This is a genomic window from Pseudoalteromonas marina (assembly GCF_000238335.3).
GTDB classification, from domain to species: domain Bacteria; phylum Pseudomonadota; class Gammaproteobacteria; order Enterobacterales; family Alteromonadaceae; genus Pseudoalteromonas; species Pseudoalteromonas marina.
The window spans coordinates 57,057-114,727 of record NZ_AHCB03000006.1; the positions used below are offsets into that span (position 1 = coordinate 57,057).

46 protein-coding genes, 1 other RNA gene and 1 pseudogene (1 of these 48 only partly in view) are annotated in these 57,671 nt (G+C 39.4%); 22 read left to right on the top strand and 26 right to left on the bottom strand.

Annotated elements, in window-relative coordinates:
• Positions 1-46 precede the first annotated feature (46 nt).
• Both tamB and PMAN_RS09225 read right to left on the bottom strand, forming a co-directional pair.
• On the bottom strand, positions 47-3,736 hold the full coding sequence (gene tamB, locus PMAN_RS09220; RefSeq protein ID WP_010557130.1) for an autotransporter assembly complex protein TamB: 3,690 nt from the start codon (positions 3,734-3,736) through the stop codon (positions 47-49).
• Positions 3,736-5,460: an autotransporter assembly complex protein TamA gene (locus tag PMAN_RS09225; RefSeq protein ID WP_010557131.1), complete on the bottom strand. Its 1,725-nt coding sequence runs from the start codon at positions 5,458-5,460 to the stop codon at positions 3,736-3,738. Before PMAN_RS09225 ends, tamB begins: the two co-directional genes overlap by 1 nt.
• 202 nt (positions 5,461-5,662) lie before the next feature.
• Between PMAN_RS09225 and PMAN_RS09230 the strand changes: the two genes are divergently transcribed.
• Positions 5,663-5,998 carry a ribonuclease E inhibitor RraB gene (locus tag PMAN_RS09230; RefSeq protein WP_008129315.1) on the top strand — a complete coding sequence of 112 codons (336 nt, stop codon included), beginning with the start codon at positions 5,663-5,665 and terminating at the stop codon, positions 5,996-5,998.
• Positions 5,999-6,019: 21 nt separating this feature from the next.
• Here PMAN_RS09230 and radD read toward each other — a convergent pair whose 3' ends face one another.
• From radD to PMAN_RS09255, 5 genes are all read right to left on the bottom strand, one after another.
• Positions 6,020-7,771: a DNA repair helicase RadD gene (gene radD, locus PMAN_RS09235; protein ID WP_010557132.1), complete on the bottom strand. Its 1,752-nt coding sequence runs from the start codon at positions 7,769-7,771 to the stop codon at positions 6,020-6,022.
• A gap of 117 nt (positions 7,772-7,888) precedes the next feature.
• Positions 7,889-8,191: an H-NS family nucleoid-associated regulatory protein gene (locus PMAN_RS09240; RefSeq protein ID WP_006794071.1), complete on the bottom strand. Its 303-nt coding sequence runs from the start codon at positions 8,189-8,191 to the stop codon at positions 7,889-7,891.
• A 187-nt stretch (positions 8,192-8,378) separates the two neighbouring features.
• The gene (locus PMAN_RS09245; RefSeq protein WP_010557133.1) at positions 8,379-9,308 is read right to left on the bottom strand and encodes a class I SAM-dependent methyltransferase; all 930 of its coding nucleotides are present in this window, start codon (positions 9,306-9,308) and stop codon (positions 8,379-8,381) included.
• 63 nt (positions 9,309-9,371) lie between these two features.
• Positions 9,372-11,966 carry a TonB-dependent receptor gene (locus PMAN_RS09250; protein ID WP_010557134.1) on the bottom strand — a complete coding sequence of 865 codons (2,595 nt, stop codon included), beginning with the start codon at positions 11,964-11,966 and terminating at the stop codon, positions 9,372-9,374.
• Between the two features lie 331 nt (positions 11,967-12,297).
• Entirely contained in the window at positions 12,298-14,658 is a 2,361-nt protein-coding gene (locus tag PMAN_RS09255; protein ID WP_010557135.1) for a DNA polymerase II, read from the bottom strand.
• A 60-nt stretch (positions 14,659-14,718) separates the two neighbouring features.
• Here PMAN_RS09255 and dinG point away from each other — a divergent pair, with 60 nt between their 5' ends.
• From dinG to PMAN_RS09285, 6 genes are read left to right on the top strand one after another with little or no spacing between them, the layout of a single operon-like run.
• A complete protein-coding gene (gene dinG, locus PMAN_RS09260; RefSeq protein ID WP_010557136.1) occupies positions 14,719-16,794 on the top strand; it encodes an ATP-dependent DNA helicase DinG in 2,076 nt (691 codons plus the stop codon).
• Entirely contained in the window at positions 16,794-17,570 is a 777-nt protein-coding gene (locus PMAN_RS09265) for a TSUP family transporter (RefSeq protein WP_010557137.1), read from the top strand. The genes dinG and PMAN_RS09265 overlap by 1 nt, the downstream gene beginning before the upstream one ends.
• A gap of 1 nt (position 17,571) precedes the next feature.
• Positions 17,572-18,180: a primosomal replication protein gene (locus PMAN_RS09270; protein ID WP_010557138.1), complete on the top strand. Its 609-nt coding sequence runs from the start codon at positions 17,572-17,574 to the stop codon at positions 18,178-18,180.
• A gap of 10 nt (positions 18,181-18,190) precedes the next feature.
• Positions 18,191-19,090, top strand: a complete 900-nt coding sequence (locus PMAN_RS09275; RefSeq protein ID WP_010557139.1) for a histone deacetylase family protein — start codon at positions 18,191-18,193, stop codon at positions 19,088-19,090.
• A gap of 51 nt (positions 19,091-19,141) precedes the next feature.
• Entirely contained in the window at positions 19,142-19,423 is a 282-nt protein-coding gene (locus PMAN_RS09280) for a late competence development ComFB family protein (RefSeq protein ID WP_006793580.1), read from the top strand.
• The gene (locus tag PMAN_RS09285) at positions 19,407-19,559 is read left to right on the top strand and encodes a YbaM family protein (RefSeq protein WP_008129305.1); all 153 of its coding nucleotides are present in this window, start codon (positions 19,407-19,409) and stop codon (positions 19,557-19,559) included. The genes PMAN_RS09280 and PMAN_RS09285 overlap by 17 nt, the downstream gene beginning before the upstream one ends.
• A gap of 2 nt (positions 19,560-19,561) precedes the next feature.
• Here the strand turns inward: PMAN_RS09285 and PMAN_RS09290 are convergent, their stop codons facing one another.
• The gene (locus tag PMAN_RS09290; RefSeq protein WP_010557140.1) at positions 19,562-20,086 is read right to left on the bottom strand and encodes an SEL1-like repeat protein; all 525 of its coding nucleotides are present in this window, start codon (positions 20,084-20,086) and stop codon (positions 19,562-19,564) included.
• Between the two features lie 103 nt (positions 20,087-20,189).
• On the opposite strand from PMAN_RS09290, the gene PMAN_RS09295 reads away from it, so the two are divergent.
• Positions 20,190-21,074: a DMT family transporter gene (locus PMAN_RS09295; protein WP_010557141.1), complete on the top strand. Its 885-nt coding sequence runs from the start codon at positions 20,190-20,192 to the stop codon at positions 21,072-21,074.
• Between the two features lie 17 nt (positions 21,075-21,091).
• Here the strand turns inward: PMAN_RS09295 and PMAN_RS09300 are convergent, their stop codons facing one another.
• Genes PMAN_RS09300 through PMAN_RS09310 form a run of 3 tightly spaced genes read right to left on the bottom strand, consistent with a single transcriptional unit; the run spans position 21,092 to position 22,858 of the window.
• Positions 21,092-21,604, bottom strand: coding sequence for a CC0125/CC1285 family lipoprotein (locus PMAN_RS09300; protein WP_010557142.1), 513 nt, complete (start codon positions 21,602-21,604; stop codon positions 21,092-21,094).
• 25 nt (positions 21,605-21,629) lie between these two features.
• Positions 21,630-22,370 (bottom strand): anti-sigma factor family protein, encoded by a 741-nt coding sequence (locus PMAN_RS09305; RefSeq protein ID WP_010557143.1) that lies wholly within the window; start codon positions 22,368-22,370, stop codon positions 21,630-21,632.
• A complete protein-coding gene (locus PMAN_RS09310) occupies positions 22,367-22,858 on the bottom strand; it encodes an RNA polymerase sigma factor (protein WP_010557144.1) in 492 nt (163 codons plus the stop codon). The genes PMAN_RS09305 and PMAN_RS09310 overlap by 4 nt, the downstream gene beginning before the upstream one ends.
• 140 nt (positions 22,859-22,998) lie before the next feature.
• Here PMAN_RS09310 and PMAN_RS09315 point away from each other — a divergent pair, with 140 nt between their 5' ends.
• Complete coding sequence (locus tag PMAN_RS09315; protein ID WP_010557145.1) at positions 22,999-24,345, top strand: S8 family serine peptidase; 1,347 nt, start codon at positions 22,999-23,001, stop codon at positions 24,343-24,345.
• Here PMAN_RS09315 and PMAN_RS09320 read toward each other — a convergent pair.
• The 3 genes from PMAN_RS09320 to PMAN_RS09330 form a co-directional block, all read right to left on the bottom strand.
• Positions 24,329-25,282 (bottom strand): hypothetical protein, encoded by a 954-nt coding sequence (locus PMAN_RS09320; protein ID WP_010557146.1) that lies wholly within the window; start codon positions 25,280-25,282, stop codon positions 24,329-24,331. The genes PMAN_RS09315 and PMAN_RS09320 overlap by 17 nt on opposite strands.
• 62 nt (positions 25,283-25,344) lie before the next feature.
• Positions 25,345-26,226 (bottom strand): hypothetical protein, encoded by an 882-nt coding sequence (locus PMAN_RS09325; protein ID WP_010557147.1) that lies wholly within the window; start codon positions 26,224-26,226, stop codon positions 25,345-25,347.
• 135 nt (positions 26,227-26,361) lie between these two features.
• The gene (locus tag PMAN_RS09330) at positions 26,362-28,599 is read right to left on the bottom strand and encodes an exonuclease domain-containing protein (RefSeq protein ID WP_021032417.1); all 2,238 of its coding nucleotides are present in this window, start codon (positions 28,597-28,599) and stop codon (positions 26,362-26,364) included.
• Between the two features lie 89 nt (positions 28,600-28,688).
• On the opposite strand from PMAN_RS09330, the gene PMAN_RS09335 reads away from it, so the two are divergent.
• Complete coding sequence (locus PMAN_RS09335) at positions 28,689-29,183, top strand: phosphatase domain-containing putative toxin (protein ID WP_010557149.1); 495 nt, start codon at positions 28,689-28,691, stop codon at positions 29,181-29,183.
• A 129-nt stretch (positions 29,184-29,312) separates the two neighbouring features.
• On the opposite strand, the gene PMAN_RS09340 is transcribed toward PMAN_RS09335, so the two are convergent.
• From PMAN_RS09340 to PMAN_RS09360, 5 genes are all read right to left on the bottom strand, one after another.
• The gene (locus PMAN_RS09340) at positions 29,313-29,741 is read right to left on the bottom strand and encodes a DUF6491 family protein (protein WP_010557150.1); all 429 of its coding nucleotides are present in this window, start codon (positions 29,739-29,741) and stop codon (positions 29,313-29,315) included.
• 325 nt (positions 29,742-30,066) lie between these two features.
• Complete coding sequence (locus tag PMAN_RS09345) at positions 30,067-30,786, bottom strand: DUF6445 family protein (protein ID WP_010557151.1); 720 nt, start codon at positions 30,784-30,786, stop codon at positions 30,067-30,069.
• Positions 30,779-31,519, bottom strand: coding sequence for a SapC family protein (locus PMAN_RS09350; RefSeq protein WP_010557152.1), 741 nt, complete (start codon positions 31,517-31,519; stop codon positions 30,779-30,781). The genes PMAN_RS09345 and PMAN_RS09350 overlap by 8 nt, the downstream gene beginning before the upstream one ends.
• Positions 31,520-31,557: 38 nt before the next feature.
• Complete coding sequence (locus PMAN_RS09355) at positions 31,558-33,114, bottom strand: tryptophan halogenase family protein (RefSeq protein WP_010557153.1); 1,557 nt, start codon at positions 33,112-33,114, stop codon at positions 31,558-31,560.
• 71 nt (positions 33,115-33,185) lie between these two features.
• Positions 33,186-36,479 carry a TonB-dependent receptor gene (locus PMAN_RS09360; RefSeq protein WP_010557154.1) on the bottom strand — a complete coding sequence of 1,098 codons (3,294 nt, stop codon included), beginning with the start codon at positions 36,477-36,479 and terminating at the stop codon, positions 33,186-33,188.
• Positions 36,480-36,834: 355 nt separating this feature from the next.
• Here PMAN_RS09360 and PMAN_RS09365 point away from each other — a divergent pair, with 355 nt between their 5' ends.
• The 8 genes from PMAN_RS09365 to PMAN_RS09395 all read left to right on the top strand — a co-directional run bounded on the left by PMAN_RS09365 (position 36,835) and on the right by PMAN_RS09395 (position 43,445).
• Positions 36,835-37,407, top strand: a complete 573-nt coding sequence (locus tag PMAN_RS09365; RefSeq protein ID WP_010557155.1) for an RNA polymerase sigma factor — start codon at positions 36,835-36,837, stop codon at positions 37,405-37,407.
• Positions 37,400-38,494 carry a FecR family protein gene (locus tag PMAN_RS09370; protein ID WP_010557156.1) on the top strand — a complete coding sequence of 365 codons (1,095 nt, stop codon included), beginning with the start codon at positions 37,400-37,402 and terminating at the stop codon, positions 38,492-38,494. The genes PMAN_RS09365 and PMAN_RS09370 overlap by 8 nt, the downstream gene beginning before the upstream one ends.
• Before the next feature lie 36 nt (positions 38,495-38,530).
• Positions 38,531-39,961 (top strand): sugar porter family MFS transporter, encoded by a 1,431-nt coding sequence (locus PMAN_RS09375; protein WP_010557157.1) that lies wholly within the window; start codon positions 38,531-38,533, stop codon positions 39,959-39,961.
• 224 nt (positions 39,962-40,185) lie between these two features.
• On the top strand, positions 40,186-40,512 hold the full coding sequence (locus tag PMAN_RS19140; protein WP_242032461.1) for a hypothetical protein: 327 nt from the start codon (positions 40,186-40,188) through the stop codon (positions 40,510-40,512).
• Positions 40,466-41,443, top strand: a complete 978-nt coding sequence (locus PMAN_RS09380) for an OmpP1/FadL family transporter (protein ID WP_242032462.1) — start codon at positions 40,466-40,468, stop codon at positions 41,441-41,443. The genes PMAN_RS19140 and PMAN_RS09380 overlap by 47 nt, the downstream gene beginning before the upstream one ends.
• 1 nt (position 41,444) lies before the next feature.
• Positions 41,445-41,858, top strand: coding sequence for a YeeE/YedE family protein (locus PMAN_RS09385; RefSeq protein ID WP_010557158.1), 414 nt, complete (start codon positions 41,445-41,447; stop codon positions 41,856-41,858).
• A 3-nt stretch (positions 41,859-41,861) separates the two neighbouring features.
• Complete coding sequence (locus tag PMAN_RS09390; RefSeq protein WP_010557159.1) at positions 41,862-42,263, top strand: DUF6691 family protein; 402 nt, start codon at positions 41,862-41,864, stop codon at positions 42,261-42,263.
• Positions 42,264-42,365: 102 nt separating this feature from the next.
• On the top strand, positions 42,366-43,445 hold the full coding sequence (locus tag PMAN_RS09395) for a mechanosensitive ion channel family protein (protein WP_010557160.1): 1,080 nt from the start codon (positions 42,366-42,368) through the stop codon (positions 43,443-43,445).
• A 29-nt stretch (positions 43,446-43,474) separates the two neighbouring features.
• Here PMAN_RS09395 and PMAN_RS09400 read toward each other — a convergent pair.
• Positions 43,475-45,610: pseudogene (locus PMAN_RS09400) on the bottom strand (TonB-dependent siderophore receptor).
• 221 nt (positions 45,611-45,831) lie between these two features.
• On the opposite strand from PMAN_RS09400, the gene zigA reads away from it, so the two are divergent.
• Both zigA and PMAN_RS09410 read left to right on the top strand, forming a co-directional pair.
• Positions 45,832-47,031 carry a zinc metallochaperone GTPase ZigA gene (zigA, locus tag PMAN_RS09405; protein ID WP_010557161.1) on the top strand — a complete coding sequence of 400 codons (1,200 nt, stop codon included), beginning with the start codon at positions 45,832-45,834 and terminating at the stop codon, positions 47,029-47,031.
• Entirely contained in the window at positions 47,031-47,726 is a 696-nt protein-coding gene (locus tag PMAN_RS09410; protein ID WP_010557162.1) for a DUF1826 domain-containing protein, read from the top strand. Before zigA ends, PMAN_RS09410 begins: the two co-directional genes overlap by 1 nt.
• Positions 47,727-47,780: 54 nt before the next feature.
• On the opposite strand, the gene PMAN_RS09415 is transcribed toward PMAN_RS09410, so the two are convergent.
• The 3 genes from PMAN_RS09415 to PMAN_RS09425 form a co-directional block, all read right to left on the bottom strand.
• The gene (locus PMAN_RS09415) at positions 47,781-50,543 is read right to left on the bottom strand and encodes a response regulator (protein ID WP_010557163.1); all 2,763 of its coding nucleotides are present in this window, start codon (positions 50,541-50,543) and stop codon (positions 47,781-47,783) included.
• 194 nt (positions 50,544-50,737) lie between these two features.
• Positions 50,738-50,834, bottom strand: an RNA gene (gene ffs / locus PMAN_RS09420) — signal recognition particle sRNA small type.
• Between the two features lie 138 nt (positions 50,835-50,972).
• A complete protein-coding gene (locus PMAN_RS09425) occupies positions 50,973-51,845 on the bottom strand; it encodes a DUF3014 domain-containing protein (RefSeq protein WP_008126701.1) in 873 nt (290 codons plus the stop codon).
• A gap of 231 nt (positions 51,846-52,076) precedes the next feature.
• Between PMAN_RS09425 and PMAN_RS09430 the strand changes: the two genes are divergently transcribed.
• Positions 52,077-53,222 (top strand): patatin-like phospholipase family protein, encoded by a 1,146-nt coding sequence (locus tag PMAN_RS09430; protein WP_033035347.1) that lies wholly within the window; start codon positions 52,077-52,079, stop codon positions 53,220-53,222.
• 1 nt (position 53,223) lies between these two features.
• On the opposite strand, the gene PMAN_RS09435 is transcribed toward PMAN_RS09430, so the two are convergent.
• A complete protein-coding gene (locus PMAN_RS09435) occupies positions 53,224-55,197 on the bottom strand; it encodes a monovalent cation:proton antiporter family protein (protein ID WP_010557166.1) in 1,974 nt (657 codons plus the stop codon).
• Between the two features lie 133 nt (positions 55,198-55,330).
• On the opposite strand from PMAN_RS09435, the gene PMAN_RS09440 reads away from it, so the two are divergent.
• On the top strand, positions 55,331-56,227 hold the full coding sequence (locus tag PMAN_RS09440; protein ID WP_006793611.1) for a GGDEF domain-containing protein: 897 nt from the start codon (positions 55,331-55,333) through the stop codon (positions 56,225-56,227).
• Positions 56,228-56,293: 66 nt separating this feature from the next.
• Here the strand turns inward: PMAN_RS09440 and PMAN_RS09445 are convergent, their stop codons facing one another.
• Together PMAN_RS09445 and tilS are read right to left on the bottom strand one after the other, a co-directional pair.
• Positions 56,294-56,641: a hypothetical protein gene (locus tag PMAN_RS09445; protein WP_010557167.1), complete on the bottom strand. Its 348-nt coding sequence runs from the start codon at positions 56,639-56,641 to the stop codon at positions 56,294-56,296.
• Positions 56,642-57,671, bottom strand: the 3' portion of a protein-coding gene (tilS, locus tag PMAN_RS09450) for a tRNA lysidine(34) synthetase TilS (RefSeq protein ID WP_010557168.1). Its footprint extends 275 nt past the window's final position; 1,030 of the gene's 1,305 nt are visible here — the last part of the coding sequence; the start codon falls outside the window, past its right edge; its stop codon occupies positions 56,642-56,644.

The following is a 57,671-nucleotide window of genomic DNA, read 5'->3' on the forward strand; positions in this document are numbered from 1 at the left end:
GCTGCAAATTCAACCTGACAGTTCATCAGGCTCTAGAGCTTATAGTTCAGTCCCAATCAAATTTATAGAGCACATCAACATTTTGGTATAAACCACTGGTTACCTCTATATAGAGTTGCGACAACAACTGGTAACGAATGGCCACTTCACTAAGTGACTCAAATACCCCAACGCTGTATTTAACTTGCAAGCTAGGCGCAACATAGCCTGAAATTTCTACCTTAGTGCTGTCACCACTTCCTGACGAACTTAAGCTAACATCAGAAAGACCAAACGTTTCACCTACCTTTGACACAACCCCTTCACTTCTACTAACCCCTTGAGAAAGTAATAACTGGGCAAGCATAGCGTTGCTTGATGCTCCCTCCCCCTCTCCTAGCGGCTGTCCATTGAGTAAGTATGCTAAGGTTTGCGCCTGATCCATTGCAGGCTCAGAGAACAGCTTTAGAGTGGGTTCTTTAACATTTCCCGTAAGCGTAACACCAGCTATAACACCATTTGCTGTATTAGCTGGGTTTCTGATTGCTTTAATATTCAAATAGGGATGTTCAATGGAGCCACTAAAGCCCACTTGGCCAGTTCTTATAATTAAATCTTGGCCAAATGCTAAATAAGTGCCATTTATTAAATTAAGCTCACCTGTCGCAATAATTGGAACACCTTGACTCATTTTAATCGCTAAATCACCAGCCACTTTAGACTCTAATCCGAACGACTCTACTTTAACGTCATTTTTAACGATCACATTTAAGTCTATGTCGTAGTCAAATGGTACCTTTTCGCTGGTTTCAGTTTTTTGATCAACAATAATTTCATCGTCACTAACCTGCACAGCACCTTCTGGAAGCTCTTCAATCGTAATACGACCATAAGGTACAACTACTTCACCCGCTAATTTAAGTGCATTATTAGCTAACCCTATTTTTAAATCTGGCGATATTTTAAAAGTAACGCCTTGCTGTGCGCGCACAAAAAACTGCTCGCCTTGCACATTTACATTTACTTCAGGTTGCTCATCTTGCCAATCAACATCACCGTTTAGCTTTACATTGCCACCTTGATTGTCGTTTATATTGCCTTCTATTGTGGCGGTCGTTTTATCAAATAATATGTTTATATTTGATTTTTGTAGCGCAATAGGAAGCTGTTCACCCTCAAGGTTTATATCGTTTACGTTAAGCTCACCATTTAATAGTGGGTCTTTTAACGTACCCGCAAGTGCGACCTTACCGCTAATATCACCTTTTAATTGCTCAAGGGTTTCAAGAAATGGCTGTAAGTCTGAAAGTAATATTTTATCAATATTAATAGTGCCATTAAGCGCCTGCGTATTTTGTATGTCGTCAATATTAATGTGTGTATTAATTTTACCTAGTACGCTTGACTCTATATTTGCTTCAAGCTGCCCCTTTTGAGAGTCTGAAAAAGCACTAATACTGAGTGTTTCTATAGGTAATTTAAAGCGATCTTCTTCTGAGGTTAAAACAGTGGTCAAGTCACTTGCATTTAAACTTGCGCGTAATGTTTTAAGAGCGCCTGCATTCCAATTGAGCGCCACATTACCCTTTACATCACCACGGGTGCGAATGTTATCGGGTAAAAAGTGTTTAAGCTCTTCAAGCGCTAAATTGTTTAACTTAGCATTTAACTGGCCTAGCGCTTTAGTTTGGGCAAGCGTGTCTATACAAAGCTCGCTTTGCTGAGAAGCCCAGCAGTGCGCACTTACATTAAAATTACCGTTTTGAGAGTTAAACATAACGGCAATATTTTTAGTGTTGCTAAAGCTTAACTTTTTGTCGCTTAGCGTTACATTACTAAACTCACCATTCCAGGTAGCGTTATTAATTTTGCCATTTACTTCAAGCTCTGCACTGCCCTGCTCGGCATCTACAGATGCTGTAAGTTGGTGATCTGTTTTATCGCCGCTAATATCAACTTTTACACTATTAATTTGCTCATCAGCCACAAGCGCCGATCCAACACTTAACGATACGTCAGTTTGCCAATCAGCGGCTGTATCCAACTGCCCTTTTACCTTCAGTTTATTTATATTGATTTCATTAAAAATGAAGCTATCAAGCATTAACGCTAAATCGACAGAAGGTGTTAGCCTCTGCCCTCTTACTTTTAAATCGGCGTTGCCATCGGCAATAAATGGCATATTTGCCTCTTTATTACTTTTAAGTGTTATTTTACCGTCAACTTTCCACGTATCATCAACTTGCCCACTGATTACTAATTTATTAGTGCCGCTACTTAAATAAAGGCTATCAATATTGGCTTTTAATGCATCATCAAGCTGAAAGTTTGACGCAAACTCAAGGGGTACCTCGTTTAATAATCCGCTTAGCTTAGTATCATCCATTTGTAGTTGCCACGAGCTTTCTGCAGCATTGAATGACCCTTTAAATTGCCCTGAAATATCGCTGGTTACAGCATCCGTAAAATACTGCGATTTTAGGTTTGAAAGCGAGCCGTTAAAACTCGCTTTAATGCCCTGTTGCCAATCAATATTAGCTTTTATAATCGAACTACTTTCATTGGCTTTAATAGTTAATGTTTTAAGCGTGGCTTGAGTTAAACCACCTGTCAGCTGAGTATTAAGATTAACAGCCGGATAAGCACCTAATTGGCTGTTTGCCTGTAAGTTGAGTTGGTAGTCATCAGCATTACCAGTTGCTTTAAGGCTTACATTTTTAACTTTAAGCTCATTACTTTGCGCATCAATAAGCCATTGGTTAATTTTGCCGCTTAGCTCAAATGGGTAATTTTTTTGCTTTAAATTAGCATTCGCTGTTAACGTGAGCGGATATTGTCCACTCGTTTCTAAATCTATAGATAAGCCAGCTAAATCACCGTTTAACTCTAAGTTTGCTTGGTGCTCGTCACTTTTTAAAGTCACTAAGCCTTTTACAGGCAAGTTACCTAAAAGCTCTGCATCTAATTGGGTATTAAGCTGCCACTGCTCATAGGTAGCTGAAAGCGACTGCAAATTAATCACGGCATCTTCTACATTTAATAGCAGCGAAATGTTTTCGATATTATGCTGCGCATCGCCCTGCTCAATTGTTACCTTTTCGATATCAAAGGCTTCAATGGCTAAATCAATGGGTGATGTAAATTCAATATCAGGAAGTGCTGGTAATTGCGTAAGTGCAGCTTTGTTGCTTTGAGCAGTTTGCGCCTTGGCAAGTTGTTCTTGCTCTTTTAAAGCAACAAGTATACTCGGAATATTTAAGCTTTTTACAGTGAGTTTTGAACCTTCAGCCTTGGCTGATAGTTGAAAGTTATTAACGCTCACATCTGCACTAGGGTGGTTTAATGTAAACTCATTAACCGCTATATTTTTTATTGAAACATTAAAAGGTAAAGTAATTTTTTCAAGGGGCTCAAGGGGTGCTTCATCTTGCGCTTCAACTGTTTTTGGCAAGGTTAGTTTAATAGATTTAGCGCTTAAATTATCAACACAGATACCATCACACTGCCACCAAAATAAATCGATTTTTAATTGCTGGGCATTAAAATCTAGACCATTATTTTTAAAACGAACATTAAACGCATCGTTATAAATAAAGCGGCCATCTTTAATTTCTATGTGTAATCCATCAACAACTTTATTTGCCGTATAGGCAATAAATTGATTACCGGGTGCAGTAAATAATAAACAAAATACGCTAATAATTAGCGAAACTAAAATTGCACTTACTATGGCTGTTATTTTTTTTATTATTAACATTAAATTTCTGGCCCTATGGTAATACTCAAGCGGGTACTTTTGCTATCTTTAGTTAAGCCCCAAGCGTGATCAATTCGTACAGGGCCCACAGGCGTTAAATATCGAAAACCAAAACCAGCACCCACTTCAAATTCATCTGAAAAATCATTCGTAGCAGTACCACCATCAACAAATAATGCTGCACGCCAATTTTGAGCAAACTGATAGTTGTACTCCATAGTGCCAGCAAGCAAATATTTACCCCCTATTAGTTCACCATCATCATTTTCTGGCGAAATTGACTGATAAGCAAAACCACGAACGCTTTGATCACCGCCGGCATAAAACCGCAGTGAATACGGTACATTATTTATGTCATCAACTAGCATTGCGCCAATGTTTGCCTTAAGAAAAACTAAATGCTTATTAAGGTATGTACGAAGCCATGCATGCTGTAATTGAACCCTCAACAAATTCGTGCTGGAAAGCGCATCATCTAGGCCAAACTCTGCTGATATAAGCCATTGCTCGCCCCAATAAGGAGTCGTTCCGCCTTTTAAACTTTTGCGAGCATAACTAATTCCGGGCATTAACATTTCAGTCGACTCTTCTGGATCATCGCCAAGACGATACGTCTCTTGGTCTCTGCGTAAAAACGCTGTTCTTACCCAATTTTCCTCAGTAAGCCACTGCCTTTGTAATTGTGCGGTTAATATCTCGCTGTAGACATCATCTGCAAGTTCGTCTTCCAGTTTATAACCCACTGAAAAACGCCATAAATCATCATTAGGGTCGTCTACAGGAACGCTGTATGCCATAGAGAGATCTTGTTGCTTTTCAGCAATATTCATATTTGTATCAAGGTAATGGCCATCCTCTGTGATCCAAGGTTTACTCCACTTAAAACGGAACCTAGGCTCACTTTCAGAAACACCGCCGCCAATTTCAAAGCTATTTGCAGGTTTAGGAACAACCTCAACTTTGATGGGAACTTGGGCGTTTTTGCGCGCTGTAATATCAGCATAAACACGCACACTAGCAAAATAAGGTGTGCTCGAAAGCTCAAGGTTATAGTCGGCTATGTAAGTTGACTTATAAGGTTGTCCCTGAGTAAATGGTGACAAAGAACGAATATATTTTTCAGCTGGCGTATCACTGGTAATTTCAATACTGCCATATTGATAACGCACACCGGTGTTAATCACAAACGTGACAACGGCACTATTTTTTTTAATTGAAACTTCCAATTTGCGGGCAGGCCATTTAGCATCAAAGTAGCCAAGCTCCAAAAGCATAGATTCTATTTTTTTATACGCTGACTCATAGTCACCATGGTTTAGCACATCACCCTGTTTTAAATTGGTATTTTTAATAAGGGTTTGTAATTGTTTATCGTTCTTCCCTTCACCATTTAATGTAATATTAATGGCGTCTATCCGTGTTGCAGGACCACGCTCAATTTTTACAACGAGTTCACTATCGTCTTTATCAAATTCAACCTCAACTGTTGGGCTGTAGTAACCCAGTGCTTTTATGCTGTTTTGTACCTGGCTTTTAGCATAACGTTGAAGGGTTCTTGTTGGTTTTTCACCTGTAAGCTGCTTTAGGTATAGCGCTACGTTTTTTTCTAAATCACCATTTATGCCTTTAATTTTGTAGTCTTCGATGACTCTTTCTGCCGCATAGGAATTTGCAGTCATAAAAACAATGGCAATGCACATGCAACGTAAAAACTTAATAAACAAGCAAATATCCTTACTCTTATATACTACTTAAAACGAGCTAATGTGGCGCATATTAACATAGCCATAATGACCAACACATTAACTTAATGACAAACTCAGTTTAAATATGAAATGTGAAGAAGATAAAATTAGTACGCGTTAAGACAATATTTTAGTTACAATAGTGCCAACGAACACAAAATTATTTTTAGATGAGTTTTTAATGCAATTTCCAGATGACGAAAACGGCCAGCTGTTAGCCGAAATAGCCGCTGCAGGCGTCGATTTAAGTAAAATGCAGCAAATCGACTTTTTCATTTTATTTGAGCAACAAGCCGATGCTGATAAGTTTGCTAAAGATATTGTTTCTGATGCATTAGTACAAACCGCTGACGTCGAAAAATGCAAAGACACTGGCGTTTGGGAAGTAATCACTCATGTACAAATGGTACCAGAGCACACATTACTAGGCCAAGCTGAACAGTACCTAGAAAGTATAGCGAATGGCTATAACGGTTACGGTGACGGCTGGGGATTAATGGACGAAGACGCCGCTTAATATATTAAAAATCAGTTAAGTTTAACGACTTAACTGATTTGCCTTTCTAAAACTCCCCTTATAATCAAATAGCTTATCTGCTACTTTCCAACCATATTTTTTACTTTTTCGCGCAATCACAAAGTCAGGGGGCACCAAGTCGAACTGCGCTTTAATTACCTGTTCTGCTGCTTCAAAGTCTGTTGGTTTTTGTCCATGCGCAAGCCGTTTGCCAAATTGTTTATTAAATATAAACTGACCGCCTTTACTGGCAAGGTTATAGACTTCATCACAACTAGTGCCGTCTTCGTCAAAATAAGTAACTTTGATTAGCTCGTCTTTAAGTTGAGTTACTGTTAGCCCACTACAACGAAGCACTAATGCATTTTTTAAGTTTAGCGCATTACGCAACTTGTCGTCAGGATCAGCCATTATAACGCCGCAGTCGTGGCATTTTCGAGCAGCAATATCGTTTTGCGCACCACATTCCTCACACTCTTTAAATCTAAAACGATAATCACACTGCTCTTTGCTACCTTCATCGTCTTCTAATAATCCTTGGCAACGTCTACCAAAATGCTCAACAACTTTGCCAGCAGAGTCCGTTTTACCCCAAAATATATTAGCAAACCCACAACCTGGACAAAGTACTTGTACAGGTTCATTATCGCTGCCGCCTTTTTTATCCCCTACTTCAGGGTGAAATAAATTAAAACCATTTCCGGCATAATCAATCACTAAGCAATCGGTTTTAGATTCTGATAATCGTAAGCCCCGACCTACAATTTGTTGGTATAAGCTTACAGACTCTGTAGGACGCAAGATGGCAATAAAATCTACATGTGGCGCATCAAAGCCGGTTGTTAACACAGAAACATTAACCAAATACTTTAACGTTTTACTTTTAAACGCAGAAATGATTTTATCGCGTTCAATATTAGGCGTATCGCCTGTAATTAGCGCGCTTTGGCCTGTTGGTAAGTAGCTTAATATTTCTTGGGCATGCATAACTGTTGCCGCAAAAACCATTACACCTTTGCGCTGCTCGCTATATGCAATCACTTGTTTAAGAATAGCCTGAGTTGCTCGCTCGTTACTTTTTAAAAGCGCGTTCATATCATCGGCAGTGTATTGGCCAAACGCATTCGTCTCTAGAGACGAAAAATCGTAGTGGTTAATGGCAGCATCAACTTCATTTGGTGGGGTTAAATAGTTATTTTTAATCATGTACCTAAGCGGCAATTCAAATATACAACGTTTAAATGGGCTTTCTGTCGTCCCTTTAACAAAACCATGATAATGGTGATGGTATATCCACCCCATGCCTAAACGATAAGGCGTAGCCGTTAAGCCTAATACTTTTAAATGCGGGTTGTACGCTTGTAATGCACTTATAACTTTGCCGTATTGGCTTTTTTTATCACCATTTACTCTGTGGCATTCATCAATGATAAGTAAAGAATAATGCTCATTGAGTTTATCCAAATTACGTGAAAGTGACTGCACACTAGCAAAAGTGACTTGATGCGTTAAAGATTTTTCTTTTAAACCTGCTGAAAATATACTCGCCTCTAAACCAAAGCTTTTATATTTTTGTGAATTTTGCTCTACGAGTTCTTTAACATGAGCAAGTACCAATATTTTTTGTTTAGCTATACGGGCAAGCTCAGCGATGACTAAACTTTTACCTGCACCTGTTGGCAACACAATAACTGCGGGATCGTTGGTTTTTCTAAAGTGAACAACGGTGCGTTCAACCGCCTCTTGCTGATAGGGTCTAAGTTTATAGCTCATGGGAAAATAATTGGATTTGAATAAGAATACGTTATCTAATAACGGATGGCGTTTTTTAGCTTTATTTAAATTATTGACAGGAAATAAAAAGAGAAGCTGCGCCTCTCTTTTATATTGTTAAGCTAGGTGTTTTTGTAAATCAACATTTTCAAACGCTTTTGGGCGGCGGCCACGGCCAGTCCACTCAATGATTTCACCATCAACTTCAATGCGATATTTAGCTTTAACTTTAGTGCGCTTATCTGCGGATGTGTCTTGTAAATCTTCTAACGTAAGTCCTTTTTCTTTTAAAAGATCCAAAACTTCCTGTTTTGCTTTTTGCTGTTGGGTATATTTTGAAATTGCATCAGTAACTAATTGTTGTGCTTTTTCAAGTTCAGTTAAGGATGCAGTCTTTATAAAAGCTCGAACTTCTTTCATTTATATCTCTTTAAATTTATAAACATAACAAAATAAGTATAGATACTTTAATTTAAAATAACTATGACAAAGAATAAAGATTTTAAAAATAAGAAATTGCTATTACTAAAATTAATACACAAAATAACTAAAAAACTATCAACTTTTTTAAAAGCAAAATTGATATAAACTGTTAACTAAATTAAAGCTACATTTCCTTTGGAGAAATTTTTATTTGCCAACAAAACAGTTCATTATTTACATTGAATGTCGCAATAGACATTTTCATATTTTTAAGCTTTGCAGCTTCAAATTTTTCGTAAATTTCATCTTCACTAAATGCAACAGAAGTTTGATCTAATAACCTTTCAATTTGTTGTCTTAAAGCATTTTGTAAGCTATTTAATTTTGTTTTACTCGTTTGATCAATATTTAGCATTATCTTTGATACTTTAGACATTATATCTGCAAACCAGAGCTTTTCTTCATCATTGGATATATTTAAGCTCTGAATTTTTTGAATCACTTCTTTATTTCGTGTCTGAAATAACTCAATATGACCTTGAAGCTTCAAAGTTACTAAGCTTTCAAGTTCATTTAATATGTTGTTTTCCAACATCCAATTAAGTATTTTCAAACCGCTTTTGCAATCGTTGGTTATAACTGAATCAGGGTGATGCATCATTAATATAATTTCACCATCTTTATTAAGCACTCTACGTGCCTCATTTAAAGAGTGTGACCAATTAGAATACTCAAAACCGAATTGGCTAACTAATATATCAAAATACTCATTTGGATAAGGTAGATTTTCTAATGAAGTATTAAACTGAAACTTAACTTTATTAATAGCACTATTAATTTCATCAACATCACTGGTAATTTTTAACTCATCAATGTTTGCTAAGTCGCAGCCATACACCGAGCCAGATAAGTTTTTTCTTTTTAAAAGGCATTGTAGCCAGATTGCTAACGCTCCCTTACCGGTTGCTAAATCAAGATAAACAGCACCTTCTCCTTTTTCTAATACAACGTCATCCCAAAAGTTTAACACTTCTTCTGGGTAACCTAGGGCTGTATTTGCATCACCAAAACTAGATAAAGCTTTTGTAAGGTCCCAGTAATGATCCCAGTGCATTTTATTTTCTCCAAAAAAAAGAGTGACTCAAGAGTCACTCTTTATTATATCTAAACTAAAAACTTAGAAAGACTGTTTAAAGTTTAAGTACATTGTACGACCAAAACCTGAGTAAAGATCGAAGTTGTAGTCACGACCGCCAAAAGCGAAAAGTGGTGGCTGCTTGCCAAATGCATTTTGTGCACCGAAGCTCACTTTACCGTTCCAAGGTGTGTTGTACGCAACTTGTAGATCATGAGTTACCCATGAAGGAATGTGACCTTCACACTCACCATCTGCAGTGATGTCTTCACACTGGCTATCAATCAGGTTTAGATTCCAAGTGAAATCAAAATCAGAAATAGAGTAAACGTTAGACAGGTTTAGACGCATTTGCGGTACACCTGGATCATCTACGAAGTTACGACCACCATCTGTTTTGAAATCAACAATGTGAGATAGGTTAAAGTTAGTTCTTAAAGTACCAGCATCACCAAATTCAAACATTGAATTAGCTTTAAAGTCGATACCTGAAGTTTCTAAACTACCATCGTTACCAAAACCACGTACTAGCTGAGTAATCGCACCGTTTGGTGAACGAGATACAGTGAATGCATCTGGCACAGAGTCACCACGTAAACGTGCATCAATGATAGCTTGAGCAGAAAACGCACGGATTCGGTTAGTGATTTCAATGTTGTAGTAATCAAGCTCTACAGAAATCGCATCTGTTACTTGGTAAACAACACCAAGTGAGTATTGGTCAGACTGCTCTGAACCTAGATTAGGGTTAGCAATAACTAATGCGTTGATTTGTGAAGAACAATCTGCAGCTTCACCAATTGCTAAACATGTAGCTTCATCAGAAACTGAATCAGCTGATTCAGAAGGCTGTTGAGTTAAGTCTGGTAATGAAGGAGCGCGGAAACCTTTACCCCAAGATGCACGAAGTACTAAGTCATCGATTGGGTTGTAACGTGCTGATACTTTAGGTGAGAAATCTGAACCATAGTCAGAGTAATCATCGTAACGACCGGCAAAGTTAAGCTCAAACTCTTCAGTTACTGGAACTAATGTTTCAAAGAATAAACCACGAACTGAACGTCCACCACCTGCACTGCTACCTGAAGAACCACCTACTTGACCTGCTGCAGAAAGTGAATCGTATACGTCAGCATAATCTTCTGAACGGTATTCAAAACCTACGAATGCTTGGATTGCACCTGCGTCTGTTTCCATGATGTCAAACGCAGCATTTGCGTAAAACTCTTCTTGGTTAAACTTACCAGTACGTGAAGTAGTTACCGTCATTGCGCCTCTAACTTCTTCAGATGCACCGAACGGGTCGTTAAGCATGTAAGTACCGTCGTTAATGTATTGACGAGCAATACTACGAAGGATGTAACCTGTACCTACGTTGTGGCTTTCGTTAATTGTTTTACGAACACCTGTTTCAACAGAAACGTCACCAATCATGCCTTTAGCGCCAAAACCGATATCTTTAAGCTCTGTAGAAAGGTTGTTGTCACGATTACCTAACGCAGCAAAACGATGCCAAAAATCTAGACCTTGCTGTTCCATTTCTAGAGAAGCATCGTAGATTGGGCTGTTAGGGTTAGTTGGGTTGTTAGGGCTATCGGCACTAACAAATACTGTATCTGTTGATGCGTCAAACGCTGTTGTATCTAGACCTGGAGCGTAACGACCGAATGATTTAGTTTGTGCGATGTTGATGTCTGTGTAAATACTCCAGTCATCGTTCACATCGTATGTAGCTTTAACGAAAGCTGAGCGGTTTTTGATTGACGCTTCATCAGCAGATACTGCTGCGAAGTTAAAACCACAACGTGCGCCAATGCGGTAGAAGTTTTCATTACCTACGCCTTCACATGTAGCTTCTGGAGAGAAGAAATCAAAATTACTTGCTCTTTCACCATCTGTAGTTGTGAATGTTGTGAAGTTGTTTGAATAAACTGAACCACCTGGGCTGTACCATGGGAAGTCACGAGCGTAAACAATGTCACGACCACTCCAAGATGCACCAGCAAGTACACGAGAGTTGTCTGAAGAAGCACCGAAAAGTACAGAACCATTTTCACGGTCGCCGCCTTCATGCTCAATACGGCCAGAACCTAAAGTAACTTCTGCACCATTAAAGTCTTTACGTAAAATTACGTTAATTACACCACCGATAGCATCTGAACCGTAAAGTGCAGAAGCACCATCAGTAAGGATTTCAACACGCTCAACAGCTGCCATTGGGATTGAGTTCAAATCTTGGCTTGAACCAGTAAGAGTTGACTTAGGTAAACGACGGCCATCTACTAAAACTAGAGAACGGTCAGAACCTAAACCACGTAAGCTTACCGTAGTAGCGCCCTGAGCAGAACTACCAGACTGCGGACGGAACGAACCCAGACTGTTAAATGTAGTATTACGTAATAAATCAGCTACTGAAGTTTCACCACTAAGCTCGATTGCAGTACGGTCGATAACTGTTACTGGTAAATCACCAGCCATATCAACACGTTTGATACGTGAACCAGTTACTTCAATACGCTCAACTTTTTCTGCAGAATCTTCTTCTGCAGCAAAAGAACTTGCTGAAAATGCAGCTGTAGATGCTGCGCCAAAAGCGATCGCTAAGCGAACTGCTTTTGAAACTTTGTTATTTAACATTTGATTCTCCCAGGAATACATTTATTAATTATAATTTTTTCAGTCTAGCGGTACAAAACGTATTGAGTACCCCAATCACTGTGCCTTCAATGATAATACTAGTGAAAGAGCAAGGTCAACAAGGAATTAACGTTGCGTTAATAATTAATTACTAAAAAGAGCTAAACGTAAATTACATCAAAAAAAAATAAATCTTAAACTATTGTTAATTAACAAATAAATACACAATCTAAATTTAGTGCATTAACAGTTTGTTGCTTTTTTCACTTCAAATTAAAATATTTACTTTTGTAAGTTTTGTAGTTCAACGCAAATTTAATAAGCAAAGAGCTTAAAAATCAGGCAGAAAAAGCTGACCGAGGTTGTTTTTTTTATTATCTATCACTAAGGCATCAAATATTGCTGCAGATATCGGAACCAGCTGTCTCTGTTGGTATAATGGGTAATTAAGTGCATTTTTTCCATTAAATATTTCTGCCCCTGACATCGCATAAACATACTCTATAATTTGCCCGCGCCTGACTTCAAAGTCAGGATGTTCTGCCTTGTGTTTTTTTACCGCTTGTACATGTGGTGGAATATTTTTTTCGTAATCGTTTAGATTTCTACCAAGGCGTTTTTTGTAAACAAGCTTTTGATCAAACTCACCGGCAAAAAGTCGCTTAGTATAATCTTTTACTATTTCGTCAAGTTGGGCAATTTCAAACTGTGAATCAAACAAAGCCTCAAATAGCTCTTTTTGAAACTCTTGGGCAAATTCAGTCCAATCACTTCTCACGGTTTCCATACCTTTAAAGACGATTTTAGATTCATCACCTTTTGCTATTTTACCAACGTAACGTTTTTTAGAGCCCGTTTTTTTATCGCGAATTGTAGGCATAAAAAAGGGACTGTAATGGGTTTCAAATTCAATTTCTAAATAGCTTTTTAAATTAAAATGCTTCGCTATATGCCGCTCCCACTGATGATTAATATGAGTCATCAATTCATTACCAATTTTATTGCAGCATTGGGCAGTTAAGCTCTCATCCACTTTTACAAAAATTGAGTCTGTATCACCATAAATAACACTGTACCCAAGCTCCTCCATCCATTTACGCGTCGTTTGCATAATTTCATGGCCGCGCAGCGTAATAGAACTTGATAAACGAGGATCATAAAATCGACATCCCTTAGATCCAAGTACACCATATAAGCTGTTCATAATAATTTTAATTGCTTGCGATAACATTGGTTGGTTGGTGTCTTTGGCGTTTTGACGGGTTTTAGTTAGGTATTCAATTAACTTTGGTAAATGATGCTCACTACGAGAAAACACTGCATTATTAAAGCCTTGTATTGCATCATTAGGGGCATTTAACCCTTTTATTAACCCTAGGGGATCAATACAAAAAGTGCGCATAATAGAGGGGTATAAACTTTTAAAATCTAAAACCAGAATATTTTTATAAAGCCCAGGCAATGAGTCCATCACGTAACCACCAGGGCTGTCAAAAGACAAACCATGGTCGCCTAAATTAGGGGCTACATAACCACTGCGGTGCAGCAAGGGTAAATACAAATTAGTAAAAGCAGCTACAGAGCCGCCCATTCGCTCAAGCTCAAGGCCTGTTAACTGTGTGCGAACAATTGCAAACTCATATAAATTTAATTTTGTGAAAATACGATTAACTAGAATACAGTCTTGGCGGTTGTAAGCCGCTAGAGTCAGTTTATCCTCATTAAATTGACGAATAATTTCGCCTAACCGGTTATCTGATTGAATTAGCTTGGCTTCACCTAATACTTTTTCGGCAATGTTCCCTAAAGAGTAATTATCAAAGTGGTAAGTCGCATTTTTTAAAGTGTCAATTCCATCAACAACACATCTCCCTGGCAACGTAAGGCGTGTATAGTGCCCCGTATTGATATTAATTGGTTGGTTATCTCTGCCCAATTTAAGGGAAATACCAAGCGCTTCAGCACGGGTATTAAGTACTGTAAAATCAAATTCTATTACATTCCACCCAATAATAATGTCGGGATCATTACTACTTAAATAAGTATGTAACTTTGTAAGTAACTCAAGCTCATCTAAACACCAGTCAATGTTGATTTGTTCACTATGATTGTGTGGTTCGCCAATCATTAAAACGCAGTCAAGTCCATTACCAACAAGACCAATTGAAAACAGAACTCCTTCCCCATCACATTCAATGTCTAATGACAGCGACTTAAGCTTAGGCGTGTAATCTGTATTTGCTTTCAATTTTGCGTTTTGTATAAGTAAAAAGCCGTTTTTTTGACTAACATCTCCAGTAACCCAAACACCACCTCTAATAAAGCGCTCCATTAAAAAGCGATCGCTGTGGCGAATATCACCCTCGTAAACAGTTATAGTGTTTTCAAATAATGTTCGTGCCTTATAAAGACTGCTGGTATTGTTAAAATAGCAGGCAACACAGCCTTTGCCGCTAAAGTGACTCATTTCAACTGTTTTAAAATTAACACTTATACGTGCGCTATCTAATAACTGCTGGGCATGTTGCTGTTGTTCTTGTGCAATAAAAAACACAGCTTGCTGATTTTCAATAACAACTTTAATTGGGCCGTGATCGGATGCAAGCCAATAGCATAGTGTGATCCCCTCACTATGTTTAGACGAATATTGTTGCCTTGATAAAATAAAGCCCTGATAGATTGCTTGTGTCAATGCACGATCCCACTTAATATACACACTGTAATTATATACATACTTTAGGCAAATCATTCCATGCTTTCTGACTCTCTAAAAAAAACTATTAGGCAAGTGCATCAGCATGTGGCTAAAAACCTGAATGATTATAGGCCGCGCAGCAGTCAAAATTACCTTGTTGCAGAAATTGCAAAAACATTAGCTGGTGAGTATCACAAAAAACAACGAATTTGCGTCATAGAAGCTGGCACAGGTACCGGTAAGTCACTTGCTTATTGTTTGGGGGCCTTGCCTTTAGCATTGGCACAAAAAAAGAAGCTAGTAATTTCTACGGCTACAGTGGCATTGCAAGAGCAATTAATTGCAAAAGAACTGCCTTTTTTTAAAACACATTCTGGGCTCGACTTTAAGTTTGATTTAGTTAAAGGGCGCCACCGCTATATTTGCGCCCATAAACTTCATAATGCTGTTAATGGTGATAGCCAAACTCAAATGGACTTTATGCCAACGCTTACCTCTCCACTAAGTGATATGGAAAGCAAGTGCTTGCAAGGGCTATACGATGCTTACGTAAATAAAAAATGGCAAGGCGATAGAGATAGCTGGGCAGATACAATTCCCGACAGAGTTTGGAATTTAATTGCTTGCGACAAGCATGCTTGTCAGCGCCAAATGAAAGCGCATTTGACTTGCCCATTTCAATTAGCTCGCCAACAACTCATGCAAATGGATGTGCTGGTTATTAATCACTCTCTGCTACTGGCTGATTTAGACTTAGGCGGTGGTAAAATTTTACCCGAGCCAGACAACACTATTTATGTAATTGATGAAGCACACCATTTAGCCCATATAACACGCGATTTTTCGTCTGCTGCAGCAACCATTAAAGGCACAATAGAATGGCTCGATAAGCTCACTAAATTCAGTGGAAAAATGGCAAAAGTGCTAGTAGGACAAGGAGCCATAGGTCAAAACTTTAAGCTTTGCGATAGTATAAACGATGCAAATAAAGACCTAAAAGTAGTGAGAGATATTCTTGATAATGCTGACTTTGAATATTCAAAAGACGACACATACCGTTTCGAACATGGTGAAATACCCAAATCGCTACACAGCAAAGCAAAAGATATAAGCGAAGCCACACAAGATGCACTGCGTTGTTTAAATAAAATGCACGACACCCTTACACAAGATGTGAGCGACGGCGACATAAAACCTTATATTGCCGATCCTATTCTTGCTGAAAGCGGTCACTACATTAATCGTTTAGAACAACTAAATAAATTATGGTTTAGTTATGCCAACAAAGGAGAAGGCATACCCCACGCACGTTGGATAAAACGCCTTGAGTACAAAAGTCATCATGACCACCTTTTAAGCGACTGCCCCATTGAAGTAGGCTACTACCTAAAAGACAAACTTTGGAACGAGTGCGCCGGCGCTGTTTTATGTTCTGCCACATTAAGTGCACTTGGTTCGTTTGACCATTTTGCTTATGAAAGTGGTTTAGCAAAAGAGGAAGGCGTTAAATTTATAAAGGTTCCCTCGCCCTTTGATTACCCAAAACAGGCAACATTACGCATTCCTGTGTCTAAAGTTGAACCTACCGATAAAGACTTTAGCGATCACTTAGCAACCACCTTGCCAGAGTATTTAAGCACTAAAAAGGCAAACTTAGTCTTGTTTGCCTCGTACTGGCAAATGGACCATGTAGCAAAGTTTCTTAGAACAAAAGGTTTTAACTTATTAGTACAAGGTGAGATGTCGAGAGAGTCACTGCTTAAAAAACACAGTCAAAATATTGATAGCGGTAAAGGTAGTATTTTATTTGGTACGCAAAGCCTTTCAGAAGGTCTTGATTTACCTGGTAAATATTTAGAGAACCTCATTATCACAAAAATCCCTTTTGCTGTACCTACCTCTCCAATAGAAGAAGCGCAAGCAGAATTTGTGCAAAGCAAGGGCGGTAATCCGTTTTTAACAATTACAGTCCCTGATGCTGCTAAGAAATTGGTACAAAGCTGTGGTAGACTGCTGCGAAAAGAGAGTGACGAAGGCTGTATTACTATTCTTGATAGGCGTTTAGTAACCAAACGCTACGGTAAAGCCATGCTCGACACCCTACCACCATTTAAAAGACAAATAGACTATTAATGTTTGAACTCGCACTCGACCCGACAACTTGGGCAATTTTATGTGCTGTTGCATTGGCAGCAGGCTTTATAGATGCAATAGCCGGTGGCGGTGGCATGTTAACCGTGCCCGCATTACTTACAGCTGGTTTACCACCGCACCTAACATTAGGTACTAATAAACTCGCTGCGAGCTTTGGTTCGTTAACAGCAAGTTTTACCTATTACAAAAAAAACCTTTTTAGCCCCAAGTTTTGGTTGGCATCAATTATCGCAACCGCAATAGGCGCGCTACTTGGTACGGTTATTGTTGATTATTTAAGCATCGACTTTTTAAATAAGTTGCTACCAATTATTATAATTGTTGTTGCCTGCTATAGCTTATTTGGAAATTTGAGCACCACACAAGGTGATGAGTTACCAAAACTCAACAATACAATGAAAATAAAGCAATGGGTCCAAGGCCTAGCACTCGGTTTTTTTGATGGATTAGCAGGCCCAGGCACCGGCACATTTTGGACCGCGTCTAACGGCATGCTTTATAAAATGAACTTGCTTCTTAATTGCGGTTTAGCCCGCTCTATGAACTTTGTGTCTAACTTTATTTCTCTTATAACCTTTGTAGCTTTAGGGCATGTAAACTTTTTGCTTGGTATAACAATGGGCTTTTTTATTATGTTAGGAGCCTGGTTTGGTGCGCACTCTGCAATTAGGTTTGGTAGTAAATTTATACGCCCTGTTTTTAATACCATGGTTATACTTTTAGCATTAAAACTCATTTACGAGGCTTACTTTTAGCATGCAAGTGAATGCATTAGAAAAACTACAACAGCAAGTTACTTCGCTCAAGCAACAAGCTGAGCAATTTGACAGAGCTAAATTGTTTGCTAAAAACCGTTATATGCAAGCACAACCTAGCCTATTTGACCGCGCTGTATTTCAAACTAAAAGCATGAACCTGGCTGATTACGTAAACGAAATAGAAGAAGAAGTAGCAAGCTTACCACCAAGCGATCACCGCCATGCTTATACCTACGCGCTAGAGCGAATTGCATCGCAAGTCCAGGCCGTATTTAATGTCATTAAATCAACACCAATTTGGGAAAAAGAAAATAAAAGTCGGTATAAACCTCGCCCAAAACAAGCTGTTTATAAGCAAGCTGTAAAAAAAGTGATGCAGTCTTCTCATGAACTTTACGACGAGTTAAAACAAAACCATGAGTTTGAACGCCGCTTAATGCTGATGATAGAAGAGCGTAAAATGCAAATGGAAAATGCATCCCCAGCAAAAGCCCAAAAGCTTAACCTTGAAATATTAAGTACTCACGCACGTTTAGGTCGATGCAGAAAAGCCATTTCAGCCACTGAAGATAAAATACAACAAGTAGAAAAACAGCAACTCCGTTAGGGCTTTTTTCATGCAGCTATACTACCACCCTCTTTATTCAAATTTGCCTTTGCCCGAAAGGCACCGCTTTCCAATTCAAAAATATCAACGGCTTAAAACCGAAATAGAGCATTTAGGCTTTTTACCAACCGCATTCAAGCAGCCCGCTAAGGCAAGCCCCTCGCAATTGGCCTTATGTCATAGCGAGCAATATATTAATAATTTTTTAACTGGAAACTTATCTGATAAAGCGATAAAAAAGATAGGCTTTCCTTATTCGGCTCAATTAGTTGAACGAACATTGCTGTCTGTCGGTGGGAGTATTCAAGCAGCAGAAGAGGCTTTAAAAAGCGGACTAGCCTGCAATTTAAGCGGTGGTTATCACCATGCCTATAGCGATTACGGCAGTGGTTTTTGTATATTTAACGATTTAGCCATAGCGGCCACACACTTATTAAATACTCATAAAGCTAAAACTGTGCTGATTTTTGATTGCGACGTGCACCAAGGCGACGGCACAGCGCAGATTATTAATCAGCAAAGCCATAAAAATATCATTACTTGCTCAATTCATTGCGAGCAAAACTTTCCGCGTTTAAAGCAGCAATCTGATTACGACTTTTCTTTACCTGCTAAATCTGGCGACGATGAGTATATCGACACATTACAACACTCACTTGCGCTGTGTGTAAGTATCCATCAGCCAGATATTATTCTGTACAACGCGGGCGCAGACATTTACACAAAAGATGAGCTAGGTTTATTAAATGTATCTATTACAGGTGTTTATGAACGAGATCTTTTTGTTCTTGATTTTTGTAAGCAACATAACATTCCCCTTATGTGTGGTTTAGGCGGCGGTTACCAACGTAATTTAGACAGCTTAATCAATGTGCATAAACAACTATTTAAAGCGGCTATCGATTTATAACAATCCTTAGTATAGACTTACTTAAATGGAACATAACAAAGCGGTAGGAACATGCGATTACACGACGATATACATAACTATTACGAAAAAATTGTTGTTGAAGAAATCATAAAACGAAAACTAGACGAAAAATATGACGACGACGTTATGGCCGACTTTTGCTGTACCGTGTTAAACCAACTGCCACCTCGTTACATTCGTTACGACGTAGATATGGCGTTTTATTTACCACAAGCTGAACGCATACACATGGAAGAACGTGTTCAAACCGCTATTGATGTGGCTATTAGTCAAATATCTAAAAAGAAAAATTTAAATGACCAACCCTCTTGAGGAAGCGCCAACGCATATTAAACTCGCTGTTGATTTAATTATGATACTGGAGCAACACAACGTAGAGCCTGAAGAAGTATTAAAAGCGCTCGATATAGTGAAAAGTGACTTTGAAAAGAAGCTAGTTAACAACTAGCTTCATTCAACTGTGTCTACTTCATACACAGTGACCGCTCCGTCACGTTTAGTGCAATCAATTTTAATTTCGCCAAATGTTCTTCTAGCTGATGTTGACCTTCGGCAAGTCATGTTTTGAGCTTTAACACCAAACTGCTTAATGTAGAGCGCAACAATTGCATCTATTTGCTGCTTCTCTTCTAATGTTGCAGCGGCATAGAAAGTATCATATTGATGTGACCAATTTTCAACGCCAGCTTCTGCAGCTACACCTAACCACCCCATGCCAAGTTTGGTTGATTGATCTAAATATTGACCTTTTAAAAACATAAACGCTAGGGTGTATTGTGCGCTTTTATACCCAAGTGCTGCAGGCTCTTTTAAATCATTAAAAGATTGTTCGTACAGCCCGTTTTTATAGGCTTTAATACCGTTGTATTCTTTTTTCTTCATTGTATTATCGCTGTATAAATTAACTGGGGTCGACCCACACCCACTTAATAAACTCACAGCCAAAATTGCTGTAGCCAGTAAATACCTAACCATAACTAGTCCTTTATTATTTTTAATATGCGAGTACCGAATCTGGCTTACACTCTTCGTAAAGCCTGTTATTCTATAACTCTATTCGTATAATTAAAATATTATCATGAGCTTAGCAAGTTTACTTCGATTATTTTTTCTGGCTGCAATTTGGGGCGCGTCATTTTTATTTATGCGCATGGCCGCCACTAGTTTAGGGCCCGCAGTCTTAATAGAATTTAGAGTCGGCTTTGCGGCACTCACACTATTTATAGTTGCGCTGTATTTAAAACGTCGCTTGGCGTTTACTAAACACAAAAAGCACTTTTTTATAATTGGCGCTCTTAACTCCGCCCTGCCTTTTTTACTTTTTGCTTATGCCGCGCAAACTATCAGCGCATCTACGTTATCTATTTTAAATTCTACAACGCCTATTTGGGGCGCAGTTGTGGGTATTATCTGGAGTAAAACCAAGCCAACTAAGAGTATGGTTTTAGGCTTGCTGTTGGGTTTAGTAGGTGTGGCAATTTTAGTTGGGCAAAACCATCTTATATTAAATACTCAGTCACTTATTGCTATTGTAGCAGCGCTAAGCGCTTCATTTTGTTATGCCATTGCATCCCATTACACAAAAAATGCGCCAAAGCTTGCACCGTTTGATAACGCACACGGCTCAATGTGGGCAGCAAGTTTTATGGTACTGCCCCTTATACTTTTTATGCCAATGCGTGAAGTGCCAACCACCAACGTTATGCTTGGCGTTTTAGCCCTTGGCGTAGTATGTACAGCGCTTGCTTATATTTTATTTTTTAAGCTTATTGACGATATAGGCCCAACCTCAGCTTTAACGGTCACGTTTTTAATTCCGCTATTTGGCATTTTTTGGGGACATTTAATTTTAGATGAGCAAATTGGGCCAAACACGTTACTAGGCGCTTTATTTGTTATTGTGGGCACTATGCTGGTTACTGGATTTTTACCGCGAAAAAAGCACCTAGCTAAAACACGCTAAGTGCTTTTACAAAGCGCTTACTTTTGTGCTTTTTTGCTTAAGTTTTCAATTAAGTCTTGTGCGCTATAGCTATTGTCTCTGGGTTTAATGCCTTTGCCCATTTTAATATCAATCAGGGTGTGCACTTCTTTACGTTTATCATGGTTGCTTACCTGTACGCCTACGCTGCTTGTTGGGCGTGCGCGTGTTTCGCAGGTTAATAAACCGCAGCTTCGCTCATATTGCTGGCTATGTGATGCACTAATAGATGACGCGGGCGCTTGCGATTTAGACTCAACAAAGGTTTCTTTATTCGTTACAACAAACCAGTCGTAGCCTTGCGCTTGGGTAAGCTCAGCCGCGCGTAACAATGCATAGTCACCGGCATCTGCTACGTTGTTTGACACACTTTTAAACTCTACTCGGTATTGATCGTCGCTAATTTTTTGCTCGCTGTAACCTTGTGAGCCATTATTCGCGGCGCGGTAATCAGGTTTAGATGCGCAACCCGCCATAAGTAAAATACTGATAATTAAAATAGATGTTTTCATAATTCACCTCGTTTTATACACATTATTATTTGTTTAACTGCCACTTTGCGCTAATTGCTTGCTGCTCTTGCGCTCTATCTAGTGGTGCGCCGCTGATCATGCTGTCTATAACAGCATCTAACTCACTGTTATTAGACGCCGTTTGATATTGCGCGCCATTATTACTTTGCTGCGTAGCTGTTTGCGCTTTAATTTGCCAACCGCCTTGCGTTTTACATGCAATACTTGTTTGCGTTGTGTTGTTTGAACTTAGTGCATACTGCCTACAAAGCTCACCTTGCTGATTTTTAAAACTAAGCTGCGCGCTAAATACTGAGCCATCACTTTGCTCATACTCTCCACTACTTAGCTGTGTATTAAGGGCTGAGGCTATGCTACTGGCTACTAAATTTTGCGACTCATTGGGTTGTAAATAACTAGTCATTGCAATACCAAATACCACGGCAACACTTGCAGCTATTGCTAAGCTTTTATTAGCCGAGTGCTTAGCCTTTTGCCAAGGCGTTAACGTTACTACATTGCTATTTAACATTTTTTTTGTCGTTGCTGTATCAAGCTTTGCAACCGTTTTAGCTAATGAGTCACTAAGGGGGGCGTCATCAATACTTGTTGCGTTCTCTTTTACTCGCATGTCTACTTCGCTTAGCTCTGCAAGTCGCATTACTAGTTCATCATCCGTTTCAAGGGCTTTACGCACTTGTTCCATTTCGTGCTCGCTTAGCTCTGAGTCTAAAAAGGCGCTAAGTGTTTCGTCGTTAATGTTCATACTTGCTCCTTTTTAAAGTCGGGTTTTATTAAATTATAAAGTGTACAGCGTGCACGCGATAATTTACTCATTACACTGCCTATAGGTATATCGAGTGTATGTGCTACGTCTTTATAGGCCATGCCCTGCACTGCCACCAGCGATACAATGGCGCGTTGCTCTTCGGGTAATTGCCCAAGTGCTGTATTTACATTTTTAAGCATTTGTTTGTTTTCGAGTGTTTGGTGCTCATTACTTGTAATTGGCTCTGGTAATATATCGGCCTGGGCCGTATTTTGCCTTACCTTGCGTGAGCGGTATTCGTCTATCCACACATTGCGGCAAATTTTAAACGCCCATTTAGCAGGCTCAACGTCATCCGGAATGCCTTTTACTAATAGTTTTTCAATTGTTATTTGCACTACATCGTCTGCATCTGCTTTACTACCCGTTAGCGAATAGGCAAAACGCCTAAGCATGGGCAATAAGGTTTTTAATGTTTCGTTCATTGATTTTTACCCCTTTTATAAAGAAGACGATTCAAAAAAACATTTATTCCCAAATAATCAAAATAATTTGAATAATGAAATATTTTTATGTGTTAAACGTTAACTAATCAGCATGATAAATTTAATAAAAGTAACCCACTATGAACATGAAAAAAGTCCGCGTTAAACACATAATAGCCACTTCGCTTTGCATATTTAGCGCAACGAGTTCTGCCAATATAGTCAAGGTCGATCAAGTGCTTGGGCAGTTAAACCCAATAGAGCAGCGTATTGAGCAAACTATAGAGCGCGCACAACGCCTGCCGCTTCAGGTGCCTGTACCACAAGTGTCGATTGATGAACTAAAAGCGCAAATTAGTGAGCCAATTAGCCGTTTACCTAATGTGCTTAACATTAATATAAATAGTCAAAACACCGCATTTGTTGAAGTAGAGCTAGAAAACGGCTTTAGAGCAATAGAGCGCCAATGGTTATTAATGGCAAATAGCCAACAACTTAATACCCTACAGCATCAAAATGTGACTATTGTATCGGTAAAAAATTACAACGCACTTAACATGAGCTTAGTGCGCTTTAACGTGCCCCAAGGTGTTAATTCTAAAAGTGAGTTATTAAAAGCGCTTAACTTAGATGAGTCTGCAATACTTGACCGAAACCACATATACCAAGCGCAAACAGGCGAGCCTACTGCAAAAGTAACACCAAATAACTCTATTGCCCCTTACTGCACACAAAGCGTAAAAATTGGCATGATCGACAGCGCCATTAATACCAAACACAGTGCTTTTAAAGGCGCAAATATCACTACGCAAAGCTTTTTACCACAAGGGTTAAGCTCGCCAAATTTACACGGCACCGCCATTGCAGGGCTAATTACAGGTAAAGGCGCAAAACTTAGCCCGCTTTTAGGCAGTGCCAAGCTTTACAGTGCCGAGGTGTTTTATAGGCAATCTGAATATGCACAAGGGGCTACATTATTTGCCATAGTAGAAGCACTTAACTGGTTAGTAAGTAATAAAATACCCGTAATTAATATGAGCCTAACAGGGCCAAATAACGCAGTTTTAGAAGCAAGTATTACTGCAGCAATAAAACAAAACATGTTGATTGTAGCTGCTGCAGGTAACCAAGGGCCGGCGTCGCAGCCGTTATACCCAGGTGCGTATAAAAGCGTGATAGCGGTAAGTGCTATTGATGCAAATAACCAAATTTATAGATGGTCAAATAAAGGTGATTACATAGACTTTGCAGCCCTTGGTGTAAATGTTGTTACAAGCCAAGGCAATGGAAAATTTGGTAGGGAGTCGGGTACGTCAATGGCGGCGCCGCATGTAAGCGCAGCATTAAGTTGTTTATTGTTAAAGCATGGTAATAATAAAACCAAAGCACTTAACGAGCTTACATCGCTGGCCGTCGACTTAGGCGAGCAAGGCAAAGACACCACCTTTGGTTATGGTGCCATTTACCCACCTAAAAGTGCACTTTAACTGACGCAGATAAAACCGATCGCGTATAGGTATTGCTACTAAGCTTTGATTGATAATCGCCATATTCAGCCTCGGCTATGAGTGTTACGTGCTCAAATAAAGCTAGGTTATAAAACGCATTAACGATATTTCGGTGCTCATCTCGTGACGGTATTTGCTCAAAAAAATCATCCGTTGTTTGCTCATCGTAATCTTTATTTTGATAACGCCAGCCTGCGCCCACTTTATTCGCTACATTAAAGGCCGTAAATTTGTGCGTAACTTTAGTAGTAAAACCGTAGCCGTTAAAGTCGTATTGGTTGTCGTCGGCGTTTTCTTTATCGGCACTTAGCGCTGCCATTAGCATGGTTTGGCCATTATTTATAAAATGATAAAGCGCTACATCGCCACCTACGCCGTCGGCATTACGTGCTTTTGCAGTAGCAAAACGTTTAGCTTTGGTTTTTACACTCATACGCAAGTACGTATGCGGGTTTAAAAAATGGCCATAGTAGGCGCTGGCTTGATTAAAATGTAAAAATGGTTCGCCATCTACATTTGCTTTTGCACCATCGTAACGAACCCCTACCTCATGGCTATTAAAGCTATAGCTGCCATCTAAACCATATTGATGTAGGTCTAAATCGTATTGATCAAACTCATCGTAGTCTTGTTGTTCAAACTTATAGCTTGAGGTTAATTTAGCGCTTTTGGTTACTTGCCATTTAGCATTAACACCGGCTGCGGTTTTGATGCCGCTGTCGCTTTGCGACGAAATATCGTCAAGCTCCTGAACAGAGAGCGCCGAGTTACTTAATACCCCAACTTCAGCATCTGCATTTAGCTCAAAGCTACTTTTAAAGGGCTTATTTTGCTCAGCTGTTTTAATGTGGTTAGTTTGTGCAAGCACCGCTTGAGCACTAAAAACACACAATGTGGCGGTTATAACTGCTTTCATATTTATTCTCCAACAGGCCGAATAGGTTTCCCCATTCGGCATTTGTGCAAGCACTTGGCGTATTAAAGGCCTAGGTCTAAATCGTTAGTAATGTTGGTTACTACTTCACTTGCGGTGCTGAGTGCTACATCGTTACTAACTTGATCAGTAACCGCTGCACTCACCTGCCCGCTAACACTTTGTTGTACTGTGCTTTGTAAACTACTAACCGTACTGTCTTGCACACTGGCAATTAAAGATTGCTGAACATTGCTTACTACTTCATTACTGGTATTAATTGCATCACCCATTTGCAGTGCAGAACTCACTGAGTTTGCAGCCGTATTAGTAATTGCTAATTGGTTTGTAAGCTCACCCGCATTAAGCGTATTATTTGCATCAGCTTGTGTAACTGAATCGGTTGCGCTGCCCACATTTGAAAGTAAAGAGGTATCGGCTGGTGTATCGGTAGTATCTGGCTGAGCGCCTTGCTCAGAGGTAACAGAAAGTAATGACGACTGGCTCACAGCGGTTGTTAAATTACTCGCCGATGAGGTTAACTGCGCTGTTGCATCAAGCGCTGTATTGGCTGTGGAATTGGCTGTGGCATTTAAAGACGAGGCCGATGCATTTAATGCATTATTTAAAGATCCGCTTGCAGATGCAACTAATGTATTTGCAGGCTCTGCGGCCTCACTGCTTTCTTGCGCTGGAGTTTGCGTGTTATTCACCGTTGAATCTGTGTTTTGCGAATCATCAGCCGTTACTTGTGTATCGTTAGATACGTCTGACTCGTTGCTACCACTGGCTGTTAAGCCATTTTGTGAAAGCGCAATAGATGTAGATGTTTGTTGCTGCGCCGACGTTGACTGAGATAGTTCAATATCAGCGGCGTGCACTGCACCTGTAAAAGTACACACACCGCTTAACATCATTACGCTTACAATTTTATTTAATTTAGTCATTGTTTTGTCCTCTAGTTTGTCGGATTGACATAAAGAAGACGATTTACAAAAACACTTTATTCCAAAATAAATTAAAAATTTATAATAAAGCTACTTATTATTTAAATTTCAAATACTTAAAAACAAGATAATAAGCTACTGCGTTAGCGTTTCACTTTTTTGTATCAGCAATAACAGCTCAGCAGTGGCAGTTGCATCAGCCAATGCGCGGTGATGGCTGGGTAAGTTTAAATTAAAATGCGCGCTAAGGTTACCAAGCGAATACGACTTTAACCCTTTAAAAGCTCTGCGCGATTCAACCACGGTGCACATTTTTGGCATTTTAAAAAAGTGCCCTGCAATCTCACATTCTTTTTTAATAAAACCGTAATCAAAGTTCACGTTATGGGCTACAAAAATACTGCCTGCAAGTTTATCTAGTAGTGGCTGTGCTATATCGGCAAATACAGGCGCGTTGTACACCATGCCATCGCTTATGCCGGTCAATTTAGTAATAAAGCTTGGGATATGGCGCTGCGGATTAATAAGTGTCGTCCAGGTATCAATTACTTTACCGTGCTGTACTTTAACTATGCCAATTTCGGTAATGCGGTTACCACCTTTTAAGCTGCCCGTGGTTTCTATATCAACCACGCTGTAAATACGGCTAGGGTCTACAAACCACTTAACTGCAGCAATATGTACTGTAAAGCCCACATTTTTTAAATTATCAATGGTGGTTAATTGGTTGCGCCTTAGCTTATCGCCTGGGGCTTTTACCTCTTCAAAATGTACTTTGCCATTATTAATAACCATTAAGTCGGGGTAGCCGTCTTTTAGCTGTAAATAGTGTTTGCTCATAGCCGTTAAGTGCGCAATTAACGCTTCAAGCGGGCTGTTTAAAATAAGTGCCTCTAGTGGCTCTAATAAATTGCTGCGCCATCTAAATAAACCATTGGGCTGCTCAAAATACTGCGCGGCATGCTTACATACCAAATTAAGCAGCGCCTGATTAGTGCTACAGCTTTTTAAACGTGCGTCAATTTGCGTGCTTTGTGCTTCATAAAAATTACCAAGCTGTAAAACTTGCGGGTAAATATCAAATTCATTACACGGCGGGTATGGCGACTCAATAAATAACTCGTGCCAAAATACTAAGCCAAACAAGCTTTGCCATAAGGTGTTTTCGGTATTAAATACCGTTAACCCTTTTGCACTGTAATGCTCATTTACGCCTTGTTCTACATCGCCTCGGTAAATTTCGTCAATTTCAAGCACACACTGGGTATCGGCCAGCATAGTACTTAAGCGCGAACGTGTTTGTTTATTAAACTTACGCATTAAAAAGTCATCAGCAAAGTACAGTAAATCGTCGGTGAGCGGGTTTTCTATAATTTGCTCTAGCTGCGCTTTTACCCACGCTTTATTACCTAGGCGGTATTGCTCTCTTATTTGAATCTCTTGTGCTTCGGCGTAATCGGTGCAGCCTTCAAGTAAGCTAAAAGCAAGTTCGCTATCGGTATTTTTAAGTTGTTTGTGCAGCCTAACCAGCAGTTTGTTTTTAATATCGTGCGCTTGTGCGCCATGCGACGGTTGCGCCAATACTAAATGCGCAAGCTCGGTGTAAGGGGTTTTGTCATCAAAGGTTTCAGCTTTTGAATTACCGCCCGTTTTGCCGATATTTTTAAACGCTAAACGGTAACGATTTAAAACGTAATTAGATTGCGCCTCAGAGGGTGTATTAAAGCGCGACAAGCTCTCGCTGTGCCCTTCGCGGGTAGCGGTTAACCCTAAATCGCGCATAACAAAGCGGTTTTGATGGTTTACATCTCCACTACTTAAGCGCCCTGCAAATAAAAACTCAAAATACTCGTAATAATCTTCACGGTTATTTATCACATATTGGCTATATAAAGGGGCTAAATCATCTTCGCGATCACTAAAAAATTGGCACGCAATACTAACCAACTCCCCTTTAGCTGCGCTTTTTTTAAAGCTTACTTGCTCACTGTAATTACTGAGTAAATCCACTAGCATGGGCTTGGTTAAATGCGCTATAAGCTGCTTGTAATGCTGTGCATTTGGCTCATATAAAATACCCGCTGTTTTTAGCGTATAAATAGCCTGATGCGGCGAAGTTATTTCTTCATAATTAAGCGATTGCGCCTGCACTAAATAAGGTTTGCGCGAATACACACGCGCCAACATGCATTGGCTTTGCTCATCTAGTTGGTTAATTTTACTAATAAATTGGCTGTGTTTGGGCTCAAGTAAATGCATACATTTACTTGTTACAAACTCAATAAGTTCTCTAAAATGCGCTAAATAGTATTTTGCTGGTAATTCTTTTTTCATAACATCGCCACAACTGTATATAAAAACAGTATCTAGCATTTGTGCTTATTATTCAATCTTAAACTTGTAACTAAAACACGCTATAGTGAGCGTATAATAGTAAATTTATTAAAAATAAAGGACTTACCATGAGCGCGCACCCGTACGATGTTTTATCACTCAATAACGGCGCAAATATTATTTTTACGCCTTGCCCTGGTACAAAAACGCAAAGCCTAGCGGATTCAATCGCTACATTAAAAGCCGCTGGCACTCACTTGCTGTTATCGCTTATGCCGCAAAAGGAGCTTGAAAAAAACAACGTACAAACAATTAATACTGAGTGCCAAAAGCACAATATAACTTGGTTTCATTTACCTATAAATGACGACGAAGCACCCAAACAGCCTTTTATATCAAGCTGGAACACACACAAAACAGACATATTACAAGCCATACAGCAAAAACAAACCATTGCCATACATTGCAAAGGCGGCACTGGCCGCACAGGGTTGGTTGCTGCGCTTATTTTAAATTCAGCAGGTTACACAAAGGATGAAGTGTACAGCTTAGTACAAGGTATTCGCCCTAAAGCACTAATTATAGAATTGCAAAAAGAATACTTTGAAGAGTTTATGATTTAGGTATTTACGAGGTGTAACATTAACCTGGCATGGCTTTGATTTTAAATCTAGAACTAAAAATGCGTTTATTCAACGTTTCTTAAATAATAGTTGACCTTAAAAGGTCAACTATTATTGTTGTTATTAAATTCAACTTTGGATAGGATTTCCAATACTTTCTAAATGCTCTGTTTGGCCAGCAGTAAGTGGGTAAATCGATTTTATAAAACATTTTTTTGTAGGTTGTTCAATGGTAGAAATTGAATCCCCTTCCTTATGTATAACAAAATTAGAAAAGCGGTTTAACTCAATTCCATGAGATTCATTTAGGTCATGGCAAGTGCCCTGGGTTTCAATCAAATAATCTTTTTTATGTGCCGCTGAAATAATTAAGAATTTATCAGAAAGTGGTTTCCAACCTTTAAACCTAAAGCTATTGATTTTATCTTCACCTGCTAAGTTTTCTTCAGACAAGTACTTTGCATATGCTTGGTCTTTTTCTTTCAGTGAAATATTGCTTGTTGCTGAACAGCCTAAAAGCACTGTTGCTGCTAATGTAATAACTAAAATGTTTTTCATAAATTATCCCTATAAATTAAAATAATTAGGTAAATTACAAATGTATATTTATTGCGAAAACATACAACTTAGTAGAGCTTAATTTTTACACTCATTCTAAGAAGAACAAAAAATACACAGCCAATCTTACAGTAGAATATTATTTTATCTTTGTCATCTTTTTGTTAACATTTTAGGTAAATTTAAAGTATTTTATTTTATAAAAGAGGTGGCAATAAATCCCCTCTTATAACTTTAAGATATATGAATTCTAAAAACCATTTATAAAAATCAATTTATAATCATATGAATTAGCGTCTACCCGCTGCAAACAACACATTAATAGTCAGCACAGAACCACAAAGCTACTAATAGTTAAACGCCCATTAATTGGATCGCGAGCATAACCGTTAGCCGCATTTATATTACCAGAATGCAATAAGTTGCTTGGATATATAACAACCCGATTTAGCTTTGCCTCTAAACTGTAAACTTGCTCAAACAAAGCTGTGCTGCCATTTATATAATGTGGGTTTTTATGAAGCTTTTGTGCCATGGCTTGTTGCTTTATAGCTTGCCTATAAGGGATAAGTCGCTCTTTTGTTATGCGTTCATACCCCAGGGCTTTATGTTTATAAAATGAAGTACCCCCATGTGTTTCATCACATAAAAAATGCACCATAGCAAGTTGCTTCATATTAGGTGTGTCAAAATGGGGAAGCATTTGTATTGGCCTGAGTTTATCAGGTTCAGTGCATGCAATTGAAAAGGCAGAAAGTATTACATCAAACTCGCTTTTATCTGCCATATTAAAGTGTGAATTAATAATTGGCGACAGTGCTTTTAGCTGCTCTATATAACTAAGCGGTGCTGCTTTTCTTACTCCTGGATAAAAATCACTTTCTTGTGCGTAAAATGTTTCCCTCGTATTTTGAGAAAACACAGCAAAATTAATTAGCGCATCTACATTATTTACAAAATCATCAATAACAATAATTGGGGTTTGCTCTTCCCCAACAGTGTGTATCTGTAACACCATATTTTTGTTAAGTGTAAAATCAATCATCGGCTAAATTAAGCACCGCATTTTTACGCTCTATTAATGGGTATATCTGACCAAGTGAGGTTATTACTGTATAAATGGCAGGTAATAAAGCGCGTTGATGTAAAAGCGTAATTTGATCACTATTAAGTTGTGCGAGTCTTTCTTGATTAATAGTGTATAAGCCGTTTAACTTTGTTCTTTGACTGTTCTGAAACGTTACCTCAAGCGATAAAGGCTGCAGTAGCTCATGCTGTAACAAGGTATCTATTAACTTTTTATTGTCTAATTCGCCTTGTAGTAAATGCCCTAAACACTGCTTTATTTGTTTAAAATAGCCACTTTCTTCTGCGCTTTGGGTATAAATTGGTTCTAAATTATTTTCGCTTTGCACAGAGCTATTAACTACTGCAGGGCTGTTTAAATTAATACACACAGGGTATTGCGTCTGCTGCGAATGCGTATCACCAACAAAAAATGGCTGACGCTGTAACTGAAGCGGTAAATATACGCCCTGCCACTGTGATTGCTGATAAAACAAGTTCTCATGTTGCTCAAAGCCTAATAAAGCATTGAGTGTAAACTCGCCTGTTTCTGAGTTTTTTGCAAAAACTATAGGCTGCTGAACGGCAATTTGGCTAAGCTCCGCCATAACTACGGGGATCATATTAAGATTTTTAGCGTGTGATTGTGCTTTTTGTGTATCTATTTTTATATGCTGATGAGCACTTTGCTCTAATGCGACTAAATTTTCCATGCGTGTCTCTTTATTGTTTTTATGTGTAATTTTTTAAGCTAGATAGCACTAAAACCATGGTGCTTAATTTTATTAAGCAGCTCTCGGTTACTAGGTAAGTTAGTGACTGCTTGGTTTATCATGCTCTTATTTTTATCAAACTGACTTTTAGCGAAAACAGTGTCTTTAAGCATATAGGCAGTTGTGCTGTAATCACTTTTAAAGCCCATGCCGTATAAAACATATTGATAACTGGCCGCTGGAAACACCTCATTATTACTTGTAAAGTCGTGATCAGCAGGAGCGCGGTATTGCCACAACTTCATTAGATCTAGTAAGCTTTGAGGAATCGTTTTTGGGTCTCTGTTATCACGCCAAAATGCGTTATCGTCACGGTTTGATAAAATATAATGCAGTTTTAAAAAGTCGATTATTTTTTCCCACCTATAGGTAAACGTCTCGTTAAAGCGTTTGGCGGTAATATCCATAATATCGCGGGTCTGGGGGAGTTGTTCGCTTATCATTTGCGCTGACATTTCTACTAATACCAATGCAGAGGCTTCAAGCGGCTCTAAAAAACCAGCTGAAAGCCCAACCGCAACACAGTTGTTCTGCCAAAAGTGTGAGCGGTGGCCGCTTTTAATAGGGATTTTTCTAATTGTTAACGACTCTATTTTATCGCCTACATACGCATTGAGCTTTTCTCGTGCTTCAGCTTCGCTACTATATTTACTCGAATACACATAACCCACACCACGGCGGTGCTGTAATCCTATATCCCATATCCAACCTGCTTCTTGCGCTGTTGAAATTGTGTGGGATGCAATACGCTCATCTTCATTCTCATAAGGGACTTGCACTGCTAAGGCGGTATCAATGAATAGCACGTCATCGCACGGCTTAAAAGGAACCTTATAATGCTCACCTAATAACAATGAAGAAAAGCCGGTGCAATCAACAAATAAATCACCGCTAATTTCACCTTGTTGCTTTGTGATAACGCTTGCAATATCGCCATTATCAGCACTATTAACCTGTGTTACATCAGCCAAAATATGTTTAACGCCAAGCTGCTGCGTACAATGCTTTTGTAAAAAAACGGCAAATTTTGCCGAGTCTAAGTGGTAGGCATAATTAGCTATAGCAGCATATTCTGGGGTGTGAATTGTTTTAGGGGCAAGCCCTTGCTCACAAATAGCTTCTTGGTAACACACTGCATTTGAAAAAGACGTGGACTCAGCGGCATTATTTAACCAATGCCCTGCCATATCTGTTTTTGAAAAGCCCTGTGGCAAAACTAATGGGTGGTAATAAAAATCATCATTGCTCCCATCCACCCACTTGGCGAATTTTGCACCTTGCTTAAAGCTTGCTTCACACTCGCGTATAAAATCAGTTTCGCTAATACCAAGTGCTATTAATGTACTGCGCATGGTAGGCCAAGTACCTTCCCCAACACCTATAATTGGTACATTTGGAGACTCAACGAGAACAACATTAAGGCCATCCGGGGTATTACTTTTGTGGTGCGCCGCTAATCGTCCGGCTGTTAGCCAGCCCGCTATACCACCACCAACGACAACCACTGTTTTTATTTTTTTATTTTGCTGGTTCATACTTGTTACCTATAAAGGCATATTGAAAAAGTGGCTATTACTAATTGTAAAAGCCACTTTATTAATTAAAGTTAAAAACTACCGCGAATACCTAACGCAAAACGTCGTCCGCTATCTTCAACCAACAATAATTGATTAGAAAAACGACCACGCTTGTGCACGTATTCTTCGGTTAAGTTAATACCTTCAAAAAATACCGATACATTTTCGGTAATGTCATAGCTGCCGCTAGCATCAAGTTGTGCGTAATCTTCTACAATGGTTACACCATCGCCATTTAGCTGTGTTAGTGACTGTACAAAGCTATCGCGCCAGTTATAAGCTAAACGCGCTTGAAATGGTCCATTCTCATAAAAGCCAACCACATTATAAGAGTCGCTTAAGCCTGTTAATGCAAAAACTTGAGTTATATCTGCAGAGTCTAACTCTGCATCGCTGTCTACAAATGTTGCATTAACCATAAATCCAAAGCCACTATCAAAACTATGTTGTAAGGCGACTTCCCAGCCATCAACAATCGCCGATTCGCTATTATTTGGTAATGTATTAGTAAATACAGCCGTTGAGTCGCCAGCATCAGGGTTGTCTACATCGTTACCTGTAGAGGGGTCAGTTAACAATCCGCCGCCAGACAATTCAAAGGTTAAGTCTTCGGTCGTATTAATAATGAAGTTAGCAACATTTTTTCTAAAGTAACCCGCAGATAAATAACTGGCATCAGCGTAATACCACTCCAACGATAAATCTAAGTTATCAGAGGTAAATGGCTCAAGCGCTGGGTTACCAGAGCTTGATGTTAAATTGCCGCCTTGACGAGTTGTTTCAATAACTGTTACAGGCGACATACTATCGAGCGTTGGCCGTGTAATTGTTTGTGATACCGCAGCACGTGCTATTAGCTCATCACTTATTTCAAGCTTTACACTAAAGTTAGGCAAAATCGCTTCGTAATCTGAACTTGCTGAAATATTTTCTACAGCGCCAAAGTTAGCGAGCATTTCTGTTTTATCTAAAATGGTTAATGCACTAACCGGCTCATCTGTGCCCTTTACTTTTACATCAGTGCTTTCGTATCTAAAGCCCGCTGTTGCGTATAAAGGCATGCCTGCAAGTTCAGCTTCAAAGTCGAACTCTGTATAAAACGAGAACGTATCTTCAGTGATCTCAAACGACTTATTACGTTTAACTGCATCAAAACTAATGGGCTGACCATTCGCCGCAGCTATTTGCTCAAGGTAAGCAAAATTTGCCTCGCCATCGTGTGCAAGCCATGACGTTGGCATTCGACCGCTACCGCTTACATCACCTAAAAAGTCATCCCCTGCGTCAAATACGAATTGCGCTAAGCCATCCATACTTGGATCATTCGGGTAACCACAAAAAGTACAGTGAATACCAACACCTTCGTTGTCCCAACGATCAAGGTTTTTAGTTTCTGTTGAATACATAGCGCCAAATTTGACCGAAACTAGGCCAGAGGTGCCATCGTTATACCAAATGTTATCCCAGCGAAATTGATCCACGGTATCTTCTACAGCCCAACCACGGCGTAGCATTACATGTGCTCGGCTATTGGCGGTATCTAAATGGTTTGATACGCCATCGGGCGTAACAGCAGGGTTATAAGCAACACCGTCAAGCTCTTGCTGACCGCTGTAAATATTGGGATTAGCAGAAGCAAACTCACTCGCGTAAGGCAAAATACCGCCATCAACTTCGAATCGAACTCGGTTAGCATAGCCAATCAAGGATAGCTGATCGCCACCACCGTTATTAGCCTCACGCTCAGCTTTTGAGTGGCTTAAATCAAATTTCATATTTAAATTATCGTTTACATGCCAATCAAAGTTTAAACCTAATGCGCTAGAGTTTGTTAAGCGATCAAACTTTTTAGCGTGCATATCAGTAGCAAGGCCTACCTCTTGATATAGATCAACCACAGTACCATTTTCGTCTACGGTTGGGCCTGCAGCCCCGCCAAAGCCTTCTAAGTTTGGTGCTGTAAACCAATGCCCGTATGACGTGGTGTCTGCTTCTACATCGAAATCAGAATAAAGCCCATCAGCTGTTATGACTAAATCATCTGAGGGTGCATACTGTATAACTAAATTTGCATTAGTACGTGTACGTGTTTCTGTAGTAACTTTATGATCATAGTTACGCGGCGAAAAAATATTACCGGTGTATGCTTGCCCGCTTTGAGTTTGCGGGTTTGGGACGCCTACATTTTCTAACCAGCCATCTACCTGCGCCTGGTTTAAGCGTGTTTCGCGCTCTTGGCGAGAAACAGCAAATAACACACCCAGTGTGTCATCATTAAATGTATTGCTGATTAACCCAGATATCTCAGGTGTAGTTTCTTCACTATTTTCATCGTAAATACCCTTAGCACTGCCCGCAACTTTAAAGCCATTAATAGCAAATGGGCGCGCTGTATTTACATTGACTGTTGAACCAATACCACCTGACTGCTTTGTGGCTGTTGAGGTTTTAAATACGTCTAAGCTTTTAACCAGCTCTGATGCAATGGTATCAAAACTAAACGCACGGCTTTGATTTTCAGAGGCCATTTGGCGTCCATTTACAAGCACTGTATTAAACTGAGGGCCAAACCCACGTACTGTAATGAGCTGCCCTTCACCGCCTGAACGGTCTATTGAAACCCCTGTAATACGCTGTAAAGACTCAGCTAAATTTGTGTCAGGAAATTTACCAATATCTTCAGCTGAAATGGAGTCAACCACGCCACCCGCTTCTCTTTTGGCATCCATAGCTCGGCCAAGCGAGCCTCTAATTCCGCGTACTTCAATTATTTCTGGTTCTTGTGCTGCTGTCTCTGCTACTGCAGGGAGCGTTGCCATTGTGCTTAGTACAGCTAGTACAGCACTCGACACGCCATTTTTTTTATAGTTAGCCATGTTGTCAGTTCTCTCGAAGCTTGGATCTATTAAAATAGATATTTGCCCATCTTCGCTAACATGCGGTTGCAACCCTGTGCCATCGAGTAAAATCTGTAATGCGTTTATTATTGAATACTCGCCAGCAATAGTATTTGTTTGTAACTGCTGAATTTTATCCAGCGGAAAAAGCAAAGTAATATCGGCTTGCTCGGCAAAATTTATTAGCGATAAATCGGCCCTTTGTCTGGGAATATTAAACACTGCTTTATCGTTTACAGGGCTCGCTTTTACCTCGGTGGTGAATAAGCTAAAAACCAGCACATAAATTGGTAAACAAAGCGGCAAATGCACATATTCCTTGTGTATAGTTTTTGGCCATACACTGAACAAAGACGAGTGACTTTTTATTTTCCTCCATAAATATTTTTTATTTTTTTTAAATAAATTATTTTTTTGACTTGCCATGCTAATTTGTTTTTGCCTTGATTATTTTTATTGTTAGCGCGTTTACTTGTATTTTTAAACGATTAAAAATACAGTCCAAATTGCCATTTTTTACTTATTAATTAAAAAGTTAAAGTTTTTAAAATGAATAATCAGTACCTGGTGAGGTATTTGTAATGAAAAAAACTGTAGTACACTTCGCCTTTACATTACAAGCTTTATGCCCCGTGCGGTTAATGAACATTAAATTTAAAAAATAAAATGCTGATTTATTTTTTAAATTTAATGGCGGATTTTTTCTTACCATTCGTCTTAGTTTGTAGTGGCAAAACAATAACAATAATTGCCGTAAACACACACACGAGACACACACTAAATGACGAAAGACACACTTTTTTATAAGGTCTATTTGGCCTCGCGCAAAAGTCTCTCAAATGTAGTTGCACGCATAGTGCCGCCACATGAAATTGAAGATATAGTGCAAGAAACTTATGTGCGAATTTGTCAGATTAAAAACACTGAAAACATAAGCTCACCAAAATCTTTTATTTATAAAACGGCGCGAAATTTAGCGCTCGATTACCAAAAGCAAGCCAATATACGCCTAGTCGATGGGATCGACAACATGGAAGCGTTAGAGCAACTCTTAGCGGAGCATCAGCAAGACGAAATGTATGAAAAAGCACTAACCGATAGTGAGTTTTCTAATTTTTGTGAAGCCATACGGCTTTTACCTGTGCAGTGCCGCAAAGTGTTTGTATTAAAAAAAGTGTATGGTTATTCGCAGCGAGAAATTGCTGCTCAATTAAACCTTAGTGAAAGTACCGTGGAAAAACATATAGCAACAGGCATGAAACGTTGTACGCAATTTATGCGTCAATCTAAAAAAAGTGTTTATGAGCAACCAAATACTTCTTCGCAGCTAAATGCAGGAGGTGGGAATGACTAATATTCATCACATAAACGAGCGTAACACTAGCGACGATTCACGCCTTGATAAGGCCAGTGAGTGGTTGGCTAAACTTGACCGTGGATTGACTAAATCTGAAGAGCAAGCGCTAAAGCAATGGTTAGCACAATCTTATAAAAATGTAGAAGTGTTACTTGAGGTAGCAAAGCTGTGGGATAAAATGGACGATCTCAGTCGTTTGTCAGATTTATTTCCACAAACACCAGTAAAACAAAAACGTCTCCCTATGTGGTTGAGTGCAACTGCTGCTTCTATTTTATTAGCGGTTGCACTTAGCCTTTTTCAAGAAGCGTTTAACTTTTCATTTTTTTACCCAGTTAATCAGTCAGCAGTGGTTGCTAAACAACTCAATTTTCAAACCGACGTAGGTGAAAGTAAGGACATACTGCTTTCTGATAAAAGCAAAATCACCTTAAACACAAATAGCTTCGTTCAAGTGAGGTATACCCAACACTCTCGCGTAATAAATTTACTGCGTGGCGAAATTCATATAGACGTAGCTCACGACAAAACGCGTCCTTTAAGTGTTATCGCTGGTGATAAAGTTATTCAGGCTGTTGGTACTGCATTTAATGTAGAAGTAGGTCAAAAGCAAATAGAACTCATTGTGACAGATGGCAAAGTCCTTGTTGCAGAGCAAAAAGCCGAATCGTTACCCAACCTTTCCCTGGGGACTAATAAACAAGGACAGTATTTATCAAATAGTTCAACTTCGGTGTCAAAGGGAGAAAAACTTGATTTAAGCTTTAAAGGTAAAATTGCTAAAGCGGTCGAAAAAGTTGATCCTATGGATGTAGCCGCTAGATTATCTTGGCGCAAAGGTAGCTTAATATTTAGAGGTGAATCACTTGCTGAAGCAATGGCTGAAATCAGCCGCTATACAAATATAGATTTTGAGCTTTCAGAAGATGACCGTCTCAAACAAGTACAAGTAGCTGGCATGTTTAAAACGGGCGATATTAAAGGACTATTAGAAGTATTAAACAATAATTTTAATATTGATTATGAGAGAGTTAGCCCTGATAAAATTCGTCTAAAATACGCTGCACCACACATCTCAATTTAGTAAAGTACACAATAATAAAAACTAGGACACACAATTATGACATCACCTATCTCGCCGAGCAGTCATAGCTCGGCGCACACATTGGGCACATGCTCTCTTTTTTATGTAATTTTTATCTCTGCAGTGGCTGCTATTGGTGGCTTTTTATTTGGTTTTGACTCGGGCGTTATTAACGGTACGGTGTCGGCGCTCGGCAATGCGTTTAATTCAAGCAGTGTGGCTACGGGCTTCAATGTGGCATCGGTATTATTAGGGTGCGCCGTGGGGGCTCTTGCTGCGGGCCCGCTGGCTGATAAGTTTGGTCGCCGTGCCATTATGATCATCACCGCGATTATTTTTGCTATTAGTGCGTTTGGCTCAGGCATTAGCGAAAGCTCGGCCGAGTTTATTTTTTACCGCTTATTTGGTGGCTTAGGTATTGGTGCTGCATCGGTATTGGCGCCGGCTTATATTGCAGAGGTTGCACCACCCGCACTTCGTGGTCGTTTAGCTACACTTCAACAACTCGCTATTGTATTGGGCTTGTTTGCTGCGTTTTTAAGTAACTATTTAATTGCTGATGCAGCTGGTAGTGCGCAAAACATTTTAATGCTTGATATAGCCGCTTGGCGCTGGATGTTTTGGGTTGAGCTTGTGCCTGCAATACTGTTTTTAGTGGGTGTGTTGTTTATTCCTGAGTCGCCTCGTTATTTAGTGGCGCAAGGTAAAGTAGACGATGCAAAAACGGTATTTAGTAAAATTTCGAACGACAGTGCTGATGCGCAAATAAGCGATGTTAATAGCTCTTTGCATAGCGATAAAAAGCCGAGTATTCGTGATTTATTTATTGATGGCAGTAAAAAAGTACACCCAATTGTTTGGGCGGGTGTTGCGCTGAGTGTATTTCAGCAATTTGTAGGTATTAACGTGGTATTTTATTACGGCTCTGAGCTTTGGCAAGCTGCTGGGTTTGACGAGTCGCAATCGCTATTTATAAATGTATTAGCGGGTACTACTAATATTGTATCGACCTTTATTGCTATTGCCCTTGTTGACAAAATTGGTCGGAAACCACTTTTACTTGTGGGCAGTGTGGGTATGTTTATTAGCTTAAGTGCGCTTACTTATATATTTGGCAGCGCAGGCCTTGATGAAGCAGGCAAGCTTGCACTTAGCGATAACATGGGTACGTTTGCGCTTATAATGGCTAACTTATTTGTGGTATTTTTTGGTTTAAGTTGGGGCCCGGTTGTGTGGGTGTTATTAGGTGAAATGTTTAATAACCGTATTCGCGGCGCAGCGCTTGCAGTTGCTGCAAGCGCACAGTGGATTGCTAACTTTGCCATTACCATGACCTTCCCTATTATGCTGGCTAATATTGGCCTTGCAGGTGCGTACGGCTTTTATGCGTTATCGGCACTTATAAGCATATTTTTTGTGGCTAAATACATTAATGAAACCCGTGGTAAAACACTTGAGTCTATGTAATTAGCCCAATAAAAAGCGGTGAACCCTCTCACCGCTTTGTGTTTTCTAGTTAAATGATTGATTCAACAGTTGTATGCAAGGATTAAGAAGTTACTGCGCTAAATATTGAATTCACTACCCACCCTTAATATTCTTTTTTACTATAAGTAATCGATTTAAATTCCTTTTTTGAATATAGAAAATTAGCTATTGTCCGCCTTTTCCAACTACGTATGTCTGTCAAAATGAAAAATAAGTTAGTATCTGGTTTGGCCCTAACCTTTACCCTAGGTTCTTTTAACGTACTTGCTACCAATGGGTATTTTACTCATGGTTATGGCATGACCCACAAAGGCATGGCAGGTGCGGGTGTTGCGCTATCGGAAGAATTGATGTCGGGTGCAAATAATCCTGCTAGCTTTAATGTAAATGACACTGAAATTTCAGTTGGGTTAGAGTTATTTTCACCTGATAGAAAATACACAGCTTCATCTGTAGATATGTTTTATCCTAATGCGCTTTATCTTGAAGCAAAAACCCAAAAAAGTGATAACATTATTTGCTATTCCTGAATTTGCCATTGGCCACCAGCTCAATGACAAAATAAATATTGGCTTATTAGTTTACGGCAATGGCGGCATGAACACCGACTACAACGCCGAGTCAGAACCCGAAGGCACATTTTATGCTGGCACGACTGGCGTTGATTTAAAGCAGATGTTTATTAGCCCAACTATTAGCTATCAGTTAAATGAGCAAACAAAAGTGGGGGTTTCACCTATTTATGTTGTGCAACAGTTTAAAGCGACAGGCCTTGGAAACTTTGCGCCTTTTTCGCAATCACCCCAAGCGCTTACAAATAATGGCACCGACACCAGCACAGGTTTAGGTGTACAAGTGGGTATAACTCAAACCGTAGGCACATCGTTTAGCTGGGGTGCCAGTTACCGATCATCGGTGTCTATGGATGAGTTTGATAGCTATAAAGGTTTATTTGCAGAAAATGGTGGCTTTGATTTACCAAGCTCGATTCAAATTGGTGCCGCTTATAAGTTAACGCCTACAAACCAGGTTGTATTTGATTGGCAAAAAATAAACTACAGTGAAGTTAAAAGCATTGCCAATCCAATGAGTAACTTAATGTCTGCACCTTTAGGTGCAAGCGCAGGTGCAGGGTTTGGCTGGGAAGATATGGATATATATAAACTAGGCTATCAGTGGCAGCGCACTGCAAAGCAAAAAATTCGCTTTGGTGTTTCATACACGCAACAGCCTATTCCATCGTCTGAGGTGTTATTTAATATTTTAGCGCCGGGTGTACAAGAGTGGCATTTTACAACGGGTTTTAGTCATAAAGTTAGCGAAAAAGTACAATTAAACGCTATGGCTTTTTACTCGCCAGCTAAAAAAGTATCGGGTGCAAACTTTTTAGCGCCTAACCAACAATTATCAATTGAAATGCAACAGTCTGGTGTTGGTGTATCTATTGTTTGGGGAATTTAAAATGGTAACCGAATTTACGCCCATTTCAGCCGCTTTAGGCGGTGCGTTAATAGGTATAGCCTGCGCACTATTACTGGTTTTATTTGGCAAAGTAGCCGGTATTTCAGGATTAGTTAAATCGCTGTTCACCCCATTAAAACCCGATAATGTATGGAAAGTATGCTTTATTGCAGGCTTACTACTTGCAGGCGTTGCTACCTTATTTGTTGCACCTGAATTATTAGAGGGCGATTTAAATATACCCTCTTGGTTAATTATTGTAGCGGGACTTTTAGTGGGTGTAGGTACTTCACTTGCGAATGGTTGTACAAGCGGGCATGGCGTGTGTGGCATGTCGCGTTTTTCTACTCGCTCTTGGGTTTCAACATGTGTGTTTATGCTTGTTGCCGTTATCACTGCTAACTTAATTGGATAAAACATGAAAGCAATTACATCGGTGTTTTTAGGCTTTATTTTCGGCTTAGGTCTTATTATTAGTGGAATGACTAACCCTGATAAAGTACTCAATTTTTTAACCTTTGGCGAGAATTGGGATGGCAGTTTAATTATTGTAATGGCTGTAGCCATGGGAATAATGATGTTGGCGTGGTTTTGGGTTTCTAAAAAAGACAGCCCTTTATTTGGTGAAGCATTTAGCCTGAGTAATCTAAAAAATGTAGATCGTAGATTAATTACGGGCTCTGTTTTGTTTGGTTTAGGGTGGGGATTGAGTGGTATATGTCCAGGCCCTGGCTTGGTTCAGTTAGTGTCACTCAAAATGGAGTTTTGGCTGTTTTTTGCCTCGGTACTAGGTGGAATGTGGTTGGCTAAAAAAATATAATCCACTATTGCCGAGCTTGTCTCGGCAATACACCTTTTTTATTCTAAACATAGGTACATAACTTGCTGTAATAAATATAAATATATTTATTAGGTTTAAGTTATGCTCAAAAATACGCTTGACGTTATTAACAACACCCCTTGGTTGAGTACAGTAGCTTACCTTTTACTCATAACTATACTCTTGTTTTTTATTCGTTTTTTTATAATGTATTGGTTAAAAAAGTGGACATCAAAAACCACTTTTACCTTCGATACCCTACTTCTTGATTCAATATCTAAACCACTCACGCTTTGCACATTTATTGTGCTAATCACCATTTTGGAGCACGATACATTCGTTATTGACCCCGAGTTAGCGAAGCGAATTCCGTTCAACAGCATCAATATTGTATTAGCTTTACTTGCGCTTATTTTCTTTTTAAATCACTTTATTATTGGCACGGTTAATCACTACGCTAAACAATCAGCCGTTATATTCAATTCTCAAAGTATTATTAAGGGGGTTATTCGCGTTACATTGTTTTCAGTAGGGTTGTTGGTTTTATTAGGCACATTGGGTATTTCAATTACACCTATTATTGCATCTCTTGGTATTACGTCATTGGCGGTGGCACTTGCTCTGCAACCCACCCTTGAAAACTTTTTTTCGGGCGTACAGCTCGTTATAGATAAACCCATACGCGTAGGTGATTTTATTGAGCTTGAGTCAAAGGAGCAAGGCTTTGTAGAAAAAATTGGTTGGCGCTCTACGTGGGTTAAAATGCTGCCAAATAATATGATTATTATTCCTAATAGTCAGCTTTCTAAATCGCGTATTATTAATTACTTTTACCCCGAAAAAGAGCTGAGTGTACCTGTTGATGTAAGCGTACATTACAGCTCAGACCTAGAATTTGTAGAGCAGGTAACGCTTGAAGTTGCGCGACAAGTACTGATTGACCATGAGTGGGGCGTTGATGATTACAATACCTTTGTGGTGTATCACACCTTTGATAACTCAAGTATTAATTTTACCGTAATGCTGCGCGCAAAAGAGTACTTTAATCGGTTTTGGGTTAAATCTGCATTTATTAAAGCGCTGCACAAACGCTATAACCAAGAAGGTATTGTGATCCCCTTTCCTATTACAGCTATCAACACAGCTCAAGAAGCCGCTAATTTTAATAGTGATAAAAATTAAGCGCGAGATAAGCTCGCGCTTAATTTACTTTAAAATTTATAGGTTACTTGGCCTACTATTTCACGTGGGCTGCCCGGGAAGTGGCCGTTACGCTCACTAAAGCCACTTACTGCGTATTTTTTATCGAATAGATTATTAATATTTACGCTTAATAACACATCATCAAAGCGGGTAGTCCAGCTCATATCAAATACAGTAAAAGGTTTAACTTTTTGGCCATCTTAGCTTATTTGCTCGCTTACGTAATTTGCGCCAAATGCTATAGACGAGTCGATGCTATCAAGCGCAAAACGCGACCATAAACCAGCTTGGTGGCGCGGGGCATTAGCAAAGCGAGAGCCATCACCGTAGGTGCTTGAAATAGTATCGCCCGTTACACCCTCAACAACCAGTGTATCGTTATATGCGTAGTTAGCAGTTAGCGTCCAGTGCTCGGTTAAATCGCCCACCAGCGTTGTTTCAAACCCACGGCTTTCTACCTCACCAATATTTAAAAGTGCTGCAATGCCATCCCCCGCGCCAGTGTCGTCAGGGTTGCTCATTACTACGTTTTCTTTATTAATTTGGTAAATAGCAAAGGTGCTCATAATTTTGCTATTAAGCCATTGGTTTTTAATACCAATCTCGGTTTGTTTACCGGTTTCTGGGGTTAAGTTGCCCTCGCCCTCTACATCTTCTTGATCGCCTGATGATGCGGGGTTAAAGCTTTCTGAGTAATTTATGTATACCGATGTGTTTTCAACAGGTTGGTATGTAACAGCCACGCGCGGTGTTATATCGTTATCTGAGTAACTATAACCGGTTTCTTTGTTTAGCTCTTTAAAATGGTCATAGCGCAGGCCGGCAATCACGGTCCATTGCTCGTTAATGCTTACAACATCTTGTACGTAAACACCAAAACGGTCGGTTTCAACACCATCGCGGTTCATGTCTGTCAGGTTATAAGTACTTGAGTCGGTTTCGCCGTAATTTAAGTTAAATATGTTTAAATTAGTCACACCGTCTGCTTCATAGCGGGCACGTAAGTAATCGTACTCGGTATCAACTATGTGATAGTCGCCGCCAAATAATACTTGGTGTGCTAATTGGCCTTGCTCAAAGCTATAAACAAAGTCGGTAGTTAAGCTTGTTTCTTCGTTTGCGCGGTATTGCTTACGGTATTCGCGTTTAATAGTTTCGTCATCAATGTTTGCTTCACCATCACCGTTTGCATCTACCCAGTTTTGCGACTCATGATAAGCTTGGTCGCGTTCGTTATCCATGTAACGTAGTGTGCTACTTACAGAAAAATCATCATTAAAGTAATGCTTTAGCTTGCCTTGCAGCACTAACGCTTCCATGTCTTGGTAGTCAAATGCTTCGTTTGCGTTGTAACTTGGGTCAACTAAAAAGTTGCCGTTATCACCTACCGGTACACCACGTAAACGGTTACCCCCTAAGTCTTGCTTGATGTAGTCAACACTTGTAGTGAGTGTGGTTGAATCTGTTAAATCAAATAATAAACCACCGGTAAACTCACTGTTTTTTGAATCTGCATTATTACGAAAGCTGTCTTGTTCCTCATAATAACCACCTGCTCGGTACGCCATGGTGTCGGTTAAACCGCCGGTCATATCAAGTGATGCACCACGTGTGTTGTAATTGCCAAGCGTTAGCTTTAGCTCTTTGCTTTGCGTGTACAAAGGCTTTTTAGTCACATAGTTGATCATACCGCCTGGCTCACCACCACCATATAACGCAGAGGCTGGCCCTTTTAATACTTCTACACGCGCTACATTAAATAACTGTGGTACACCAAAGCCCGAATACGGGTCGCCGCGGACGCCATCGTAAAATACATTGGCATCGTCTCTAAATCCACGAAAAGTTACACCCGAATAACTGTACTCACTTACCCCTGCTATAGAACGGTATAAATCGGTAATGTCGCGCGCAGCTTGATCAATAATAAGTTGCTCGGTTAATACCTGCGCAGATTGCGGTAATTTAATAAGATCTAAATCCGTTTTAGTGCCAATTTTACTTTCGGTTTCTAGGTAAAACTGCTGAGCGCGGCCTGTTACTTCTATTGTTTCAATTTCGTTATTTTGCTCGGCAAATGCCACATTAGAAAAAGCAGAAAAAGATGCAGCAATACTGAGCGCCAAATATTTTTGGTTAAACATGTTGATCCTGAAAAAAGGTGTATAAAACACCTTAAATGATAACGACTATCATTATCATGCGCAATGTAAATAATTTCATATTCACCTTTATTTTTCGTGTGAAGAGTTTTGAGCAACACACTAAATTTGCAACTCAGCTTTGAATAAATTAAGAGCATTACTGGAATACAGTATTGATATAATATAACATATCTAAAAATGCAATTTAGTAAGATTATTAAATGATAAATAAACTGCCCGTCACAGTGATATCAGGTTTTTTGGGGGCTGGTAAAACTACTGTACTTAGTCATATTCTTAATAACAGGCAAGGAAAAAAAGTCGCCGTCATAGTTAACGATATGAGCGATATAAATATCGATGCCGCAACAATTAAAAGTGGTGTATCGCTTAATCACAGTAACGAAAAACTGGTCGAGATGAGTAACGGTTGTATTTGCTGCACCCTACGAGAAGACTTACTTATTGAAGTGGGCAAACTTGCCAATGATGGGCGTTTTGATTACCTCGTCATTGAATCTACAGGCATATCTGAGCCCCTCCCCGTTGCAGAAACATTTACCTTTGCCGACGAAAACGGGGTTTCACTTAGTGATGTTGCCACCCTCGATACCATGGTAACAGTGGTTGACGCGGTTAACTTTTTAAACGACTACGAACAAGCAAACGACTTACAAGATACTGGCGAATCGTTAGGTAAAGACGACGAGCGAAGCGTTGCCGACTTACTTGTTGACCAAGTTGAATTTGCTGATGTTATTTTAATTAGTAAAACTGATTTAATTACAAACAATGAATTAAATAAACTTACTGCTATTTTAAATACGCTTAACACTCAAGCTAACATTATTCCTATATCAAACGGGCATATTAATATTAACGAAGTGCTAAACACCGGCTTATTTAATTTTGAACGTGCCCAACAAGCACCGGGTTGGCTTAAAGAAATGCGTGGTGAACATATTCCCGAAACCGAAGAGTATGGTATTGGCAGTTTTAATTACACTGCGCGCCGCCCATTTGATCCTGAAAAGTTTTATAACTTTTTGCACAACACCGAGCAATTTGGCGAGCTCATTCGTTCTAAAGGATATTTTTGGTTAGCAACACGTCCTTTATTTTGCGCGCAGTGGAGCCAAGCTGGCGGTATAGCGCATTACGGGTTTGCAGGCATGTTTTATAAAGCAATACCTAAAAAAGACTGGCCCACAGAGCCCGAACTACTTGCTGATATAAACAGTAAGTGGTTAGAGCCCTTTGGTGACATGCGCCAAGAGCTTGTGTTTATTGGTCAGTCGTTAAATAAACACGCCATGATTAAAGCGCTTGATGACTGCCTACTCCCAGAAGATGCTGTTCTAAAAGGTAAAGATTTTTGGAAAACCTTTAACGACCCGTTTCCTATTTGGGAGGAAGAGTAATGAATGCCCTAGCCCCAATAACAGCGCAAGTAAAACCGGCGGAACCGCTATACCGAAGAGCAGCTATAGAGAGTAATGCCAATGTATTGCCACAAATTTATAACCAAGACACTAACATTGTTATTTGGCAAAGAGACCTTGAGCAAACATTAACAAATGCAGTCAATACACTCATTACCGCCAACGCTTTAAAGCCACTTGAACTTGCGGTATCACCTGATGATGCGTTTGATCAATTAATAAAAGCGCTTAAGCCAGAAGATAATAACCGCGATGAAATTAAAGCTTTGTGTGAAGACATCACACTGTTGGTTGAAATGTTTTGCTACCTGTTTGATTTAAAACGCGCCGGTTTAAGGCTAAAAATATTAGATAAACCTATGTGCCCGCGTTTTCATGTAGACAAAATTCCGTGCCGGCTAGTTACTACCTATCAAGGTGTTGCTACGCAGTGGTTAAATCACAGCGATGTAAGCCGCTCAAAGCTCGGTACTGGTAATTTAGGTAAGCCTGATGAGGAGTCTGGCTTAATTAAAAGCCTAAATAATATTAACCAGCTAACAGAAGGCGATGTTGCACTGCTTAAAGGCGAATACTGGGATGAAAACGAAGGCGCAGGTTTAGTGCATCGCTCGCCACCGTTGGCTGGAACTAATAGCGCCCCTAGGTTACTGCTGACTCTCGATTTTATATAAAATTAAAGCGCCATTCATAAAGGCCATATTTTGTCTGGCCTTTATCAATTATACTTAACCTATCTTTGTAAGGTTATTAGCAATAACACTGTATAACCCCTGAGAGTTAACCGGTTTTGAAATAAAGTCATCCATACCTACATCTAAACAACGCTGCTTATCTTCTTCATATGCATTGGCTGTAATAGCGATAATTGGAACCCTTTTATCTTCCCCTATTTCATTTTCGCGAATGCGTATAGTACATTCATAACCGTCCATATTAGGCATTTGACAGTCCATTAAAATTAAATCAAACACATTACTTTTTAATGTTTTAAGCGCTTCTAAACCGTCGTTTGCCATTGTAATAGTAACAGCTGTTGGCTCTAACATTTTTGCAATTACTTGGCGGTTTATAGGATTATCCTCTACTAGCAAAATATGCTTATTGATCAAATCTGGTAAAGATTGCTCTTGTACACGCTTTGCTAAATCGACAATTTGCGCTTTAAGTGCATGTATCGAAAACTTAATCGTACTGCCTAAACCTGGCACGCTATTGAGGGTTATTTCACCCTCCATTTTTTTAATCAAACCTTGGCAAATAGCCAGCCCAAGCCCTGTACCGCCATACTTACGAGCTACGCTAGCATCTGCTTGGGTAAACTCACTAAAAAGTAATAGTTGCTGCTCTTTTTCAATCCCAATTCCGCTATCAGACACACTTACCGTCAGTTGCTCATCTTTGTAATCAAACGATAAACGCACAAACCCAGCCTGAGTAAACTTTTGTGCATTTGACAATAAGTTAATAATTATTTGATTTAAACGTAAGTCATCTACATTTAAGCAATCGGGTAAGTCTGGGCTGCGCTGAATAATAAACTCAACATTGTTAGAATGAATAATGGGTGAGAATAACGAGTGTATATTTTCTATAAACGGAGCAAGCAAAGTAGCACGGGGGCTTATTTGCATAGCGTTAGCTTCAATTTTAGAAAAATCTAAAATATCATTTAATATTTGTAGTAAATTTTTTGAGCTTTTTTGTTGTGTTTCAAGAAGGTCACGCTGCTCATCAGTAAGGGTGGTATCACGAAGTAATACCTCACCCATACCTAAGATGCCGTTCATAGGCGTGCGCAGTTCATGACTCATATTGGCCAAAAACTGTGACTTAGCTTTATTAGCTTCATTAGCAGATTTAACTGCTTTTGTTAGCTCATCTGTTTGCTCTGCCACTTTAACTTCCAATTGCTGGTTAAATTGGCTTAGCTGTTTATTTAGATCCTGATTTTTAATATTAGACGCTTGTAAGCTCTCTATTGAGTCCCTTAACGCACTTCCCAGCATCTTAAACTGCTCTTGTAGCTGCAGTACTTCGTACCAACTAGACTCTGTATTAAAATGTTGTTTTTCTGATTTATCAAAACCATGCATTAAGTTAGTCAAACCAATAATTGGCTGAACTAATAAGTTAGACAAATGATGTATAAACAACACCACTAAAAATATCAACACTGCACTAAATAATATTGTTGGTAACCAGGCACTTGCTACTACCTTTGTTAAGTGCTTACGATTGTAAAACGTGATGACCTGCCATTTACTAACAGTATCAACATACTGATTGGTATGAAATACTTCATTATTAACAGAACGGAACAGTTGATTATCGCCCAAGTTACTTATCGTAAAATCTAAAGTTTTAAAGTCAGCCAAAATGTCAAATTGTGCTAATGAGCTAAAAACAATCCTTTGCTCAGCATCGAGTATAATTAGCTCACCAGTTTGGTTAAACAAATTCGGTATATATTGCTCTAAACGTTCAAGCTTTAACGACCCTTCCACTACACCATAAAACTCATCATTTCTGTAAATAGGCGCAGAAAGTGCAACTATAGGTTCATTACCAAGGCCACGCCCCTGAAACACACCACTGCTATAACCTTGAGGATACTGTTTAGCTTGAGAGAAATAAGGGCGGTCGTTTACAAAGCGCTTTTCTTCACTAAGTCCTTCTAATAATGTGCTGGGAATACTTTTAGCTACATAGCCATTTGGCATTGCATATAAGCTTGTAGTAAAACCTGGGTATAAATCCATTAACTGCGTTAACTGTTGTTGTATAGTAATTCCACCACCTATGGCATCACTGCTCATTACCACCGCGTTTTTATGAAACTGTAAATAGTCATTCAACTGTGTGCTAATTGATTTCGCTTTTTCTTCAAGCTGAGCATTTACCTCATACTCTATGCGTGAGTGATGATCGTTCACTAAAAAAACACTTGTAATAAGGACAACCAAAACAATAATGACGCTGACAACATAGCTAAGAATACGGGCGAGTGGGCGTCCTTGATAAGCACGACTAGCAAAGGGTACAAATATGCTCATCAAATCAACGAGTGCTAAACTTATTAATGCGTTTACCAGGTATTTAAACACTGCAACAATAAGCGTTAGCGATGCTAAATCCATTACAAACTGGCCTATACCCCAAATGATAGGCAGTCCAACTAAAAACCAAAATACGGCACCTAAGGGTAAAATAGGTTTAGAGCGTCTTAAACAAAAAATATAAAGCCATAAAAGCTCCAACAAATAAACTATGCTGGGCCAACAGTGCCCCCACCTATAGAGTAAAAAGCTTGAGACAATTGCGAGCGTAAGGCAGGAATAACGCAGCCCAGTGAATACTAAGCTGCATAAAACAAAAAATTGTCCAAATAAAAATTCAGAACTATCGAAAAAATACAGGGGTAAAAGGTTAACCAACCCGCCTATTAACCCTAATAAAATAGCTAGTGCCCACTTACTTCTTTGAGACATTACAACAACCCTTGGGCATCTGATTTAACATGTGTAGCGTTAACGTTAACGTATTATTTCATTATTGCGCAATATCTAAGTGTTGTCTATATGGCAGAAATATAGGGAATATCAGAAAATAAACTTGTGTGTATTTGGTTAAAGTTTTTAAATTGATTAGCTGTAGTCACCCAAATGAGGAATTTGGGTGGCAGTCTTACCAGCCACATCTCGGCACACACGTCACAAACTGTGGCTGCTCCCTTCCGGGCCTGACCAGGTTCGCCTGCTAGTGTTGCGAGAGGACCAATAAGACTACCATTGAGGGCCTTGGTTGGCGCGGGAGAGATTATCTCTACTTTTACTGTGTTATTCAAGGGATAATCAAAAAAGAAGGTGCGATTGCATACTTCATATACAATCGCGGCTTTGAAATTTAATTTGTGACTGTTATTTGCTCTCTAATTGCGCTTTTATATTACGAAGTGCTGCTTTTACTTTTTTCATGTTGTCTGGACCCATGCGTAAAAGCTGTTTTTGAGCAGCAGGAAGTTGCTCCCACTCTGAAAACGCATACTGATAAGTTACTGAGTCACGTAAAAGTGGTAAGGCGCCTTCAGGCTCCGGAGTATCAAGTAGTAAATCGATAGCGTCGTTCAATGTTTGTTTAAACTCGTCATCGCCATAACCAATTTCAGTGTATGCATCGTTAATAAGTGGCTGGTACTCTTCAAACATACGGACCACTTGCGCTGCACTCATGCTAGTAAAAATTTTTACATACGGTGTGTAACGCTCATAACTATTTGGATCAATTGTTAAAATATCCCCTTCGGTAACACTGAAGCTTTCTTGGGGTTTAATAACAGGATTGTGTTTTTTAGCTACTTTGCCTTGAGCTAAGTTGTCAATAAAAACAACACCTCGACGAATAACATCATCAGTGACTAATAGGCTCATCACAGAGTCACTTAGGTACTCGTCAATTTTGGCAACAACCATAGTATCACTATCGTTTAAGGCAGGTAGCGTAGCTACTTCTGGTTCGGGTTCAACTATGCGCTGCGCTGGCACTTCGAGCTCTGCGGGCTGTTCAACTGCTGTTGGCTCTTCTGGCTCAATTATATCTGGTTCATTTAATGGCTTAAGTTCCATTATTGGCCGCTCTTTAACGGGCTCTGTTGCTTCTATGCGCGCAACCGGTTCGTCACTTGGTTTGAGTAATACAAATGCAACCACACAAGCAACAACAATTAGCGTAATAATGGCAAGAAGTAAGTTACTGTTTGTTGAGCGTTTTTGAACATCTGGTGAGTCTGACATACGAACTCCATAAAAAATAAAAATGCGGTATCACTTAGAGTGGGCTAAGTGGATTAAATTCATTCTGTTCGAGTTTTTTATTAAATCAATAGTTATCTTAAGTTAGACATGCTGAATTCAGCATTAAATTATACAGTTATAACTCTATGAACAGTTAACCTTTGATTCTTCTAGCTTAAAGACTTAAAGTTAATAAATAAAGTAAAGACGTTGAACAGTTTAACCACCAATATGAAAATTAAGCAAATAGATCCCAAAAAACCTAAAACAGCCTTATTACTCACTGGTGGTGGTGCTCGAGCGGCGTATCAAGTAGGTGTTTTAAAAGCGCTAGCGCATAGTATGCCACGTACGGCACCTCTTCCTTTTAGAATAATAAATGGTACGTCTGCAGGCGCAATAAACTCTGCAGCCTTGGCTTGTTATGCCTCTTGCGCGCACTTAGCAGTGCGAAAATTAGAATCTGTTTGGAAAAACTTTTCGACCTCAATGGTGTATAAAAGTGATTTTTTAAGTGTATTTGGCCATATTGCGCGTAATATTTTAACTAGCTTTCAATCAGAGCATATTAACCACCCACCAGCAAGCTTGCTTAACAACCGCCCTTTACGTGGTTTACTTAACGAAATTTTAGACTTGCATCGCATAGAGCGTAATTTACACCGAAACTATTTAGAGGCGCTTTCGATTACAGCCTCAAGCTATACCACAGGTGATTCAGTCGCTTTTTTTCAGTCAAATACACAAACAGCTTGGCAAAGAGCTAAACGAGAAGGCCGCCCAACACGCATTAATGTTGAGCATTTAATGGCATCAAGTGCTATTCCAATGGTGTTCCCAAGCGTGAATATTCATAACCACTACTTTGGCGATGGATCTATACATCAACTATCGCCACTTAGCCCTTCAATACATTTGGGTGCCGAAAAAATATTTATCATTGGTGTAGATGAACCTACAGAGCCGCATCCACCGGGATATTCTGCGCATTACCCTGGGCTTTCTGCTGTAGCCGGACACTTGCTTGATAGTGTATTTACCGACACCATGCAGTCAGATTTAGAACGCTTAGATAGAATAAACCGCACTTTGGGGCTTTTACCTGCGCGAGATAAACACCAAGAGCTAAAGCAAATAGATAGCTTTATTATTAACCCCTCACAAAACTTTAATGTCATTGCAGCACAGTATTACAACGATATGCCATGGGCGATAAAAGTATTATTGCGTACTATTGGTGTTAAAAAGCACTCTCAATCAAGTTTAACGAGTTACTTATTATTTGAAAAACGCTATACCCAGCACTTAATGGAAATAGGGTATCAAGACGGCATGGCTAAGCTACCTGAAATAAGAGCTTTTTTAGGGCTCGATTAATTTATTCAATGCCGTCTAATAAAAAATGTTCTACGCGTTCCACACGCCTTGGTTTACCTTGTAAAACGAGTATATCGTTGGCAAGCAAAATGATTTGATCTGAAGGGGCGTCTATTTCTCGGTCTTGGCGTCGTAATGCCTTAATAGATACCTTGCGCTTTACTAAATTAAGCTCATTTATACTTTTATTAACCGCATGTGCTTTATCGGGCAGAGCAACCACATGCAAATACTCTAATTTATCTGAATTACTTTCATCGTTGTTTATATGCTCACCTGTAAAAAAACTTTGCAAAAATTGATAACGATTTCTTCGCTCATCACTCACTCGCCTAATAATTCGGCTCATGGGTACACCCGACATAGACAAAACATGCGAAACGATCATTAAACTTGCTTCAAGCGTTTCTGGTACAACTTCAGTGACACCAAGCTCTCGTAGTTTTTCAAGCTGGCTATCGTCTCGGGTACGTATAAGTATTTTTACCTCTGGAGCTATTTGCTTTATTGCATCTATCACTATTTGTGTTTGTTCAAACTCGGTAAATGTAATAATCACCAATCGGGCTCGCTCTACGCCCGCACACTTTAAAATATCTTTTTGTTTAACGTGGCCAAATATTACAGGCTCACCTGCGGCCTTACCTTCTTGAACAAGTATGGGGTTACTTTCAACAGCAACATATTCAATAGCTTCTGGCTTTAAAAAGCGCGCTATAGTTTGCCCTACCCTCGAAAAACCACAAATGACTACATGGTTTGTGTAAAGCGCACTTACTTGTGGCTCGCTTTTCCATGTAATGCTAGGGCTATTTAATAACCCTAAACGTCTTAAAATATAGGGTGTTTTTTCAATTAAAAATGGGGTTAACGCCATCGATAACACACCAAGGGCAATTAAAAATGAAATGTGTTCGCTGGTTAATAATTGATGCTGCCTACCCAAGGCAATTAATACAAAACCAAATTCACCCATTTGCCACAGCATAATGCCACACGCTAATGAGTCCTGCTTTCGCTCACCCATAAGTTGTGCACTGATGGCAAGCACAGTTATTTTTAAAACCAATAATCCAAATAATGCGCCAACAATAATAAGACCATTGCTAAACACATAGAGTAAATCGAGCTGCATGCCTACGGTAACAAAAAACAGCCCCATTAAAATATCGCGAAATGGCCGTATATCGGCTTCAAGCTGGTGCCTGTAATGACTTTCACCAAGCATCATCCCGGCCAAAAATGCACCTAGCGCCATTGATAAGCCAAACATATAGGTTAGTAAACCCGCAAACAAAGCAACTAGTAGCGTAGTAAGTACAAATAACTCATCAGTGCGCACTAAGGCTATTTCGCTGAATACTTTAGGCAGTAACCACTTCCCAATAGCCCACAGTAATACGCAAACAAAAGCCCCTTTAGTTAGAGAAAATGCTAACGCCCACCCAATTGTTTGTGAATCGCTTGTGGCAAATAAAGGAAGAATAATAAGTAAAGGGACTACGGCAATGTCTTGAAACAACAATACACCGATTGCTAATTGCCCTCTACGCTGATTAAGTTCACCACTTTCTTTAAGCAATTTAACGACTACCGCCGTTGAAGACAGCGCCATAATCGAACCAATAGTAAAGCTGGTAAGCAAACTGAAGTTTAAACAGTACAAAATTATAATAAGCACTAAGCTTGTTACAATCACCTGCAGTGAACCTAAGCCAAATACAATATTACGCATGGCCATTAATCGAGATATTGAAAACTCAAGCCCTAAGCTAAAAAGCAAAAATACAATACCAAGCTCTGCAACAAAGTCTATTTCGTGCGTATGTTCAAGCCATCCAACGCCATGGCTGCCAGCTAAAACACCTGTTGCTAGGTACGCCAAAATTGGCGGCAAGCCGATGCGCTTAAAAAACCACACAAAAATAACGGCAGCGACAAGCAAGCCAAAAAATTGAGCATTAGTACTTTGCAAATTTGGCCTCCGGCTTCAATTAAACTAGGGGATGTAGTTTAACTATAGCAAGCAATTGTTTTTAAGCTAATTTTAAAATATGGCACAAAAATAGCTTAATACTTATAAAGCAACACTCTCGGGGGAGAATTTAATGGAAAATGTCCATATTTTGACGCAACGTGTCTCTGGTCGCGGCGACTTTTTGCCGTTTTCGGCTGAACACACACCAAATAATGAAACAACGGCAACACACGAGTTAGTCGCTGAGCTACAGACTAGTTTAGTTATTGAAGATGTATTGGCCATATACGCAAAATTTACAAAAAAGCTTTTAAATTTTACGGGATTGCAGTTTCAGTCAACGCTTGGCACTGCACAAACGTCTGAAAGCGATACTAATAGCACGCCCTATATATTTGACTTAACGATTGGAAGAGAGCACTTAGGGCAACTTATATACTTTAGTAAATACCCTTTAGGCAAAGCAATTGAAAGCAAGTTACGCTCGCTTCACTCTGCGCTAGTTTACCCACTACGTAATGCAATGATGTATAGCCGCGTTCTTAAATTGGCGACAAAAGACTCATTAACGGGTTTGAACAACCGTAGTCAATTTAATGACATTTTATCTCAAAAGCTCGAAAATTGTCGCCGTTATCAGCGCCCTTTTAGCCTAATGTTACTTGATCTAGATAATTTTAAGCAGGTAAATGACAAGTTTGGCCACAAAATTGGCGACGATACCCTTAAAGAATTTGCAACAGTATTAAATTCAAGTATACGCGCTACTGATACCGTATTTAGGTTTGGTGGCGATGAATTCGCAATACTAATAGAAGACCCTGAATTCAAAACTAATCAGGTTGTATCTGAACGTATAATGCAATTTGTAAAGCAATCTAGCTTAATGTCAAAGCATGAAGTTACGGTTAGTATTGGCTATACCTTAGCAATGAGTAATGACTGCGATATAGAAATCTTTTCTCGCGCAGATAAAGGCTTGTACAAAGCAAAAGCGTCTGGCAGAAACTGCGCTAAAGCATATTGATTATAAGGCTTTTTTAAAAGGCTTAGCTTCCCCCGCTAAGCCTTTTTTATGTAAACCCTTGCCCTATTACTTAATAGACTTTGCAGGTAAAAATTTATAAATTGTCAGTGCCACACAAAAACCTAAAAAGTAACCGCTCACTAAATTTATTAAAGCTGTGGCGGTATCAAGAGGCGTAAATAACACTAAAACGAGCGGTAAACTCACCCCTAATATAAAAAATATGCCGCCTTTTCCTAACCAATAGGCCATTAAAATAACCGCTGATATAGCACCGCCCAAAATAGCATACGCTAAAGTGACAATGTTCAAATCAAGCAACACATTAGCAACTATCGCTATTAGGGCTGTTAATAGTATGCCTAGTGGCGCTTTATTGACTAGCGATAATCCAACATGTGGCTGTTTACTCATTTATTTACACTCCCAATAAACACCATTTTCATCATAATGTTTTTCACTTATAAAATAACCAACCACTTGTACTAGTTCATCATTATAAAAAATAAGCGGCACTTGACTTCGAAGCCAAGGCGCTACTTTTGCGTCCTTAAACCAGTGCTTAACGCTATTACTTCCGGGCTTTTTAAGAGGCTTTATACGAGCGCTGTTATAATTAAATCTTACTGAAACCTGCTCATTGGCATGCGGTGTTCTTATTCCTACACCACTTTGCTTTGTTAATACGCGGCCATCGTTGAGAGTGAGTTCATGAGTGATTAACTCATCATCATTCACAATGTTTTTTTGAGTTACAAAGTATAAATACCCTTGGTGGCGCCTAACCTGCCCATCAACTAAGTCAATTTGAATTTTAGCATCGGCCTGAGCGTTTATTGCCTGATTAATAATTTGTGACAACTGCTTTTGAGATGGCATTACTTGGGTAAATAAGCTAAGCCACGCACGAACCACATTTGTTATGCGCACGTCGCTATAATGAATTATTTGGCTAATACACAATGCTTGCTGGTCATTTAAACTTTGGCTTAAATCAATTTGAGTGTACTCATCAAGTAGCGCTTGTTGTTGCTGCAATAACTCAATGCTGCGCCCAGCACACTGTTCAAAACCTTTAAACCGCATAGCCAGCTCAGGCACTACACGTGCACGCAAAAAGTTACGATCAAAACGCTCATCGGTATTTGAGTCATCAGTTATATGCGTAATATTAAACGCTGTGGCAAAGTGCTCTATATCACTGCGCGCAATGTTTAAAAGCGGCCTATAGCATATTCGCCCGCTTTGTAGTTCACGCATTGCTTGCATTGCGCCTAACCCTTTTAAGCCCGAGCCACGCTTTAAACGCAGTAAAAACGTTTCTATTTGGTCGTTTAAATGCTGCCCTAATAAAATAACACTTTGCGGTGCGCTTAGTTCATCAAGTGCTTGATAACGTGCCTCACGTGCCTGCGCTTCAAGGCTTGTTCGTGTTTGCGGGCTT

What these genes read in the sequence shown, in the direction of transcription:
- PMAN_RS09375 (WP_010557157.1), top strand. Translation starts at nt 38,531, where the DNA reads ATGACATCACCTATCTCGCCGAGCAGTCATAGCTCGGCGCACACATTG.
- PMAN_RS09330 (WP_021032417.1), bottom strand. Translation starts at nt 28,599, where the DNA reads ATGCTAGATACTGTTTTTATATACAGTTGTGGCGATGTTATGAAAAAA.
- PMAN_RS09285 (WP_008129305.1), top strand. Translation starts at nt 19,407, where the DNA reads ATGACCAACCCTCTTGAGGAAGCGCCAACGCATATTAAACTCGCTGTT.
- PMAN_RS09410 (WP_010557162.1), top strand. Translation starts at nt 47,031, where the DNA reads ATGAATGCCCTAGCCCCAATAACAGCGCAAGTAAAACCGGCGGAACCG.
- PMAN_RS09365 (WP_010557155.1), top strand. Translation starts at nt 36,835, where the DNA reads ATGACGAAAGACACACTTTTTTATAAGGTCTATTTGGCCTCGCGCAAA.
- PMAN_RS09385 (WP_010557158.1), top strand. Translation starts at nt 41,445, where the DNA reads ATGGTAACCGAATTTACGCCCATTTCAGCCGCTTTAGGCGGTGCGTTA.
- PMAN_RS09305 (WP_010557143.1), bottom strand. Translation starts at nt 22,370, where the DNA reads ATGAACATTAACGACGAAACACTTAGCGCCTTTTTAGACTCAGAGCTA.
- PMAN_RS09320 (WP_010557146.1), bottom strand. Translation starts at nt 25,282, where the DNA reads ATGAAAGCAGTTATAACCGCCACATTGTGTGTTTTTAGTGCTCAAGCG.
- PMAN_RS09325 (WP_010557147.1), bottom strand. Translation starts at nt 26,226, where the DNA reads ATGACTAAATTAAATAAAATTGTAAGCGTAATGATGTTAAGCGGTGTG.
- PMAN_RS09440 (WP_006793611.1), top strand. Translation starts at nt 55,331, where the DNA reads ATGGAAAATGTCCATATTTTGACGCAACGTGTCTCTGGTCGCGGCGAC.
- PMAN_RS09245 (WP_010557133.1), bottom strand. Translation starts at nt 9,308, where the DNA reads ATGCACTGGGATCATTACTGGGACCTTACAAAAGCTTTATCTAGTTTT.
- PMAN_RS09290 (WP_010557140.1), bottom strand. Translation starts at nt 20,086, where the DNA reads ATGGTTAGGTATTTACTGGCTACAGCAATTTTGGCTGTGAGTTTATTA.
- PMAN_RS09445 (WP_010557167.1), bottom strand. Translation starts at nt 56,641, where the DNA reads ATGAGTAAACAGCCACATGTTGGATTATCGCTAGTCAATAAAGCGCCA.
- PMAN_RS19140 (WP_242032461.1), top strand. Translation starts at nt 40,186, where the DNA reads ATGAAAAATAAGTTAGTATCTGGTTTGGCCCTAACCTTTACCCTAGGT.
- PMAN_RS09265 (WP_010557137.1), top strand. Translation starts at nt 16,794, where the DNA reads ATGTTTGAACTCGCACTCGACCCGACAACTTGGGCAATTTTATGTGCT.
- PMAN_RS09270 (WP_010557138.1), top strand. Translation starts at nt 17,572, where the DNA reads ATGCAAGTGAATGCATTAGAAAAACTACAACAGCAAGTTACTTCGCTC.
- zigA (WP_010557161.1), top strand. Translation starts at nt 45,832, where the DNA reads ATGATAAATAAACTGCCCGTCACAGTGATATCAGGTTTTTTGGGGGCT.
- PMAN_RS09415 (WP_010557163.1), bottom strand. Translation starts at nt 50,543, where the DNA reads ATGTCTCAAAGAAGTAAGTGGGCACTAGCTATTTTATTAGGGTTAATA.
- PMAN_RS09230 (WP_008129315.1), top strand. Translation starts at nt 5,663, where the DNA reads ATGCAATTTCCAGATGACGAAAACGGCCAGCTGTTAGCCGAAATAGCC.
- PMAN_RS09240 (WP_006794071.1), bottom strand. Translation starts at nt 8,191, where the DNA reads ATGAAAGAAGTTCGAGCTTTTATAAAGACTGCATCCTTAACTGAACTT.
- PMAN_RS09280 (WP_006793580.1), top strand. Translation starts at nt 19,142, where the DNA reads ATGCGATTACACGACGATATACATAACTATTACGAAAAAATTGTTGTT.
- PMAN_RS09355 (WP_010557153.1), bottom strand. Translation starts at nt 33,114, where the DNA reads ATGAACCAGCAAAATAAAAAAATAAAAACAGTGGTTGTCGTTGGTGGT.
- PMAN_RS09295 (WP_010557141.1), top strand. Translation starts at nt 20,190, where the DNA reads ATGAGCTTAGCAAGTTTACTTCGATTATTTTTTCTGGCTGCAATTTGG.
- PMAN_RS09315 (WP_010557145.1), top strand. Translation starts at nt 22,999, where the DNA reads ATGAACATGAAAAAAGTCCGCGTTAAACACATAATAGCCACTTCGCTT.
- PMAN_RS09370 (WP_010557156.1), top strand. Translation starts at nt 37,400, where the DNA reads ATGACTAATATTCATCACATAAACGAGCGTAACACTAGCGACGATTCA.
- PMAN_RS09425 (WP_008126701.1), bottom strand. Translation starts at nt 51,845, where the DNA reads ATGTCAGACTCACCAGATGTTCAAAAACGCTCAACAAACAGTAACTTA.
- PMAN_RS09310 (WP_010557144.1), bottom strand. Translation starts at nt 22,858, where the DNA reads ATGAACGAAACATTAAAAACCTTATTGCCCATGCTTAGGCGTTTTGCC.
- tamB (WP_010557130.1), bottom strand. Translation starts at nt 3,736, where the DNA reads ATGTTAATAATAAAAAAAATAACAGCCATAGTAAGTGCAATTTTAGTT.
- PMAN_RS09395 (WP_010557160.1), top strand. Translation starts at nt 42,366, where the DNA reads ATGCTCAAAAATACGCTTGACGTTATTAACAACACCCCTTGGTTGAGT.
- PMAN_RS09390 (WP_010557159.1), top strand. Translation starts at nt 41,862, where the DNA reads ATGAAAGCAATTACATCGGTGTTTTTAGGCTTTATTTTCGGCTTAGGT.
- dinG (WP_010557136.1), top strand. Translation starts at nt 14,719, where the DNA reads ATGCTTTCTGACTCTCTAAAAAAAACTATTAGGCAAGTGCATCAGCAT.
- PMAN_RS09345 (WP_010557151.1), bottom strand. Translation starts at nt 30,786, where the DNA reads ATGATTGATTTTACACTTAACAAAAATATGGTGTTACAGATACACACT.
- radD (WP_010557132.1), bottom strand. Translation starts at nt 7,771, where the DNA reads ATGAGCTATAAACTTAGACCCTATCAGCAAGAGGCGGTTGAACGCACC.
- PMAN_RS09360 (WP_010557154.1), bottom strand. Translation starts at nt 36,479, where the DNA reads ATGGCAAGTCAAAAAAATAATTTATTTAAAAAAAATAAAAAATATTTA.
- PMAN_RS09335 (WP_010557149.1), top strand. Translation starts at nt 28,689, where the DNA reads ATGAGCGCGCACCCGTACGATGTTTTATCACTCAATAACGGCGCAAAT.
- PMAN_RS09250 (WP_010557134.1), bottom strand. Translation starts at nt 11,966, where the DNA reads ATGTTAAATAACAAAGTTTCAAAAGCAGTTCGCTTAGCGATCGCTTTT.
- PMAN_RS09300 (WP_010557142.1), bottom strand. Translation starts at nt 21,604, where the DNA reads ATGAAAACATCTATTTTAATTATCAGTATTTTACTTATGGCGGGTTGC.
- PMAN_RS09430 (WP_033035347.1), top strand. Translation starts at nt 52,077, where the DNA reads ATGAAAATTAAGCAAATAGATCCCAAAAAACCTAAAACAGCCTTATTA.
- PMAN_RS09350 (WP_010557152.1), bottom strand. Translation starts at nt 31,519, where the DNA reads ATGGAAAATTTAGTCGCATTAGAGCAAAGTGCTCATCAGCATATAAAA.
- PMAN_RS09275 (WP_010557139.1), top strand. Translation starts at nt 18,191, where the DNA reads ATGCAGCTATACTACCACCCTCTTTATTCAAATTTGCCTTTGCCCGAA.
- PMAN_RS09340 (WP_010557150.1), bottom strand. Translation starts at nt 29,741, where the DNA reads ATGAAAAACATTTTAGTTATTACATTAGCAGCAACAGTGCTTTTAGGC.